The sequence below is a fragment of the Micromonospora sp. NPDC005215 genome (genome assembly GCF_040607915.1).
Classification (GTDB): Bacteria; Actinomycetota; Actinomycetes; order Mycobacteriales; family Micromonosporaceae; genus Micromonospora.
Genome location: NZ_JBEXHQ010000017.1, coordinates 1 through 57,671 on the forward strand (window position 1 = coordinate 1; position 57,671 = coordinate 57,671).

The window sequence follows — 57,671 nt, forward strand, 5'->3', positions numbered from 1 at the left end:
ATGGTGGTGTCGGGGTGGGTGGCACGCCAGGTGTTCAGGGCGTCGGCGTGGAGTTGTTCGCCGCCGAGGATGAGGGTGCCGGTGGGTGAGACCCGTTCGGGGAGGGTGTCGAGCATCGGTAGGTGTGACGGGGTGACCTTCATGAAGGTCGGGCGTTGCCCGTGGGCGGCGTGTTCTTCGAGGCTGGCCAGGTGCACTCGTCCGCCGCTGATCAGGGGGGTCCACAGTGCGGTGCCGGTCAGGTCGAACGCGATCGGTGAGTGCAGGAGGCTGCTACCGGCGGCGTCGGGGTAGGCGGTGCGGGCTCGACGCAGGTAGGTGCCCAACGCCCGGTGTTCGATGATCGCGCCCTTGGGCGCCCCGGTCGAGCCGGAGGTGTAGATCAGGTACACGGGATGCTGCGGGTTCAGGGGTGCGCGGCGGTCGGCGTCGCCGATGTTGTGCGCGGGCTGATCGTTGGCGGGGAACTCGTCGAGGGTGCTCAGGTGCAGCACGGGTGCGGCGTCGGTGAGCATGTGCTGAACCCGGTCGGCGGGATGGTCCGGGTCGATGGGCAGATACGCGGCCCCGGCCTTCACGGCGGCGAGCATGGCGGTGATCAGGTCGATACCCCGAGGCATGCTCACCGCGACAGTGCTCTCCGGACCTGCGCCACGGGCGATCAGGACCCGGGCGAGTCGGTTCGCCGCCGCGTTCAACTGCGCGTACGTGACCTGTTTGGTGTCCTCGACCAGAGCGACAGCTCCGGGAGTGGCAGCGGCCTGCGCCTCGAACATCCCCGGCAGACACCCCGACGACTGCTCACCCCGAGCACCAGTCGACCAGTCCAGAACCCGCTCACGCTCGGCGACGGACAACACGTCCACCCGACTCAACAACCGACCCGGATCAACCGCCACCACACCCAACACCCGCACGAACGTCTCCTGCACGGCGGTGGCGAACTGCTCGTCGCACACGTCCGGCCGGTAGTCGAGCCGCAGGTCCAGCACGCCGTCTCGGGTGTGCGCGACCAGGTTCAGCGTGAAGTCGGTGCTGTCCACGGCCCGCACCTCGGCGACCGTGAGGCCGGTGGCGCCGAGCATCGAGGTCATCTGCTCGCTGTCGAACGGATAGTTCTCGAAGACCATGGCCGTGTCGAACAGGCGCGGGACGCCGACCCAGCTCTGGATGTCGGCCAGGCCCGTCCACTGGTGCGCGAGCAGCCCGCTCCGCGTCCGCTGCACCCGGTGCATGAGCGCGGCGATGCTCTCCCCGGGGTCGAGTTCGACGCGGACCGGCTGCGTGTTGATGAACAGGCCCACCATGTTCTCGACGCCGCTCAGCTCCGGCGGTCGGCCCGCGACGGTCACGCCGAACGTGACGTCCGTCGTGTTGGTGTGGTGCGCGAGCGTCAGGGCCCAGGCCACCTGGACGACGGTGTTCAGGGTCAGGCCGAGCGTCCGAGCTTGGTCGGTCAACGCAGCGGTGGTTGCGGCGCTCAGGGTGAACGGAAGCCGCCGTGGCGGTTCGGTCAGTGCGGGCGGAGTGGCCGCGAACACCGTCGGTGTCCGGAGCCCGGCCAGGTGATCCGTCCAGGCCCGGCGGGCTTCCTCCCGGTTCTGCGTGCGCAGCCACCGCAGGTGGTCGCGGTAGGGGCGGACCCGGGGCAGCGCGGTCGGGTCACCACCCGCGGCGTACAACGCCAGCAACTCGCGGAAGAGGATCGGCAACGACCAACCGTCGAGCAGGATGTGATGGTTTGTCATGATCAGCCGGTGGCGGTCCGCACCGAGGCGGAGCACCGTGAACCGCAGCAGCGGCGGCCTGTCCAGCTCGAAGCCGCGCCACCGGTCATCGTCGGCGATTGCCTCCGCACGTGCCTCGCGGTCGTCGAACGGTACGCCGGTCAGGTCCGCGTACCGCCACGGCACATCGACCCGGCCAGGAACGAGCTGTACCCACTCACCGGTGCGCCGCCGCCGGAACGCGGCACGCAGGTTGTCGTGCCGGTCCACCAGCGCCCGCGCCGCGGCGTGCAGTCGGTCCGGCTCACACGGGCCCGAAAGGTCGAACGCCAGCTGACCGACGTAGATGTCGAGCGCCTTGTCGTCGTATTCCCGCAGGAAGAGGAATCCCTCCTGCAGAGGCGACAGCGGCAGCACGTCGGACAGCCCTGCCGCCGCTGCCTCAAACTCGTCGACCTCGTCCTGGTGGAGGTCGCTCAGGGTGAGGTCTGCCGGGATGAGCGCGGTGGCGCCGGGCTGTCGGGCGTACGCGACCAGCCCCCGGAGGCAGCGCAGCCAGTCCTCGGCCAACTCCCGCGTCTCGGCCTCCCCGAGCAGACGCGTGGCGTAGGTCCACACCGCGTGCAGTCGAGGGCCGTCGGCCGTCTCGTGGGCGGCCGCGTCGAGCGTCAGCGCATGCGCCAGTGGCAGCTCCGGCGGCGCCTCGGCGACATCACCGTCCACCACTGTCCAGTCGCCGGAGCCGGTGACGATCCGGCCCAGGTAGTTGAACGCGTACCCGGGGGCGTGTTCGCGGAGCAGACCGCCGAGACGGAGCAGGCCGAACGTGAGCCCCTCGGACGGAACGGTGCGAAGGTGCTGCTTCACGTTCCTCAACGCCCGGCCAGCGGCCGGCCCACCACGGAACAGGTCCGCCCAGTCGTCGACCTTCGGTGCCAGCCGTACCGGATGCATGCTGGTGAACCAGCCGACGGTACGGGTCAGGTCGAGCCCGCTCCCGCCGAGGACGTGATCGTGCCTTCCGTGGCTCTCGACGTCGACGAGCACGGCCCCGGCATCGCCTCGTCGAGACTGCACCGCGGCCGCAAAAGCGGTCAGCAGCAGGTCGTTGACGGTCGCCCGATAGACAGTGGGAACCCACGTCAGCAGCGCCTGGGTGGTCTCCGGCTCCAGGTCGACGTTGACCCGCGCACCGGTCGCCCAGGTGTCCACTGTTGGATCCAGGGTCGGACCCTCGTCTCCGGTGCCGTCGCCGGTCACCCGCTGCCATGCCGACACGTCGTCCAGCGCGGCCGGGGTCGTCGCGTGCTGGGCCAGTGCGCCGCTCCAGTAGCGCCACGACGTGCTGGCCGACGGCAGCGCAACCTGCGGGTCCCGGTACGCGGTGGCCAGGTCGGCGACGATGATCCCCCACGAGACGGTGTCCACGCTGAGGTGATTCGCGACGAGGACGAGCCGGCCCGGAAGTCGGGGCCCACGATCGAGCCACGCGAGGCGCAGCATGTGACCGCGGGCCGGGTCGAGCAGGTCGCGGGCCTCAGCGGCGTGCCTACCGCACGCCGTCTGGACCTGGGCGTCGTCGAGGCCGGTGGCGTCCACCCGGACCATCACGTCGGTGGCCGCCACGACACCGGGCTCGGGGATGTGCAACACGTCGCCGGTGACCGTCAGCCGCAGGGCGTCGTGCCGGTCCAGGACCCGTTGGACCGCTTCGGTCAGGAGGTCGCCGTCCACACCCGCCGGAACCTGGAGCACCACCGACTGGTGGAAGCCCTGCACGGGGCCGCCGCGGCGCAGCAGGTCCGCCATCAGTGGCGTCGGCACCGCCGTGCCGGTCGCGGTGTCCGCTGCGGCCGGAGCCACCCAGGACGCGGTCGCGGCGACGTCGGCCAGGTCCGCGACGGCCGGATGCTCGAAGACGTCACGCACGGAGATGACGAGCCCGGCGACTCGTGCCCGGCTGACCAGTCGCATCGACAGGATGCTGTCGCCACCGAGGTCGAAGAAGCCGTCGTCGATGCTGACCTGCTCGATGCCGAGAACGTCGGCGTACAGGTCGCAGAGAGTCTTCTCCTGCGGGGTACGGGGAGAGCGTCCGGTGCTGTGGTACTCCGGTGCGGGCAGTGCGCGGCGGTCGAGCTTGCCGTTGGTGGTGGTGGGTAGGTGCTCGAGCTGGACGAACGCCGAGGGCAGCATGTAGGCGGGCAGCGTGGTGGCCAGGTGCCGGCGCAGTTCGTCGGTGTCGACGGTGGCGCCGGGTTGGACCGTCAGGTAGGCCACCAGGCGCGGGTTCCCGGGCTGGTCCTCGCGGAGGATGACGCAGTTGGCGCTGATGCTGGGGTGTTGGGCGAGGGTGTTTTCGATTTCGCCGAGTTCGATGCGGTGGCCGCGGAGTTTGATTTGGTGGTCGGTGCGGCCGTGGTATTCGAGGTGTCCGTGGTGGTTCCAGCGGGCGAGGTCGCCGGTGCGGTACATGCGTTGGCCGGGTTGGCCGTGGGGGTTGGCGACGAATCGTTGGGCGGTGAGGTCGGTGCGGTGGTGGTAGCCGCGGGCGAGTTGGGTTCCGCTGATGTAGAGCTCGCCGGTGACGCCGGGTGGGACGGGCCGCAGGGTGGGGTCGAGGACGTGCAGGTGGGTGTTCCAGACGGGTTGCCCGATGGGGGTGGTGGGGTCGTCGGTGGTGCTGTGGTGGGTGACGTCGACGGCGGCTTCGGTGGGTCCGTAAAGGTTGTGCAGGGTGGTGTGCGGCAGCGCGCGGTGGGTGTGGTGGGCGAGGTGCGTGGGCAGGGCTTCGCCGCTGGCGAACAGGTGACGCAACCGCGGATGCATGGTGTCGGTGGTGGTGGTGTCGTCGAGGAAGGTTTGCAGCATCGAGGGCACGAAATGCGCCACGGTGATGTGCTGCGCCTCGATGGTGTGGTGCAGGTAGGTGGGATCGCGGTGCGCGTCGGGGTCAGCCAGGACGCAGGCCGCGCCGGTGATCAGCGGCCAGAAGAACTCCCACACCGAAACGTCGAACGTCGCCGGGGTTTTCTGCAACACCCGGTCGGTGGTGTCGAGGCGGTAGGTGTGTTGCATCCAGTGCAGCCGGTTGGTGATGGCCTCATGGGTGACGACAACACCCTTGGGCCGGCCGGTCGACCCGGAGGTGTAGATCATGTAAGCCGGATGCTGCGGCGTCAGTTGTCTGTCGGGACGGTGCCCGGCTTGGCCACGGTGTTGCTCGGGTGCGGCGGACACCACCGGGACCCCGGTGTCCAGACTCCGCTCGGTGACCAGCGCCGCCGGGAGGGCATCAGCGAGGGTGGCGTGGATGCGCTCGTCGGGGTGATCCGGGTCGATGGGCAGGTAAGCGGCACCGGTCTTGAGCACGGCGACGAGAGCGACGAGCAGGTGGGTGCTACGGGGCAGGGCGACGGCGACGAACCGCTCAGGTCCGGCACCGTGGGTGATGAGGGTGTGCGCGAGCCGGTTCGCCTCGGTGTCCAACTCGGCGTAGGTCAGGCTGCGGTGCCTGTCGACCGCCGCCACCTGCTCAGGGGTCCGGGTGGCCTGCGCCTCGATCAGCCGCGGCAGCACATCAGCCGGCACCGGGTGAGCGGTGTCGTTCCACCGGTGCAACAACTCCCGCTCAACCGGGTCGAGGACGTCAAGATCGGTGATCGACCGCTCAGGGTTGGCCGTGACGGTCTGCAGGATCCGGGTGAGCCGACGGCCCAACGCGGTGATCGTTTCGGGGTCGAACAGGTCGGTGCGGTACTCGATTGTGGTGTCGAGGCCGTGCGGGGTTTCGGTGAGGTCGATGGTGAGGTCGACCTTCACCGCACCGGTGTGGGTGGGGTGGATACCCACGTCGAGACCCGGCATCGTCGCGGCGGTGTCGAGCGCACCCTGCTGCGTGGTGTTGAGAGTCAGCAACACCTGGAAGAGGGGGTGGTGGGCGAGGCTGCGGGTCGGGTTGAGGTGCTCGACGAGACGTTCGAAGGGCAGATCCTGGTGCGCGTAGGCACTGAGGTTCGTGTCCCGGACGCGGTGCAGAAGGTCAGCGAAGCTCGGGTTGCCGTCGGTGTTGGTGCGCAGCACGAGGGTGTTGACGAAGAACCCGATGAGAGAGGTGAGGGCGTCGTCGGTGCGTCCGGCGATCGGGGTGCCGATGGGAATGTCGGTGCCCGCACCGAGGCGAGTGAGCAGCGCCGCGAGGGCGGCCTGGACGACCATGAACGGGGTGACGTTGTGGCCGCGGGCCACAGCAGTGATGGCCTGGTGCAGGTCGGTGGGGATGGTGAAGGTGACCCGGTCGCCGGCACCACCGGCCGTCGCGGGCCGGGGCCGGTCGGTGGGCAGGGCCAGGTACTCGGGCAGACCCGCGAGAGTCGCGCTCCAGTAGCCGAGCTGCTGCTCGTCAGTGTCGGCTAGCAGATCCTGCTGCCACAGGGTGTAGTCCGCGTACTGAACGGGCAGCGGCGCCCAGTCGGGTTCCTGCCGGTCGATGCGGGCGGTGTAAGCGGCGGCCAGATCGGTGGCCAGCGGCTGCATGGACCAGGCATCACCAGCGATGTGATGCAACAGGATCAGCAGGATGTGATCATCCTCAGCCACCCGCAGCAGAGTGGTCCGCAGCGGCAACTCGGTGGCGAGGTCGAACGGCCGCGCGGCCAGATCGGCCAACGTGCGGTCCACCTGCGGCCCAGGACAATCAATCACCTGCGGCCCGACATCGGCATCACCCGCCGGCAACACCACCTGTCGGGCGCCGGAATCGTCCTCGACAATGATCGTGCGCAACGCCTCGTGACGAGCACACACATCACGCAGAGCCTCGCTCAACGCGGCGATATCCAACGAACCCCGCAGACGCAGCGCGCCCGGAATGTTGTACATCGCGTTCGGCCCCTGCAACTGATGCAGGAACCACAAACGCTGCTGCGCCGCAGACAACGGCACACGCTCCGGACGCGGAACCACCGGAGTCACCGGCGGACGTGCTCGCACGGCGGTGTCCAGGACCGCCGCGAGCGCCGCGACCGTAGGAGTTTCGAACACCTGCCGGATCGGCAACTCCACCTCAAGAGTCGCGCGGATCCGACTCACCAACCGGGTGGCCAACAGCGAGTGCCCACCCAAATCGAAGAACCCGTCATCGATACCGACGTGCCGCACCCCCAACACGTCAGCGAACAGGTCACACAACACCTGCTCCTGCGGCGAGCGCGGCACCCGACCCACCACAGTGCCGTACACCGGCACCGGCAGAGCCCGCCGATCCAACTTGCCGTTCGGATTCAGCGGCAGCCGTTCCAACTGCACGAACGCCGACGGGATCATGTAGGCGGGCAGCGTGGTGGCCAGATATCGGCGCAACTCCTCGACGTCGAACACCGCATCGGGCCGAATCGTCAGGTACGCCACCAGACGCTGATCACCCGGCTGATCCTCGCGCAGCAGCAGGGCGCACTGGGCAACCACCGGATGTGAGGTGATCGCCGCGTCGATCTCGCTCAGCTCGATGCGATGGCCCCGCAGCTTCACCTGATCGTCGGTGCGACCCAGGTACTGCAACTGCCCGTCGGGGTTCCACTGGCCCAGGTCACCCGTGCGGTACATCCGGCTCCCCGGGGAGCCATACGGATCGGCCACGAACCGCTCGGCGGTCAGATCCGTCCGCCGGTGGTAGCCGCGGGCCAACTGCACTCCGGCGATGTACAACTCTCCGGGCACCCCGGGCGGCACGAGGCGCAGCGCCCGGTCGAGCACGTACACGAGGGTGTCCGCGATCGGTCGACCGATCGACGGATCGTCCGCCGCGCGCTCGTCGATCGGGGCGGCCGTCGACCAGATCGTCGTCTCGGTGGGTCCGTAGATGTTTGTCACCGAGCGGCAGGCGCCGAGCAGCGCACGCGCCAGGGTGGGGGTGAGCGCCTCCCCGCCGATGAGGACGTTCAGGTCCCCGAGTCCGGTGGTGGTCGTCGAGACCAGGTTCCGCCACAGGCTGGGAGTCGCGTACATCCAGCTCGCGCCGGTTCGTTTGATCAGATCTCGCACCGCGGCCGGGTCCTGGGCGGTGTCGCTGGCGGCGAGCACGAGCGTCGCGCCGCGCAGCAGTGGCACGAGGATGTCCACGAGGGCGGGGTCGAACCCGATGGTGGTGACGGAGAGCAGGACGTCGCCCGCTTCGGGCGTGCACCACTCCTCCATCGCGCGCAGCGACAGCAGCAGGTTGTCCCGTGAGACCACCACACCCTTGGGGCGGCCGGTCGATCCGGACGTGTACATCGTGTAGGCCGCGTGTTGGCCCAGCACGGGACTGGCCGTCTCGCCCGGTGCGAGGTCGGCGCCAGGCAGCTCCGTGAGGGCCACGAGGACGTCGGGCGAGTCCAGCACCAGCGGTGTCGCGTCGCTGTCCGGAAGCCGGGAGGCGGACGCCTGGTCGGTAAGTACGAGCGACGGACCGGACTGTTGCAGCATGTAACTGGTGCGCGCGGTGGGATGAGCCAGGTCGAGCGGGACGAACGCGCCGCCGGCCTTGAGCACCGAAAGGATCCCCACGACCAGGTCCGGGGTACGCGGCAGGGCGAGCGCGACGTATCGCTCCGGTGCCACCCCATGCGCCATGAGCAGCCGGGCCAGCCGGTTGGACCGTTCGTCCAGTTCCCGGTACGACAGCGTGGTGACGCCATCGGACACCGCTGGCGTGTCCGGGCACTGCCGGGCCCGTTCCACAAGCCGCTCGACAAGCGACGCCATGGGTGGCTCCCGGCCGGAGTCGTTCCACTCGACGAGCAGCCGCCGCCGTTCACCGGTGCCGAACAGATCGACCTCGCTGACGGGACGGTTCGGGTCGGCGGTCACCCCGTCCAGGAACCGCAGGAACCGGTCCCGCTGGGTGACGACGTCGTCCTCGCCGTACCGGCTGGGATTGGCCTCGACGCCCAGCCGGACGCCGGAGCGCGGCGTGCCGTACAGGTTGAAGACGAAGTCCCGGACCCGGCCGGAGGTCAGCTGCCGGGTCGTCGCCCGGATACCGGCGAACGACAGGATCGTGTCGTGTGCGATGACGTCGATCATCGGGCCGACGAAGGTGTCCTCGCTCCCCGACAGGCCCATCTCCCGGTGCAGGTCCTCGCCGCGGTACCGCTGGTGCCGCAACGTGTCCCGGAGGTTGGCCGCAGTACGGGCGGTGAGCGAGGCGAACGTCTCGTGGCCATCGACCGCTATCCGTAGCGGCAGCTCGTTGGCGAGCATGCCGGGAGTGGTAAGCGCCGTACGCCCGATTCGCGCTGCCACCGGTAGCCCGAGGGTCACCTCGGCAAGCGACGTCATCCGGTGCAGGTATCCCGCCGCCGCGGCCACCGCGACGACCGACCAGGGCAGGCTGAGCCTCTGCGCGACGGAGACCAGCGCCGCAGTCCGCGCATCGCCCAGCGGGGCGCTGCGTCGCAGCGGCGCCGACGGCATCGCCTCCGCCGCCCGCCCGGACAGCCGGGTCGACTCCGGGGGCTCCGCGAACGTCCGCAACCAGTGGTCACGGTCCTCGGCGTACCGGGCGGAGGCCCGGTACGTCGTGTCGTCGTCCACCAGGTCGGCCAGCGTGCCGAACGTCCGGGGCGGACACTCCCGCCCCTCGGTCAGAGCCGTATACACCTCGGCCAGCCGACGCAGGTAGAGCGACAGCCCGTAGCCGTCCAGCATCGCGTGGTGATAGCGCAGGTAGTAGCTCTGCACGTCCGGCCCGATGTGGAAGAGCGCGTGGGTGATGGTTCCCGGCGCGCCGAGATCCACCGGCGCGGTCAGGTCCTGCCGCATCCACGCCTCGGCCGCCGCGCGGGGATCGGGCCGGCCGCTGACGTCGACGAGCCGCACCTCGTGCTCGTCGTCGTGCCCCAGGATCTGGTACGGACCCGTGTCGTCGACAGCGAAACGGACGCGCAGCGCCTCGGTCTCGTCGATCACCAGACGGGTGGCCGCGACGAACGTCTGTGGATCCACCGCGCCCTCGATGTCGAGCCGTACCCCGACGGTGTGCCGGTTGCTCCCGGGGTCCAGCTGCTGTGCGAGCCATACCCCCAGTTGTGCAGCGGACAGTGCGCGCCGACCGGCGCCCCCGTGAGTCACCTGAATCCTCGCAATCGTGCGGCCGTCACCGTGCGGGTGGACATGCGAAAAGGTGCGTGCCGCCGGGCGGCACGCAGATCACGTTCCGTCGGTCAGCCGGCCAGCGAGCCCGTCCCGGTGCTGAGCCGTTGGGACACCAGCGCGCCCAGGGAGGCCACCGTCGGGTTGTCCCACAGGTCGCTCGCCTCCAGGACCACACCGAAGTGGTCCTCGACCTCGACGCTGACGCTCATCGCCCCGATCGAGTCGAGACCGTACTCGGCGAAGGGTGTCGAGGGGTTGATCTGCTCCGGACGCATGCGCAGCGGTGCGGCGAGCCGCTCCCGGAGCCACTCGATGACGGCGGCGGTATCGGGTAGGGCGGTATCGGATGACAATTCTTCCTCCTGGGTGACGATCGGCTCCGGTGGTGAGGCGGTACACCTGCTCAGGCGGGCCACCCCGCGCCCACGCGGTTGGCGAAGATCGGTGACAACTCGCCGTCGAGAAAGTGTTGCCGCACTGCGGAGCGCTGGATCTTTCCGCTGGTGGTGCGGGAGACGCCGCCCGGACGAAGCAGCGCCACGTGCGCCACCGACAGCCCGAACTCACGGGCCACGGTCTGCCGGATGTGGACTGCCAGCGAGCTGAGGCGCTCGCCGTCGAGCCGCCCCCGCACCTCGTGCGCGACCACCAACTCGTCCTCGGCGTCGGCCCCGTTCGTTGCCGGAACCAGGAACGCGGCACCGACCGACCCGCTCAGCTCGCTGTGCTCGGCGCGGAGCGTCTGTTCCAGGTCCTGCGGGTAGAGGTTCCGGCCCTTGATGACCAGGACGTCCTTGATCCGCCCGGTGACGTACAGCTCGCCGTCGAGCAGGAAGCCGAGGTCGCCGGTGCGCAGGTAGCGCCGCGTCGTGCCGTCGAGCGCCGCGCCGAAGGCCCGTGCGGTGGCCGTCTCGTTGTTCCAGTACCCCTGGGCGACAGTGTCGCCGCTGAGCCACAGCTCGCCGATCCTGCCCTCGGGCAGCACGGTGTGGGTGGTCGGATCCACGATGCGGACGTCGATGTCGAGCGGCGCGCCGCAGCTCACCAGTTCCCGGACCGCGTCGCCCCCGGCCGGCGCGAACTCGTGCCGCTCGAGTGCGGCCGCGTCCGCGTGCACGGTTCGTACCGGCCGGTGTGGGGTGCCGGACACCAGCAGGGTCGCCTCGGCCATGCCGAAGCACGGCACGATGGTGTGCGGGGACAGCCCGACGCCCGCGAAGCGGGAGTTGAACGCACGAAGGGTGGCGGCCCGTACCGGTTCGGAACCGTTGATCGCGTACTGCCAGCAGGACAGGTCCACGCCGTCGAGCTGGTCGTCTTTGATCCGTCGGACGCAGAGGTCGTACGCGAAGTCGGGGGCGGCCGTGGCACCCACGTCGTATCGGCTGATGGTGCGCAGCCACAGCTGTGGTCGGCGGAGGAAACCCGCGGGTGGCAGCAGGACGACCGACCGTCCGGTGAGGATGCCGGTCAGCATGAGGCCGACCAGCCCCATGTCGTGGAAGAGCGGGATCCAACCCGCGTACCGCCGGCCCTCGTGCACCGGGAACGTCCGCGCGATGGTGTCCACGTTGCACAGCAGGTTTCCGTGGCTGATCCGCACGCCCTTCGGGTCGGCGGTCGATCCGGAGGTGTACTGCAACATGGCCGGCGTCCGGTGCGTCGCCACTGGCCAGGCGTCGTCGAGGTCCGGCTGAGGATCGGCGGCGGCACCCGTTTCCAGCACCGTCAGCTCGGTCAGGTCCTCGGCGTCCAGCCACTGCTCGACCTGCTCTCGACTCTCCGCATCGGTCAGCACCACCCGCGCGCCGGCGTTGCGGGCCACCCCCGCGAGTCTCAGACGCTCGTGCCGGTATCGGCCCGGCACTGGTGCGGGCACGGCGATCACACCGGCGTAGAGGCACGCGAAGAACGCCACCGGAAAGGCCAGGCCCGAGGGGTACAGCAGCAGTGCGCGGTCACCGGGCGCGAGGTGCTCCTGGATCCGGGCGGCGAGCTGGCGCGCGGCCGCGTCCAGCTCGGCGTAGGACAGCCGGGGATGCCGCACGTCGACGTCGTTACCCGGGTCGTCGACGTAGACGACCGAGTCCCGGTCCGGGGTGGTCCGCGCCAGTTCGGCCAGGACCGACGTCATGTTCGCGGCGTCCTTCACATTGCGCACGGCACTCCCCATCTCAGCGGACGAACCGACGTCCGAACGACTGCGGAACCAGCCGCCGGTCCGAAAGGGTGCCCTCGTCCTGCTGTTGCTCCGCCGTTTACCGCATTGACGCAAATTTGCCTTCGGTGCGCGCCGAAAGCCAACGTATCAGCAGCTTCGGCGGACCGTCAATGCGGATATAACCGCAGGTCAGAGGCGCAATACGCAGGTGATATTGGGTTTATATACCGATGCTCTAAGATTGTTTCCGTTGCTCGCCGCAATCTGTCGTGGCGAATGGGCCGACCGCTCTTTCTTGTTCTCCGAACTGATCCGTCTGGAGCAGTCATGTCACCACAAGCCATCGCCTATGCCGAGCTTTTCGTCGCTGATCAGGCCGAGGCTGTCGACTATCTTTCCTCCTGCTTGGGGCTCGTGCCCGTCGCGGTCGCGGGTCCGGAGACCGGCACGCCCGACCGGCGATCCACGATGCTGCGCAACGGCGCCGTCACCATGCTCGTCACGGTCGGGCTGGATCCGGACGGCCCCGTCGCCGCCTACGTCGAGCGGCACGGCGACTCCATCGCCGATCTGGCGCTGGCCAGCGACGACGTGCAGTCCGACTTCGAGCGGGCGACCCGGGCCGGGGCCGCCGCCCTGGTGCCACCACGTCCGTCGAGCACGACCGACGACCCGGCCGCGTACGCGGTCGTCTCCGGCTTCGGCGAGCTGCGGCACACGCTCGTGGCCGCCACCGACCCGGCCGGCATCATGCCCCCGGACCGGCGGTGGTCGCCGCTGCCGGACGCCGAACTCGTACCCCGCGACCTGCTCGCCCTCGACCACGTCGCGGTGTGCCTGCCGGCCGGTAGCCTGCGCAAGACGGTGGCGTTCTACGACGCGGCGTTCGGTACGCCGTACTACTCCTCCGAGTTCATCCAGGTCGGCGATCAGGCGATGGATTCGATAGTGGTGCGCAACGAGACCGGCGGCATCACGCTGACCCTGATCGAGCCCGATCCCACCCGGCGTCCCGGCCAGATCGACCAGTTCCTGACGGCGCACGGGGGCGCCGGCGTGCAGCACCTGGCGTTCCTGGTCGAGGACATCGTCACCAGGGTCGGCGCGTTGCAGTCCCGGGGCGTCGACTTCCTCAGCACCCCGGAGACGTACTACGACATGCTCGAACACCGCGTGGGTGCGATGGGGGACCGGATCAACGACCTGCGCAGGACCAACGTTCTGGTCGACCGGGACTCCTGGGGATACCTGCTCCAGCTGTTCACCCGGGCCCCACACCGCGGTCGCACCCTGTTCTACGAGCTGATCCAGCGCGACGGCGCCCGGGGATTCGGCAGCGCGAACATCAAGGCGCTCTACGAGGCCGTGGAACGCAGTCAGCAGGCCGCCGCGCGATGACCGACGGCGGCGGTGGTGAGGCCGGACCGCTGTCGCTCGCCGACTACGCGGACCGGGCGCGGCGCACTCTGCCGGCGGACGTCTGGGACTTCATCGCGGGCGGCGCGGGTGACGAGCGTACGGTCGCGGCCAACCGCGCCGTGTTCGACACGGTTCGGCTGCGCACCCGCGTACTGGCCGGTGTCGAGGAACCCGACCTCACGGTCCGGGTCCTCGGCGATACGTGGAACGCGCCGATCGGCGTCGCGCCGCTCGCCTACCACGAACTGGCTCATCCCGAGGGTGAGACGGGCGTGGCCAAGGCGGCGGGTGAGCTGGGACTTCCGGTCGTGGTGAGCACGTTCGCCAGCCAGACGCTGGAGCGAATCGCGGCGGAGGCGTCCGCACCGCTGATGTTGCAGCTCTACGTCTTCCGGGACTGGCCGGTCACCGAGGCGTTGGCCCGCCGGGCGGCGGCCGCGGGTTACCGCGCCCTGGTGCTCACCGTCGACACGCCACGGCTCGGCCGGAGACTGCGGGACCTGCGCAACGCGTTCCGGGTGCCGTCGCACATCCGCCCGGTGAACCTCGACGCCCAGGCGAACGGCGGCACGCACCATCCCGCCGAGCACAGCCGACAGGCGTTCGACAAGCGGCTGGACTGGTCGGTGGTCGACCGGCTGCGCGCCGTCTCCGGCCTGCCGGTGCTGGTCAAGGGTCTGCTGACGGCCGAGGACGCGGCAGCGGCGGTAGCGGCCGGCGCTGACGGTGTGCTGGTCTCCAACCACGGCGGGCGGCAGCTCGACGGTGTGCCCTCGACGCTGGAGGTGCTTCCGGAGGTGGCCGCCGCTGTGGACGGCCGGTGCCCGGTCTTCCTCGACGGCGGCGTTCGCCGCGGCGCGGATGTCTTCGCCGCGCTCGCCCTCGGCGCCACGGCGGTCTTCGTGGGCCGGCCGGCGATGTACGGGCTCGCGGTCTCGGGTGCCGCCGGCGTCCGGTGCGTCCTGTCGCTGCTCGTCGAGGAACTGGCCGAGACGATGCTGCTCACCGGTCGGGCGGCGGTGGACCGGATCGACGCCACGGCGGTCAGCACCGGCCGGGCCGTCGGTTTCGGATGGGACGACCACCGGGCGGCGCGATCGAAGGAGACGACATGACGTCGGGCCCGCACGTGCTGCCGACCGGATCGCTGCACGCCAGCGTCGTCGATCCGCTGCTGGACACTATGACGTTCCTCAACGAGATCACCTCGCGATACCCGGCGGCTGTCTCGTTCGGCCCGGGCCGGCCGTACGACGAGCACTTCGACGTCGCGGGCGCTGCTGGTGGGTCGTCTACTTCGGGTCCTTTGCCAAGTCCGCGTTCCCTGGTGCCCGGGTCGGGTACGTGGTGGCGGACCAACGGGTGTGCGGTGCCGGGCGCGACGGTCTCCTCGCCGACGAGCTGTCCCGCTGATCCACCCACGGCCGTGCCCCGGGCCTGCCCGGCTCAGTCCTCGTCGCCGACCAACCCCGCCTCGTAGGCGAGGATCGCCGCCTGCACGCGGTTCTTGGCGTTCAGGCGGAGCAGGATCGTGCTGACGTAGGTCTTGACAGTGCCTTCGGCGAGCCGGATCCGTTCGGCGATCTCGCTGTTGGACAACCCCTTGACGAGCAGGGTGAGGACCTGGGCCTCGCGCTGGGTGAGGTTGCTGATCCGTTCGCGGGCGGCGATCCCGCGGGCCATCCGCCCGCCCGCGACCTCGCTGATCAGCCGTTCCACGACCTTCGGGGCGAGGTGCGTCTGACCCTTGGCCAGCGCGCGGACGCCGGCGATGAGGTCACGAGGGTCGGCGGCCTTGAGGAGGAAGCCCGCGACACCCTCGTCCAACGCCCGGGCGACGAGGTCGTCCTCGGAGAACGTGGTCAGCAGGCCCACAGTCGTCTCCGGCACTTCGTCACGCAGCAGGGCAGCCGCGGCCAGCCCGTCGAGATAGGGCATCCGGATGTCCAGCAGGGCCACCGTGGGCCGGTGGAGACGGGCCAGCTCAACGGCGTCCTGCCCGTTCTGCGCCTCGGCCACGACCTCGATGTCGTCCTGCGTGGACAGGATCGCTTTGACGCCGGACCGGACCATCAACTCGTCGTCGGCCAGCAGGACGGTGATCACAGGGGCTCCTCGCTCGTCTCCCGAGGATCCACCACCGGAGTCACGACCGGGTGAGCCTGTCTTTGGTCACCAGAATGTCGCCCGTGTAGCAGAGCCGGAACATGTCACTGGAGATGACTAGGGGATTGCGGTTGGTCAGATAATACTCACAATTCGCGCCGGCCGGCGCCGGCGGCTCGATCAGCACCGGAGGGGCGCTGCTGATGCTGCGCCGGGGGAGCGATCCGGCGAACTCGTCGCGGTGCTGCCCCACCTGTAGTCGGTCGAAGCCCGCCGGGTCGAGCGCGGTGTTGACGACAGTGAGCAGGTGATAGCCGAGCAGGACGACCCCGAGCGCACCGAACGCGGCGGCGGGCAGCCCGGCGGCGGCCATCAGCCTCCGCCGCATGCGCCGCTCCGCCTGGGGCAGCCCGGGCAGGGGTCCGGCCGTCGGGACCGCCTGGTCCGGAAGCATCCGGTCGTCGGTCGGCTCGGGTGCGATCCGGCGGGCCGGGGCGGGCCGCGCTCCGATCGGCAGCCGGGCGCTGATCTCGAAGACGCCGTCGCGGGGCCCGGAGCTGACCGTACCGCCGGCCAGGCGGAGCCGCTCGTGCAGGCCGAGCAGACCCTGGCCGGAATGCGGACCGGCGACCCGCGCCGAGGTCGCCGGGAGTGGATTGGTGACCGTCACCGTCACCTCGCCGGCCGTGCGGTCCAGCCGGACGGACACCGGGAGCCCGGCCGCGTGGCGGGTGGCGTTCGTGACCGCCTCCTGCACCACGCGGTGCAGCGCGTGCGCAGCCATCGGTGTAAGGCCGGAGCCTCGCGGGTCGCTCGCGATGGGGGTGGTGGCACCGCCGACCGGGCCCGTGGTCTCGCCGGTCTCCCTGAGCGAGATCGGAACTCCGAGGTCACGTGCTCGGGCAACGAGGTCGGCGACGGTGGGGACCGCGGCGTCGATGGTCACCCCGTCCCCCTCGCGGAGCATGGTGGTGATCTCCTGCAGGTGCTCGGTGGCGGCCACGGCCGTGGCCCGCAGCTCGCCGGCGGCTCGGCGTTGTCGCTCGTCCAGGCCGTCGTCGAGTTCGAACGCCCCGGCCCGCAGCGCGATGAGACTCAGCTCGTGGCCGAGCGAGTCGTGCATTTCCCCGGCGATCCGGGTCCGCTCGCGGGTACGCGCCTCGGCCGTCCGGATCCGCTGCTCACGGTGCAACTGGTGGGCGCGTTCCCAACCGGCGTACGCGAGGTCGGCCCGCAACCGCCGGTAGCGCCCGGCCAGCCACGGCACTGCGGCGGCACCGAGCACGGTGAGCGCCATGCTCAGCCAGCGGCTCGGCGTCGCGGTCAGGAGGGCGATCAGCAGACCGACGGCCAGTGCGCCGCTCAGCCCGACCAGGGCGCCGCGATGGTCGGCCGACCGGCGCCCGGCCAGGTAGCCGATGACGATCATGAGGGCGATCGGCCACTCCGGCGAGCCGCCGGCGCCCACCAGGTACGACGTACCGGACAGGGCGGCGAGGGCGAGTGACCAGGCCGGCCGAATCCGGGAGAGGGTGACCGCGCCGACGATGAGGACCGGCGCCGTCACGTATTCCCACGGGCGGGAGGCGAGGCTCTTCGCGTCCGCCACCAGCACACCGAGTAGGCAGACATAGAGCACGGTGTCGACGATCCGCGGACTGGTGCGGAGACGGTGCGCGATCGTGCGGATCCGGCTCGGCGCTCGGGTCCGGCGCGGGCGTGGCTCGTCCACGGCAACGATGCTACCGAGGCCGATCGAACGAGGTCAAAGCGCGCGATCCGGTTGCGGCCCACGGATGCCGTGGTGACCTGCGGATTGGGCCGACCGGCGGGCGCATCCCCCGGCGGAACTCGGGGTTGACGGTCGACGTTCGGCAGGTCCCTCCCGGCGGCCGGCGCCCCTATCCTCGCGGTACCCGCAGGCGGGCGGACGTGCCAGGCAGGGGAGGGGACGCGTGGTGATAGTCCTGCGTGAGGTGACGAAGAGATTTGGTACGCGGGTCGCGGTGGACCGGGTGTCGTTCGAGGTACGGGCGGGCATTGTCACCGGCCTTCTCGGCCCCAACGGCGCTGGCAAGGCAACCACGCTCGACCTGATCTGCGGTCTGTGCCAACCGACCGAGGGCCAGGTTCTGCTCGGCGGCAGTTCGTCGGCCACGCCGTGGTCCGGGCGTGAGGTGGGCTTCTCGCCGGTGATCGGGCCCGGCGACAGCGCCCGCGACGGCCGCGAGTACCTGCTGCGGGCCGCCCGGTCGACTGGCGCGCCGGCGTGCCGGGTTGAGGACGTCGTCGAACTCGCCGGGCTGGGCCGAGCTGCGGCGGATCGCGTCGGCGACTACTGCCGAGGGACCAGACGCCGCCTGCGCATCGCCGCCGCCCTGCTCAGCGACGCGCCGGTGCTGGTGCTGCGTGAGCCGACCGAGGGCCTCGATCCGGAGGGCGTCGCCTGGGCCCGTGGGCTCTTCCGGACGCTTGCGGCGGAGGGTCGTGTGGTGCTGGTGACCACGCACCGGTTGAACGAGGTGACGGACCTGACCGAGCACGTCGTCGTCATGCGGCGCGGCCGGGTCATCGCCGACATGAGCACCGCGGATGTCATCGCCCGCAGCTCCGATGGCCCCGTGCGGATCCGCACTCCGCAGGCGGGCTTCCTGGCCAATCGTCTGGTCTCGGAGGGATTTCACGTGGACCGGCCGTCGGCCGACGAACTGCGGGTACGCGGGGGCACCGTGGAGGAGGTTGGCGAGTTCGCCCATCGGTTCGGGGTCCCGGTGCACGAGCTGACCATGGAGCTGGCGTCGTTCGAGCGTGCCTACGCGGATCTCACGATGGCCGGGCGGGACGCCTGATGCCTCGCCGGCCCGGGGGCGCAGTCCGCCCGGCACCGACGATAACCCGGAGATAAGTCGACGATACCGGGGTCGGTCAGGATCAGTCGCATTCCGGACGGCGAGAGTCGCGACCCGAAGTAATGGAGCCTCCGACTCGATGAGCATTCCACCGATCCCCACAGCGGCGGCAGCAGAGATGCTCGCCGACCTGCCCTCGCTCACCGACCCCGCCCTCTACGAGCGCGGCGACCCCTACGCGGTGTGGGCGGTACTGCGTCGGGAGTGCCCGGTGTCGTGGCACCAGAGCGAGGAACAGAGTGGCTACTGGGCGGTCACCACGTACGAGCCGGGCCTGCAGGTCCTCACCGACTGGCGACGGTTCACCTCGACCAAGGGCGTCATCGTGCGGCCCAGCATGGACACGCCGTACCCCGGCGCGGGTCGGATGCTCGGCATGTCCGATCCGCCGCTGCACGACCGGCTGCGCCGGCCGATCGCCGCGCTGTTCTCGAGCCGCGCCATCGCCGGACTGGCCGACCGCACCAGAAGGACGGTCCGTGAGCTGCTCGCCGCAGCGGTGGCGGCGGGAGAGTGCGACTTCGTCTCCGACGTCGCGGCGCAGATTCCGCTGGCGGTTGCCGGTGACCTGCTCGCCATCGCGGACGACGAGGTGGATCGGCTGGCTCGGGCGATCGCGTCAGCTGCGGACAACACCAACGACATCGACGGCGCCGCTGCGCAGAAGGCGCACTTCACGATCCTCCGGCACTACTCCCGGGTGATGGCACGGCGCCGGCAGAATCCCGGCGACGACGTGGTGTCGGCGCTCATCGGCGCGCAGGCCGACGGGGTCGAGATCACCGACGCGGAGATCGTCGTCTCCTGCGACAACATCCTCGGTGCGGCGAGCGAGACCACCCGCCACGCGGCGAGTGTCGGTCTGCTCACCATGCTCGAGAACCCGGCCCAGTGGCAGGCGTTGCGGGACGGGCGGGTACCGGTGCGCAACGCGACCGAGGAGATCCTGCGGTGGACCGCGCCGGTGACGCACATGCTGCGGGTGGCGAAGGAGGACACGGTCCTCGACGGCGTGCCGATCCGGGCCGGCGACCCTCTCGCGGTCTGGATCGCGTCGATGAACCGTGACGAATCCGTCTTCGAGCGGGCGGACGAGTTCCTGCTGCACCGGCCGCCGAGCCGGTACATGACCGCGTTCGGTGGAGGCGTGCACTACTGTCTCGGCGCGGGTCTGGCTCGACTGATCATCAGCACGCTGCTCGAGGAGTTGGCCACACTCGACGCCGAGGTCATCGTGGCCGGCACGCCCCGCCGGATCGCGTCTCCCGTGGTTGGCGGGCTGGCCACCCTGCCGTTGGCGTTCCGTCGCCGGTGAGGGTGCCGCCCACCCGTGGTCAACCGGGCCACGGTGATTGCCGCCGCCGCGGCCTGCACCGCGGCGAGGTGGGCATCGAGATGGACAGAGGGCTGCCGAACCTGCGGCAAGGCGGTGTCCGCTTCTGCCGTTGGTCGCGCGCCGCGGTGCCGTGTCCGGCTCCGCTCGAAAACTGGTGGGGCCGGCGGGTGGCCGGCGTTGCGCGGACAATGGGGGGATGAAGCGAGAGGTACGCCTGATGGGGTTGAGCGGGGCGCGCGCCAACGGCGCGGTGGCGACGGGCGCGGCGGCTACCGGCGCGCGAGCTGCGGGGGCGGCCTCGCTCGGTGCCCTCGCCGTGGGGGCGCTGGCCGTCGGGGCCGTGGCCGTCGGGGCGTTGGTCATCGGGCGGCTGGTGATCCGCCGGGCGGTCGTGCGGGAGCTGCGCGTCGGCCGGTTGGAGATCGACGAGTTGGTGGTGCACAGCCGACCCGCTGCCGAGGCATAGCCTTCACCCGGCGCACCACAGGCTGATGCCACTGTTTCGCCTCGGGCACGGCAGCGACCTCCGGACGGCCTCGACCTCATCGGCCAGATCGCGGTACGTCAGCGCCGTGGCACCGCTGTCGTGCGCACCTGCGTCGGCGTGTGCGCGCACGGACTCGTCGAAGATGTCGACAAGCGTGCGGCGAGCCGAGGACGGGGAGGATCGGAACACCGCGGGGATCATCGGTGCGGTGGCTGTCGGCGGTAGCGCGACCACCTGCGGTTCACTCGTCACGGGCACCCGGCGTTCACCATTCTCGGTCAGCTGATCGGCGTCAACCAGGCGCGCGGCATGCGGACCCGCCCTGGGCAGCGCTCAACGCTACGTCGCACCCGGTCGGAAGCGACGGACAAGTAACGGCTTCGTGTCCACCAGCACAGCGACCCGTTTGGTAAAGGTCGAACGGCTGCGGCAGGTGCCAACTGGTCGACGGCGATACCGCAGTCCGTTGCGACCGCGCCGACGGGTCAGCGCGTGTCGGGGTCAGCTGGTGCGGCGAATCCGCTCGTCCCGTCGCAGATCGAATTGATTCGATATATTATCGCGGCAGGGCACTGTCACTCCGCACGGGCGTACGACGCCCGTGCACGCCATCCACCGGGCGGACCGGGCAACGGCCGGTGGTCACCGATCCGAGCGCGGCCGGGTTGACGACGACTCGTCGTCACCTGTCACGTGCTGGTCCAGCGAGCGCGGTGCTCAAGTCGCCGACCGTGCAGCGGTCGGCCGGTTCCGTGCCTCGTGCGGCATCGGATCAGACGGAACACCGAGGAGAAACACAGATGAACCACGTACCCGCTCGACCGAAACACCGCACCAGGGGTGCCACCAGGCTGCTTCTGGGCGGGGCCTGCGCCCTGGCGCTCGTCGTGTCCTCGATGGCCATGGCGACCTTCGCCCAAGCCGATCTCAGCGGTCCGCCCGGGACCACCCTGCAGGCCGCCGCCGAGCGCAGCGGCCGGTACTTCGGCGCTGCCATGGGGGCGGACCGCCTCAACGACTCGGGCTTCCTGGCCATCGCGGACCGCGAGTTCGACATGATGACGGCCGTCAACGAGATGAAGCCCGACGCGACCGAGCCCAACCCCGGCCAGTTCGACTTCCGTAACGGTGACGCGATCTACAACTGGGCCACCCAGCACGGCATGCGGTTCCGGGGCCACACCCTGGCCTGGCACGCCCAGCAGCCGAGGTTCTGGGGGAGCCTCAGCGGCAGCGCCCTGCGGTCCGCGATGATCAGCCACATCAACGGCGTCATGGCGCACTACAAGGGCAAGTTCGCCTACTGGGACGTGGTGAACGAGGCCTTCGCGGAGAACGGCAGCCGGCGGTCCTCGAACCTGCAGTCCACCGGGAACGACTGGATCGAGGTGGCGTTCAGGACCGCGCGCGCGGCGGACCCGAACGTGAAGCTGTGCTACAACGACTACAACATCGAGAACTGGAGCTACGGCAAGACGCAGGGCGTCTACAACATGATCCGGGACTTCAAGTCCCGTGGCGTCCCGGTCGACTGCGTCGGTCTTCAGACCCACTTCACCGGTGGCAGCTCGCTGCCGGGCAACTTCCAACAGACGCTGTCGAGCTTCGCGGCCCTCGGGGTTGACGTGGCGTTGACCGAGGCCGACGTCACCAACGCGTCGACCAGCCAGTACCAGGGCCTGACTCAGGCCTGCATGAACGTCCCCCGCTGCGTCGGGATCACGACGTGGGGCATCCGGGACAGCGACTCCTGGCGCGGCAACGAGAGCCCGCTGCTGTTCGACCGCAACAGCAACCCGAAGGCGGCGTACACCGCCGTCCTCAACGCTCTCAACGCCGCCTCCACCACGGTGCCGGGCACGACCACCCCGCCGCCGACCACTGCTCCACCGACTACCGCCCCGCCGACCACCGCTCCACCGACTACCGCTCCGCCGACCACTGCTCCGCCGACTACCGCCCCGCCGACCACCGCTCCGCCGACCACGCCGCCGCCCAGCACCGGGCAGCCGGGTGCCTGCACCGCGACGTACCGCATGGTCAACAACTGGAGCGGTGGCTTCCAGGGTGAGGTCAGCGTGGCAAACAACGGCTCCGCGACCCTCAGCGGCTGGACCGTACGACTGACGCTGGCCGGGGGACAGACCATCGCCAACATCTGGAGCGGCATCAACACCGGCACCAGCGGGACGGTCAGCGTCCGCAACGCCGAATACAACGGATCCCTCGGCGCGAACGCCTCGACCACCTTCGGCTTCCTGGTCAACGGCAGCAGCAGCGCGGCACCCAGCGGCCTTTCCTGCACCAGCCCCTGATCGGCCACCCGCACCAGCCCGCCGCCTCAGGTCAGGGACCGGGACCGACCACGTCGTGGTCGGTCCCGGCACCGAGGGCCGCCGGCCGGCCTACTCGTCCTGCTCCGAGCGGCCTTCTGCTCAACCCAGCCGGCCGTCGTGGGCGAGCAGGGCGATCTGGGTGCGGTTGTCGAGGTCCAGCTTGGTCAGGATGTGCGAGACGTGAGCCTTCACCGTGGTGACGCTCATCAGCAGCTCGACGGCGATCTCGGCGTTGGAGCGTCCCTGCGCGATGGCCAGCACGACGTCACGTTCCCGGGGCGTGAGCAGGGCCAGCCGGGTACGCGCCTGTTCGTAGGACTCGGCGCCGGAGGCGACCCGCTGCATGAGGCGGCGTGTGACGCCCGGCGACAGCATCGGGTTGCCGGCGGCGACGGCGCGGACGGCCTGGCTGATCCGCTCGGGCGGGGTGTCCTTGAGGAGGAAGCCGCTGGCGCCGGCCCGTAGTGCCCGCACCACGTGCTCGTCGGTGTCGAACGTGGTGAGCACGATGATCTCCGGTGGCCGGGGGCGGCGGCGCAGGCGTTCGGTGGCGATGATGCCGTTGACGCCGGGCATCCGGATGTCCATGAGCACCACGTCGGGCATGTGCCGGTCGACAGCGGTGATCGCCGCACCACCGTCGGCGGCCTCGCCCACGACGACGATCCCGTCGGCGCCGTCGAGCATCATCGTCAGCATTGCCCGTACTAGAGGGTCGTCGTCGACGATGACGACCCGGATCGGGCCCGTCACGTCGGCCATGGCAGCCACGCGGTGAGGTGGAACCGACCGGAGGCGTCGATGTGGTGGGCGACGCGGCCACCGGTGAGGGCGGCGCGTTCGGCGAGACCGATCAGGCCCGCGCCGTCGTGCCCGGCGCCACCGCCGTCGGGCGGGGTCGGGTTGCTCACCGCGATGCTCAGGCCGGTGCCGGGCGCTCCGCCGACCGCGAGTCGGACCGGCTGCCCGGCGGCGTGCTTGCGGGCGTTGGTCAGCGCCTCCTGAATGATCCGGTAGGCGGTGCGGCCAACCGCCGGGGGGACCTCGACCGGCGGGCCGAGCGGGTCGTCGACCTCGATGTGTTGCCCGGCCGCCCGGGCCTCCTCGATCAGGCGCGGCAGGTCGGCGAGGGTCTGCCCTGGTGGTGCGTCCGCCGGTGACTCGGAGTCGTCGCTGCGCAGCAGCGTGATGACCTCGCGTAGCTCGTCGAGGGCGTGGTGCGCGCTGGCCCGGATCACCCCGGCCGCGGCGCTGAGCCGCTCGGGTGGCGCGTCCGGCCGGTACTCCATCGCGCCGGCCGCCGCCGCCAGCAGCGACAGGCGGTGGGCCAGCACGTCGTGCATCTCCCGCGCGATCCGCGTGCGCTCCGCGGCCCGAGCCTCGACGATCCGGCGTTCCTGGTCCTGCTCGGCCCGCCAGGCCCGGTCCCGCAGTGCCGCCAGCAGGGCGTGCCGGGCCTGCGCCCAGGTGCCCCAGCCCAGCAGGGCCGCGTACGCGGCCGTCATCAGCATCAGCCGCCATCCGAACGGCAGGCTCGGCATCGGCCGCCACACCGCCTGCGCCGCCTCGCCCGCCACCCCGACCGCCGCCACCACCGCGGCCTGCCGGAACGGCCGGTGGCGGGCGGTGAACAGCACCGCGAAGCTCGCCACCGGGGTGGCCACCGGCGACAGGGCCACCAGCAGACCCGCCAGCACGCCAGCGACCTCCGGGCGGCGGACGACCACCGGAACGAGGGCCAGGGCGGCCACCGCCAGCGCGACATCGGCGCGGACCAGGGCCGTCGACCCGGAGCGGGTGGCGGACCACAGCTCGGTCGCGATCAGCACGCCCATCGCCACGACCGCCACGCCCGCCGGGACGCGACGCCACGTCCGCGGCGGGTCCACGTCGCACGTCGCCGCATCCACCAGCGCAGGCTACTGGGCTCGTAGCGGGCCCGACCACCTCCTTTGGTAGTACGCGCCGCCGCCGACGGATGTACGCACCGCGGCGTCCGGACCGACGTGCCCGGCCCGAGCCGGTCCCCACACTCAGGGCATGACGAACAACCTTCTCCTGCGCCGAGCCGCGGTGGCGGCCGGCGCGATCCTGGTGGCCGCGGCCGAGTTCGCGATCCTGCACTCGGCGGCCGGCGTCGACCTGGCGGCCCGCACCGGAAACGCGACCCGGCAGATCACGGTGGCCGCGGTCGTGGTGGCCGCCGCAGTCGCGGCACTGGCCGGTTGGGCGCTGCTCGCGGCGCTGGAACGCCTCACCAACCGGGCCCGCGTCTGGTGGACCTCGATCGCGGTCGCGGTGCTGCTGCTGTCGATCCTGGTCGGGCCGCCGAGCGGCGTCGGCGGGGGAGCGAAGGCGACTCTCGCGCTGCTGCACCTGAGCGTCGGCGTCGTCCTCATCCTCGGCCTGCCCCGGTCGCGCCCGGAAGGGCTGAACCGATGACCGCGCTGACCGTACGCAAGCAGGACGGGGCCTTCGTCCTCGACTCCGGTGCCGGGCCGCGGGCCTCGCTACGTACCGGCTGGACCCTGCGGTGCGGGGAGATCCGCACCGGCTCGGGCCTCTGGACGGTCGCGCCGACCGACCGCCGGCGCATCGGGGTCACCGCCCAAGCCGAGCACGGTGCCGCGGTGCGGCTCGACCCGCGCCGGTCGCACGTGCCGGGGCCGGGCGGGGTGGCGCGCTGGGCGCCCGGTCGCCGGGGCGGTGAGCTGACCCGCGACGGGCACCGGCTCGCGGTGCGACTCCCCGGCGGCCCGCGCGGGCCGATCCACGTCGATGTCACAGGTGAGTGGGCCGAGCTGGATCTGGTGGCGCTCACCGCCTGCTTCGCGCTGCTGACCCGACGCCGGCGGCGCACCCTACTCATGATGGCGGTCATCAGCACCGCCAGTCGCGGTCCCATGGGTTGACCCGAGCGAGGACAGACGATCGACCACCTTCGACGCCACAGCTGTGGCCGAGCGAGAAGCGCCGGAGTTCAGCGAGGTGGCACTGGTCCAACCGGGCGAACCGCCGTGAAGTCGGCGTGTTCGTACCGGGTGGCGGAGAGCAGTAGCAGCCACTCGTCACAGCCCTGCCACGGGTAGAGGTCGCCAGCTCCGCCGCGTACGGTGCGACGCCCGTCTCCGGTGCGTGGTCGCGCGTCTGCCGGCGCGTCGTGGAATCCGGGGATCCAGACGTCGGCGCAGATCTCGTTCGCCGACCCCATTGCCGCCAGCCCGAACGCGTTCTCCCCGGCGGCCGTTCGTGTCTCGTCCGCGAAGTCGTCGAGAAGCTGGTCCTCGTCGGGTTTCCCGTCGCCGTGGAAGGTCAAGGTGGTGGTGCCGGCGCGGGCCGCGTATTCCCACTGCGCCTCGCTGGGCAGCTGCAACGGCAACAGCTTGAGCAGGTCGTACAGGTCGCCGCCGAGCCGGGCCGTGGCGGTGGCCGCCTCGGCGTAGTCGTCCTCGTACTCGGGCAGCCAGTGCCGGACCTGCGCCACGGTCAGCGGGTGCCGGGCGAGCAGGAACGGTTCGACCCGCACCTCCCGTACCGGTTGTGCGTCCCCGGCGTTGGCGAGGAACGGCTCGATGGTGTCCTCGACCTCGCCGCTGCGCTCGATGGCGCGTACCGCGTCCAGCTCCGCCTCGGACAGTCCCATCCGGAACGTGCCGCCGGGAACCTCCCGGAACACCACGCCCGACGGTGTGTGCCGCCAGGCCGGGTGCCCGGTTACGAATTCCTCGGTCCACAGGGGAGCGAAGGCTAGCAGCCAAGCCGCCACGGAAAGACCTTCGCGCTGACCCAGGCGGAGCACGCCGCCCTGCGCGGCACGGGCCCGCCGTCACGGCCGACCACACCGACGGTGTCCAGGGTGCGGTCCTGCTCGTCGGACACGGCGGATACACCGTTTCGGGGTACGACCCGAACAGGCCGGGGAGGCGTCTCCCGCACGGTGACGGGTCAGACGCGAACCAGCTCGGTCCACGTCGACGTCGTGGGTGTGTCGGCGATGGTCGACCGGGCAAGGAGCGGTCCCATCCGTTCATGAAGCACCGGAGCACGGGATCGCATTCTTGGCGGGATCATCGGGTAACGGGCGGAGCGGTGCTGCCACGCACGACAAGCGCGGTGCCCAGCTCGTACCGGTCCTGTGTCAGAGGGTGGCCGTCGGCCAGGCTCAGCGCGAGTCGGGCAGCGGTCGCGCCTATCTCACCGAACGGCTGCCGGACGGTGGTCAGTGGCGGTGCCAGCCACGCCGCCTGATCGACGTCGTCGAAGCCGACGACGCTGAGGTCGTCAGGAATCCGCAGGCCGGCATCCCGCGCCGCAGCGTAGACGCCAAGCGCCTGGAGGTCGTTGCCGCAGACGACAGCGGTCGGCCGGTCGGGCCGGGCAAGCAACTGGGCGCCGAGGTCACGGCCGTCGTCGAAGGTGAAGACACCGCGTCGTTCGAGCGTCGCGTCGAACGCGACACCGGCATAGTCCAACGCGGCGCGGAAGCCGTCCAGGCGAGCTCGCGCGGACAGATCAGTGACCGGGCCGGTGATCAGGCCGATCCGCTGGTGCCCGAGATCGAGAAGATGCCGAGCGGCGGCGAGAGCGCCGCTCCAGTTGTTGGACCCCACGGCGGGAGTGGGAGAAAGGTCGCCAGTCGGGTCGATGGCGACAAGCGGTATGCCGCTGGCCGCGAACTGCTCACCGTGATCGGCGGTGACGGTGGAGAAAGCCGTGATGACGGCGGTCGGTTGCCGCAGCAGCAGGGGCTCCACCCAGGGCTGGCCGGCCAGCAGGCGTCGATGCACATCGGTGAAGCCGACAATGCAGTCCCGCGCGCTGGCGACCTCTTGAACACCTCGCAGGATTTCCATGGCGATCGAGGGCAGCATCCGGTCGAAGACTGCCTCGATGCGGAGGGTCGCCGCGCTGGTCTGTCGCCGCCGGTACCCGTGGTCGCGCAGCAGTGCTTCCACCCGCCTGCGGGTCTGCTCGCCCACACCGCCTCGGCCGTTGAGGACCTTGGAGACCGTGGGCGGGGAGACTCCGGCGAGTTCGGCGATAGCGGCGATGGGCAGGTCACCGCGCCACGGCTTGCGGGAGCGGGGCAATTGACCTTCCTCGATCACGCGGGAATTCTACCGGCTGCCCTGGCCGCACCAAGTCCACCGAGAACACCTCAGAAATGTTTGCGACAACATTTCGTGCGCGGATCCGGTGGGAAGCGACTCCCTCCAGCCTCGGGCCGGCTTCGGCATGCTTTCGCGAAACCTCGCCGCCATACCTTGACGCGTGACGTGCTATCTACGACAGTCGATGTGGGCGAGAGTGGCGTGCCGTCGGGAGCTCGGCCGCCAGCAGAGCATCACCGCGAGTCAGTGTCAGGTGCGATGGGCAGCACCTGTTAGCGCTAACGCGGTGGCGGCGTGGCTTGGCGGCGATCGGTCCGCGTCGTGGAATCCGTGTCGGTCGCGACCCCCAGCAGGACTGGTCCCGCTGGAGCGACCGACTGATCTCACTCTGGCGCAAGGCCTGCGGTCAGCTGCCTTTTCGGCACATCCCAGCAGTGCGCACGGTGCGGGGTTCGGCTTCGCCGTGATCAGTCGAACAGGCAGATCGACAGGTCCAGATTGCAATTCTTTGAGCAGTGTTCGCGTCACCCCGATTCAGGAGAATGATCTATGAGGAGACCCAGAGTCATCAAGGCCGCTGCGGTGTCGGCCGGCGCGGTGCTGTTGGCATCGACGGCGGTCGCCGTGGCGATGCCGGCGGGGGCGGCAGCCGCTGGTTGTGCGGTGGATTACAGCGTGTCGTCGCAGTGGCAGGGCGGATTCGGTGCCAACGTCGCCGTCACCAATCTTGGTGATCCGGTCAGCAGCTGGACGTTGGACTGGTCCTACAGCGCCGGACAGACCGTCACGCAGTCCTGGAACACGACGTTGACCCAGAGCGGCGCCGCGGTCACCGCCAAGAACGTCAGTTACAACGGGGCCATCGCCACCAATGGCACTGTGTCGTTCGGTTTCAACGGGTCGTGGACCGGTAGCAACCCGGCTCCGACCAGCTTCACGCTCAACGGGGTGGCCTGCACCGGCGGTCCGGCGCCGACCACGCCACCGCCGACCACCCCACCACCGACCACGCCGCCACCGACGACCCCGCCACCGACCACCCCACCACCGACGACGCCGCCGCCGAACGGGCCGGCGGACATCACGGTGAACAGCGCGACCAGGTATCAGACCGTCGACGGGTTCGGGGCCGCGCAGTCGATCTGGGGTAGCGCGTGGTCGACGGCCGAGACGCAGACGCTTGTCGGGCTGGGTGCCAACCAGTTGGGCCTGTCCATCGTGCGGACCGGTCTGTCGCCGGAGTCCAGCGAGTGGGCGACGCATGTGAACTCACTCAAGACGGCGAAGGCGTCCGGGTCGAACGTGAAGATCCTCGCGTCGCCCTGGACCGCGCCGGCCGCGTGGAAGACGAACAACAGCCGGGTCAACGGCGGCAAGCTGAAGACCGACTACTACGACGACTACGCGAACCATCTGAACAGCTACGTCCAGTACATGCGGGGCCAGGGCGTGACGATCGACGTCACCTCGGTGCAGAACGAGCCCGACTGGCACCCGGACTACGACTCGATGGACTGGAGCGGCACCGAGCTGCGCAACTTCGTCCGTGACCAGGGCACGAAGGTGCAGAACACCAAGCTGATGGTCGCCGAGGCGGTCAACCTCAACTACGGCTTCACCGATCCGACCCTGAACGACACCACCGCCCGCAACAACATCGGCTACGTCGGCGGCCACCTGTACGGCACCGAGGCGGCCGGCCGGCTCAAGTCGTACCCCCTTGCCGAGCAGTACAACAAGCCGGTGTGGATGACCGAGTGGAACCTGCACGCCGCCGACGGTGGCGGCTCCAACATCTGGGGCAACCCCAGCAACCAGACGGTCTGGAACGAGACGCTCGACGACATCATGCGCACTGTGCACCGGTCGATGGAGGCCAACTGGAGCGCCTACATCTGGTGGTACGGCAAGCGCTACTACTCCTTCATCGGCGACGGCGAGTCGGCGTACGGCACCATCGCGGGCGCTCCCCTCAAGCGCGGGTACGCGTTCTCGCAGTACGCCAAGTACGTTCGCCCCGGCTACCAGCGGGTCGCGCTGACGAAGAGCTCCAAGGCCTCGCCGCTTGAGGTGACCGCCTACCAGGGTGACGGCAAGGTCACTCTGGTGATCCTCAACCGCTCGAACAGCGCTGTCAACAACGCCGTGATCCAGGTACCGCAGAACGTCACCCGAGCCGAGCACTACCTCACCTCGCAGAACGCCAACGCGGCCAGTCAACCGACAAGCGTCAACGGCGGTCAGGCCACCATCAACGTCGGCGCCCGCAGCATCTCCACACTCGTGTTCACCCTCTGAGGGCTTCCCCGCCCAGGCGGGCGTGCGGGTGTGGTCACACGACAGCACCCGCACGCCCCACTCACGTGACTCCTTCTCCTTATCCGGCCGACGACACCGGCCGCCGGCACGTGCGGACCCCACCCCACCCCAGACGCCACCACGGCGAGGAGCTCTCCTGATGAATCCGCAGTACGTTCGAACGACATACCGACGGGTCAGCCTCGTCGTCGGCGCGGTGGTCACACTGTTGGTGGCGGGGCTGATGGTCGCCGGCAACGCCCAGGCGGCGGCCGGTTGCCAGGTGGCGTACACAGTGCCGTCGCAGTGGCAGGGCGGTTTCACGGCCGACGTGAAGGTCACCAACCTCGGTGACGCGGTGAACGGCTGGAGCCTGACCTGGACGTTCCCGTCCGGTCAGCGGGTCACCCAGGCCTGGAGCGCGACGGTCACCTCGTCCGGTGACCAGGTCACCGCGAAGAACGTGAGCTACAACGCGGCAATCGCCACGAACGCGACTGTCAACTTCGGCTTCAACGGGTCGTGGACGGGCGGCAACACCGCACCAACATCGTTCGCCCTCAACGGGGTCACCTGCTCGGGACGAGTGGGTGAGACCCCGACCCCGACCCCCACCCCCAGCGACCCCCCGCCAGCGGGCGGCGACGCGATGGCGACGGTGGCGGCGATGCAGCCCGGCTGGAACCTGGGCAACACCCTGGACGCCATCCCGGACGAGACCGCCTGGGGCAACCCGCTGGTGACCCAGGCACTGTTGCGCCAGGTGAAGTCGCAGGGCTACAACAGCATCCGGATCCCGGTGACCTGGAGCAACCACCACGGCCCCGCCCCGACGTACACCATCGACGCGGCCTGGTTGGGCCGCGTCCGTCAGGTGGTGGACTTGGCGCTGGCGGAGAACCTCTACGTGCTTGTCAACCTGCACCACGACTCCTGGCAGTGGATCAACGGCTATCCCGGTGACCGGACGAACGTCATGAACCGCTACACCGCGCTGTGGACCCAGATCGCCGCCACGTTCCGCGGCCACTCGTCGAAGCTCGTGTTCGAGAGCATCAACGAGCCGCAGTTCACCGGCACGTCGGGCGACGCCCAGAGCGACGAGGTGCTGCGCGAGCTGAACGTCGCGTTCGTCCGGCTCCTGCGCCAGTCCGGCGGAAACAACGCCACCCGCGTGCTCGTGCTGCCCACCCTGAACACCAACTCCAACCAGGCGCAGCTCGACGCGTTGGCGGCCACGATCAGCCAGCTCGGTGACCGGAACATCGCGGCGACAGTCCACTTCTACGGTTACTGGCCGTTCAGCGCCAACATCGCCGGCGGCATCCGCTACGACACGAACGTCGAGCAGGATCTGCTCCAGAGCTTCGACCGGGTACACGCCGCCTTCGTCGCCAGGGGCATCCCGGTGATCGTCGGCGAGTGGGGCCTGCTCGCCTACGACTACACCCGGCCCGGCATCATCGAACGCGGCGAGGTGCTCAAGTTCTTCGAGGCCGTCGGTTACCAGGCCCGGATCAGGAATTTCACCACCATGCTGTGGGACGCCGGATCGTTCCTCAACCGCAACGACCTGCAGTGGCGGGACCCGGGCCTGTACGCGTTGATGAAGGCGAGCTGGACCACCCGGTCCGCTACCGCGTCGTCGGACCAGATCTACGTTCGCCGTACCGGCACCATCACCAGCAGGTCGCTCACCCTGAACCTGAACGGCGCCGCGTTCCGCAGTCTGCGGCAGGGCAGCACCGTCCTGACCAGCGGCACCGACTACACCGTCTCCGGCAGCACCCTGACCCTGACCAGCGCGGCGCTGACCCGGCTGGCCGGCAACCGCGCACCGGGCGTCAACGCCAACCTCGAAGCGCACTTCTCGCAGGGCGTGCCGTGGCCCATCAGCATCATCTCCTACGATCCGCCGACGCAGGCCGCAGCCAACGGCACGACCACCTCACTCACCATCCCCACCCAGTTCCGTGGTGACCAACTCGCCACCATGGAGGCCAAGTACGCCGACGGCAGCCCCGCCGGACCGGCCAACTGGACGTCGTACAAGGAGTTCTGGAGCACCTTCCAACCCGACTACGCGGCGAACACCATCATCCTGAAGCCGGAGTTCTTCGCCGAGGTCAACGACGGCTCGGTCGTCACCCTCACCTTCCACTTCTGGAGCGGCACGCAGATCACGTACCGCGTCACGAAGTCCGGGACGACGGTCGCCGGCAGCGTCTCCTGACCGGGACGAACATCGACGTGCGGTAGCCAGGGCATCGGGGATGCCTGGCTACCGCTGTCCGGGGGACCGGCTGGCCGCCGGCTCGTCCTCCGGGCAGGGCGCGGCACGGCGCGCCGTGGGTGGACATCGCTTGCTCCGGCGGAGGATCCCGCCACGGGAGTCGCCGCGAGTACTTGCGCCCGAGCAGCGAAAAGGGAGATCATCACGCATGCTCGACCCCTCGCCCGAGGACGACGGGACCTCGCCGACGGTCTCTACGCCGCATTTCGTGGGTCGTGATCGTGAGATGGCGGCGCTCCGGGGCGCGGTGGCCCGGCCACCGGCGATCGTGCTGGTGGAGGGCGAGGCGGGGATCGGGAAGAGCCGACTGCTGCGAGAGTGGTTGGCCGCGCCGGCGCAGCGCACCGCCCTGGTCTCGGTGTGCCCACCGCTTCGCGAGTCGCTGACCTTGGGGCCGATCGTCGACGCGTTCCGGGGGATCGACCGCCAGGTGTCGCGACTGCCGCTCACCGCGCTCGCGGGTGCGTTACGGCCCCTGTTCCCCGAATGGTCCGCGGACCTGCCGCCCGCACCGCAGCCCCTGGACGATGCGAAGGCGGCCCGGCATCGCCTGTTCCGCGCCCTGGACGAGCTGCTGCGGGCTCTGCGTGTCGACGTGCTCGTGCTCGAGGACGCCCACTGGGCCGACGAGGTGACCCTGGAGTTCCTGCTGTTCGTCACGTCCCGGCAGCAGACGGACGGGCCAAGCCTCGTGATCTCCTATCGGCCGGAGGAGGTGAACGACGGGTCGCTGTTGCTGCGGCTGACGTCCCGGTTGCCCGCCGGCGTGACCCAGCTGAGGATCGCCCTGGCGCCGATGCGACCCGACGACACGGCGGCGCTGGTGTCCTCGATGCTGGACGGCAACCCGATATCGCAGGAGTTCGCGACGTTCCTGCACGAGCGGACCGGTGGCGTTCCCCTGGCGCTGGAGGAGTCGGTTCGCCTCATGTGCGACCGCGCCGACCTCGTCTTCCGCGACGGGCAGTGGGTCCGGCTGAAGCTGCGCGAACTACGGGTGCCGCCAACGGTGCGCGACTCCACCCGGGAGCGGGTGGGCCGTCTGTCGCCGCCGGCGCAGCAGGTGTTGCGAGCCGCTGCCACGTTGGCCGAGCGGTCGCCGGCGGCCACTATCGCTGTCACCGCCGGCCTGTCACCCGCCGCGTGTCGAGGCGCCATCTCGGAGGCGGCCGACGCCGGCGTCCTGGACGCGGACGACCGCGACCAGTGGCGATTCCGGCACGTGCTGGCCGCCGCGGCTGTCTACGAAGCGATCCCGTTGACCGACCGCAGACACTTCCACCTGCTGGCCGGCCGTGCCTTGGAGAACATCCACCCGCCGCCCGTCGCACGCCTTGCCCACCACTTCCGTGAGGCGGGCGAGACGCAGTCCTGGGCGCGATACGCCGAGCAGGGTGCCGAGCTGGCCATGGCGTCGGGTGACCACACCAAGGCGGTCGACATGCTTGTCGAACTGTTGTCGTGGGCGGTGCTGCCGCCGAAGGATCGGGCACGGGTAGCGCGCATCGCCGGAGTAGCCGCACTGGGCCGTCGCGAACAGGTCGATCAGGTCCACCACCGGGTGATCCGTACCCTGCGCTCGGTGTTGGAGACCCCTGGTCTCTCCGCCCGCCAGCAGGCCGAGATCCGCAACCCCCTGGGTCGGCTCCTGATCACCGCGGGTGAGGCGCAGGCCGCACTCAGCGAGCTCGAGCAGGCGGTGGCCAACCTCGACCATGACCCGGTCGAGGCGGCCCGGGCGATGACCTACCTCGGATGGGCCTATGCGGGACCGTGGCCGGCGTCGACCCATCGGCGTTGGCTGGATCGCGCCGCAGAACTCACCACCGGATTCGACTCTCCCGCGGAACGGCTGAACCTGGCCGGCAACCGAGCCGCGGCGTTGCTGATGCTCGGCGAGGAGGAGGCCTGGGACGTCGTCGCCGGCCTGCCCATCGACGGCGCGACCTCGGCGGAGCGTCTCGACGTGGCTCGCATCCACGCAAACGTCGGGACCGGCGCGGTGATCTGGGGCCGGTACGCCGACGCGGACAAACACCTCGCCGTGGCCATGCATCTCGCCGAGACCGAGCAGGCGTCCCGGTTGTACCACAACGTCCGCCTCGAACAGGCCAACCTGGCGTGGCTCACCGGCCGGTGGGAGGGTCTCGCGGAACAGAGCGCGGCACTCGCCGACGCCGACCGAGACCGGCCGGCGCACTACCTCGGCAGCATCCGGCTCTCGGCCCGGCTGGCAGCCGCAGCCGGACGGCGGCGCGCCGCAGAGGAGCAGTTCCGCCTGGTCCTCGAGGAGTCGGCCCGTCTCGGCGCAGCCGACGACACGATGGAGGCCGCCGCCGCGCTGGCCAGACTGTGGCTGACGGACGGAAACAGCGGCCGAGCGCTGCAGATCACGAACGAGCCGATGGACACCGTCCGGAGAAAGGGCATCTGGATCTGGGCGACGGACCTCGTCCCCGCCCAGATCGAGGCGTACCTCGCGGCGGGCGACCTCAGGACCGCGACCCGCCTCGGCGACCAGCTCGCCAGAGGACTGCGTGGCCGTACCGCGCCCGCGCCCCGCGCCGCGCTCGCCGTCTGCCGCGCCCTGCTGCTCGCCGCGGTCGGAGACCACGCCCGCGCGGCGACGGCCTACGGTCGGGCGGCGCGTGCCTGGAGCGCGTTGCCGCGCCCCTACGACGCCATGCTCGCCCGCGAGCGTCAAGCCGAGGCGCTCATCGCGCAGGGCCAGCTCGAACAGGGCCGAGAGTTGCTGGCCGCACAGTACGAGCAACTGTTCAGGCTCGGAGCCCGCGGCGACGCGGACCGTGTCGCGCAGCGGCTCCGCGAACACGGCGCCGAGGTTCCGCGGCTGTGGCGTGGCGGCCGACGAGGGTACGGCGACCAGCTCTCACCGCGCGAACTCGACGTGGTCCAACTGGTTGTCGCCGGCAAGACCAACCGGGAGATCAGCCGGATCCTGGCCAAGTCCCCGGCCACTGTGGATCAACAGCTGCGTGCGGCGATGCGCAAGTTGAAGGTGACCTCCCGGACCGCGCTCGCGGTCAAGGCGGTGGAGGCCGGAGTGTTCGCAGAAGAGGACTCCCTCGACAGCCCGTCGTGAAAATTGACGTATCCGCTGGATAGCGACGGCCACCCGGCGCGCCGAGCATGGCTCCATGATTCATAGCCCTTGGGCAATGCGTGCCTGAGCGACAAGTCGCGCGTGACGACGCCGCCATCGAGCACCCGCCACCACCCGAGCTGCCCCGCGAGCCGCGCGTCAGCGCCCCCGACGCCCACGACGCCGACGGTGCCGACGACCACAAGAACCACGACCCCTACCAACCCCTGTAGGTCGAAGGACTCTCATGACACTCAAAGCCCTCGCGGCTGCGCTGGCCGCAGCGGTTGGCCTGAGCCTGATCCAGGCACCACCGGCGTCCGCCGCCGAGCCGGATCCAGGCGCCGCCGCCAACAAGATCGCCTCGACCCTGAAGGACCGCTTCCGCACGTCTCCGGCGTCCGACTTCTGGATCACGTTCGACACCAGAGCCGACCTCGAGCCGACGAAGAAGATCACCGACTGGACCGCTCGCGGTCGGTTCGTCTACGACGCGCTGACCGCGGCGGCGAAGAACTCCCTGGCATCCGTCTCCACCGAACTGGACCGGGCCGGCGTCAAATACACCTCCTACCCGATCGCCAACACGGTGCTCGTCAAGGGTGGCAACGAAAAGCTCGCCCTCGACGTGGCCGCGAAGACGCAGGTCGCCGAGATCCACGCGACGCCGCAGGTCGCGCTGGTCAAGCCCGTCGACGAGAAGAGCCCAGCTGACCGGGCAGCCCGCCCCGCCGCCCCGAAGGCCGCCGAGGCGGGCACCTCCACGTGGGGTCTGGACGCCATCCACGCCCCCCAGGCCTGGGCCATGGGCGCCACCGGGGCGGGCATCACCGTGTCCAACCTCGACTCGGGCGTCCAGTTCGACCACCCCGCCCTGACGCACCAGTACCGCGGCACGAAGCCCGACGGCACCGTCGACCACAACTACAACTGGATGGCCACCCGGGGCACGTGCACGGACGCGCCGTGCGACGACAACGGACACGGCACGCACACCATGGGCACCATGGTCGGCGACGACGGCGCCAACCACGTCGGCGTCGCCCCGGACGCGCAGTGGATCGCGACGAACGGCTGCTGCGACAGCACCGGCGTCGAGTCGCTGCTCCGGTCCGGCTGGTGGCTGCTCGCCCCGACCGACGTCCACGGGAACAACCCCGACCCGTCCAAGCGTCCCCACGTCATCAACAACTCCTGGGGTCAGACCGAGGAGCACAGCTTCAACGACTTCTTCCAGGCCATCGACGAGGCCTGGAGCGCCGCGGGCATCTTCAGCGTCTGGTCATCGGGCAACACCACGCCGTACGCGGCCTGCGACACCGTCTCCTCGCCCGGCTCCGCCGAGAGTGCCTACTCCGTCGGCGCCTACGCGTCGGACGGCACGCTCGCGTTGTTCTCCCGCAAGGGCGAGGGTGAGGGTGGCCGGATCAAGCCCGAGATCTCCGCTCCGGGCGACGCTGTCCGTTCGTCCTATCCGGGCAACAGCTACGTCGAGATGTCCGGCACCTCGATGGCGGCCCCCCACGTCGCCGGCGCCGTCGCGGCGCTGTGGAGCTACGACCCGACCCTCATCGGGCAGGTCGAGGAGACCCGCCGCCTGCTCGGCGAGTCGGCCGTCGACGTCGACGACACCGAGTGCGGCGGCACCGCCGAGGTCAACAACAAGTACGGCGAAGGCCGGCTCGACCTCGTGCGCCTGCTCGAGCTGGCGCCCCGCAAGGGTGGCACCCTCACCGGTGTCGTCACCGCCAACGGCGCCCCGGTCCCCGCCGCCGACGTGACGATCAGCGGACCGTTCAGCCGGTCGATCGGCACCGACAAGGACGGCAGGTTCACCACGAACCTTCCGGTCGGCGACTACCAGCTCAGCACCAGGGTTTTCGGCTACCTGACCGCGACCGCCAACGTCACGATCACCCTCGGCCAGGACACCTCCGTCGCGCTGCCGCTCACGGCCGCCGCGCGGCACGACATCAGCGGCAGGGTCGTCGACGACAAGAAGCGGCCCGTCCCGAACGCTGACGTCTCCGTCAAGGACACGCCGCTGAAGCCGGTACGCACGGACGCCAACGGCGGGTTCACGATCAGCGCTGTCCCCGAGGGCGGGTACACGCTGAACGTCAAGCCCAACGCCTGCTTCTCGCCCACGACCCTCCCGCTGACCGTCGGCGCGCAGAACGAGTCGCGCGAGATCGCGGTGGGGCTCGTCGTCGACAAGGGTGGCTACAGCTGTGCCGTTTCCGACGGCGAGTACCTGCGTGGCACCGACCCGGTCGCGTTCAGCAGTGGTGTGTGGGCCACTGTGAAGCTGCCGTTCCCGATCGCGCTCTACAACGGCAGCCACGACACCCTCGGCATCGGCCTGCGCGGCGTGATCTCCCCGGACACCAGCACCGGACCCGGCTATGGCGGGGCGGGCATCTTCCCGTTCTCCGTCCAGACCCCCGTTGAGTTCGCCCCCGGCGGCGGTGTCTTCACGGCAGCCACCACTGTCAACGGTGAGGACGCGTTCGTCGTCGAGTACCGCAACGCCAAGCTCTGGGCCTATCCGGACCGGTCGGAGTACACCGAGCCGGTCAACTTCTCGGCCACGCTCACCCGCTCCGGCACCATGATCTTCGGGTACGGCGACGGCATCGGGACCGCCGACCCGGTGACCGCCGGCGCGCACGCCGTCACCGGCATCCAGGGCTGGGCCGGCGTGGACGGCATCCGGTTCTCCGACAGCGCCCCGGTGCTGCACGACGGAATGACCGTCACCTACGACATGCCTGACTTCGGGTACCTCGACGCGACGGTCGTCGACCAGAACGACGGGCTGCCGGTCGCCGGGGCCAATGTCTCCTTCAGCACCAGAAATGGGCTCGTCGAGACCGTCACGACCAACGGGACGGGCATCGTGCACCGTCAGCTCCCGGTCGGCGACTACACAATGACTGTCGACGCGCCGAACTACGCGACAGCGACGTACCCGTTCTCGCTCGACAAGCTCTACGCGAAGGCGAAGATCGACGCACGGCTGACCACTGGTGTCGCCGGCCTGAAGGCCGACGGCCTCGACGCCCTGTTGGGTGCCGACCAGAACGGCGTGGGCTCGCTGACGTTGACAAACAACGGTTCCGCCCCACTCACGTACAACCTGGGCGAGGCCGCGCGCCACCCCGACCTTGACGCCGCCTCCGCCACCACGCGCACCGGAAAGGGTGCGGACAGCACTATCGACCTCGCCGCGTGGAAGACCGGCGCGAGCGGCATGAAGCCGTCGAACGTCGACGGCAAGGCGGCGACGGCGAAGGCCGCGGAAGCACAGGCCGCCGGCACGGTCGGCGCGACCGCCGGCGGTGACGTCATCACCCGGATCCCTATCCCCGGCACTATCGCGGACAAGGAGCCCTCGGGCATCGGGTACGACGGCGACGTCTGGGTCCACGACTACAACGCGCGGACGAACACCGCCTACACGGTGACGGGCAAGTCGACCGGCAAGGTCTTCGACGCGTCGTGGAACCCGGCGTACCGGGCGTTCGACATGGCGCTCGACACCAAGACCGGTGACATGTGCCAGATGGAGGACAGCCCGGCCAGCTACATCCACTGCTTCGATCGGACGACCGGGAAGGAGACCCGGCAGATCACTGGTGACTGGTCCACGCTGCAGCTGACCGGGCTCGCCTACAACCCGACGGAGGACGTGTTCTACGTCGGCGGCCGGGCGAACGGCATGATCGGCACCGTCGCCGGGACGTCGCACGACAACCCGGGTGCGCTGCTGTCCTTCTGCGCCCCGCCGCTGCCCGAGGTGATGGGCCTGGCGTACAACCAGGCGTCCGACACCATCTGGTACACCGACCTCACCTCGAACCGGCCCACCCGCCTGCTGCAGGTCGACCCCGACGACTGCTCGCTGGTGAACGCGTGGTGGTTCCCGGGCCAGAAGGCGGGCCAGGGCGGCGGCCTCGAGACCGACTCCACCGGCGCGCTGTGGGCGGCGGACCAGATCGCCGACGACGTCGTGCTTGTCGACGTCGAGGACGACCTGCTCACCGACCTGCCGTGGCTGTCGCTCTCCTCGACCGGCGGCACCCTCGCCCCGGGCCAGTCGACGACCGTGAAGGTCTCGATCTCCTCGAAGGGCGCCAAGCCCGGTGTCCTCGGCGCGAACATCGTGGTGAGGTCGGACTCCGGACGCCAGTCCAAGACCTATGTCCCGGTGACGCTCACGACCACGAAGTACCAGGTCGGCGTCAACGCCGGTGGCCCAAAGCTCACCGACGGCTCCGGCTACACCTGGTCCGCCGACCAGGCTGCCGGCACGAAGGCGTGGGGCTACGAGGGCAGGACGACTGTCGCCTCCACGAAGGCCGGGATTTCCGGTACGACGGACGACGCCCTGTTCCAGTCGCAGCGCACCACGCATGAGAAGGAGCTGTTCTACCGCTTCCCCGACGCGCCCAAGGGCACCTACGCGATCGACTTCGGCTTCGCCGAGATCGAGAAGGTGGCCAGGGGCAAGCGGGTGTTCGACGTCGTCGTGGACGGGTCGCTGACGGAGTACGCGTACGACCCGGCCGCAGCCGTGGGGCCGAACGCCGCCGACTGGCGCTCCGCCGTCGTGCGGCACGAGGGCGGTCCGCTGACCGTGGAGCTGCGGGGCTCGAAGGGCCTGAAGGCCCCGACCATTGCCGCGCTGCGGGTGACGCTCGATCCGCGCGCTGACGCGGCGGAGCCGGAGCCTCAGCCCGAGCAGCCGGATCCGGGTCCCGTGCCGGTGGCTCCCGCCGGCCGCTCGTACTCGATGAAGGTGACCGACGGGCTCTACCGCCAGGGCACTGAGGAGTCCGGGTGGCACGGCGATGACCTCTGCGGTGTGTTGTGGTTCGACTCCAGCTTCCTGTCTCCGTTCTACGACAGTGCCTGGGACGGCGTGTGCGTGACGACGAACGGCACGCTGACCTTCGACCGCGCCAGCACGTCGGGAAACAACACGGCACTGCCGTCGCCGTACCCGATCGACGCGATCTACCCGCTCTGGGACGACCTCATCGTCGACGACGAGGCAGGCATCTACTTCGGCACGACCGAGGTGGACGGGCTGGCGGCGCAGGTCATCGAGTGGCGCAACGTCGCCTTCTACAGCGACCCGACGGCTCGCGTGAGCTTCTCGGTCACCCTGATCGCGGACGGACGGATCCAGATCGGGTACGGCGACGGCGTCGGCGGCGACAACCCCCTCACCCGAGGGTCGTCGGCGACTGTCGGTCTGGAGAGCCTGACGCGCAACCCCGCGAGTCAGTACTCCTTTGACCAGCCCATCCTGAAGGCCGGTCTGGGGCTGGAGTACACCCTCCCGGCCGCGGGCACGATCGAGGGAACGGTCACCGACAAGAACGACGGCAAGCCGATCGAGGGCGCGATCGTCACGCTCAAGGGGCCGGCGGGTGAGCGGGTCATCACGACCGACGCGAAGGGCCGGTGGAAGGCCCAGGCGCTGGTCGGCGAGAACACCGTGCAGGTCGACGCGCCGAACTACGTCACCGCCAGCCACCCCGTGACCATCGCCAGGAAGGATCAGGCCGAGGTCGTCGACACGGCGTTGACCACGGGCGTCGCCACCGTCACCGCAGGTGACCTCGACTGGCTCCTCGACAAGGACCAGAAGACGACGGCCGACGTGACGGTGACCAACACCGGCTCCGCCCCGCTCGAGGTGCGGATCAGCGAGCAGAAACGCACAAGCGACGGCGGGCACGAAGCCGCCGACCTTCCGTGGCTGACCCTCACGGGCGCGGCCGCAACCGGCCCGGTCACGCTCGCGGTCGGCGCGTCCACCACCGTCACGGCGACGGCCGACAACGCCTCCGTCGAGCCCGGCGTGCTCGTCGGCGACGTGCTGGTGGCGTCGAACGCCGGCAAGGGTGAGGCCCAGTTCACGCCGGTCCGCCTGGCGACCTCGGCCTACTGGAAGGGCCTCGACGTCGGCGGATCCGGGTACGTCGGCACCGACGGCTTCGTCTGGTCGCCCGACCAGGAGCTCGGCCCACGGCCGTGGGGCTACGTCGGCGGCAAGGCGCGTGCCACCAGGGCCGACATCGCCGGCACCGAGGACGACGCGCTGTTCCGCACCCAGCGGACCGGCGAGACGTTCAGCTACGTGTTCAGGAACGCCCCCGCCGGGACGTACCGAATCGCCCTCGACTTCGCGGAGATCGAGAAGGTCAAGGCCGGCAAGCGTGCCTTCGACGTTCTGGTCGACGGCAAGGTCGTGCTCTACGACCACGACGTGCAGGCGAAGGTGGGTGCGCTGACCGCGGACACGAACATGGTCACCGTCGAGCACGCCGGTGGTGATCTGAAGATCGAGCTTCGCCGCGACAAGGGCGAGGACGACCCGATCCTCAACGCCCTCACGGTCCAGCAGGACCCGCGCCTGTGAGATAACCACACCTGCCTGGGAACAGGGGTCAGAGCCTCCTCGGAGAAGGACTGCCGGGGAGGCTCTGATCGCGACCAGGAGAGTTGGCGGCGATGCCGGACGGCTGTCAGCCGCGCCCAGGGGACCGCCGGACGATGAGCACGCCGACGGTCGCCAACAGTGTCCCTGCCAAGAGGCACATCCAGCGGTCGTGGGCTGCGGCCCAGCCGTCGCCCACGCCGACGAGTAGAGCCACCGAGGTCGGCAGCAGCGCCACCACTGTCATCCCGAGCAGCAGCATCGGGGCGGCGAGTGGACTGCCAATTCCGCGCGGCGAACGTCGCCAGCCGACTGCCGACGCGAGGAACGCGACCGCCGCGACGGTCACGGCCTCACGGGTCAGGTCCGGGTACGGCAGCGACGCGGTCTCCGGCCCGGACCGTGTCACAAGCAGCGCTGCCGCCCAGCACGCACCGCCGACGACGGCAGCGGGGACCGCTCGTACCAGCGCGCCGAGCCAGGCCGGAACCGGCAGGGTCTCCGCAGTCGGCTTCGCGGGGTCGTCGAGCGCGAACGTGACGCCGAGGCCGACGCAGGCCATCACCAACCGCAGCAACGTGAGGTGATTGTCGGGGGGCAGGACCGACTCGGTCACGGCCGGTGGGGTCACGATCGCCACACCGACGATCCCAGTCGCCAGCAGCGGTGCGATCCGCATCGCCCGCAGCGTCGGCCAGACCAGCACCGCAGCCGTCCGCAGGCGTCCGCCCCGCCTCGGCCCGGGTGCGCTGACGGCCTGGCCCGAGGCGTCGGCGTCGTCCGCGGTGGGCATCCTGCTCAGTCGCCGCACAGCGGCTCGCCCTGATCCGGGGACGGCGGCTGGACCGCAACCCCGAAGATGACACCGAAGCGCTCCAGCGGTGTGCCAGACGCGGTCAGCTCGTCCCAGTGCCGCTCGACGAGCGGCGCCACCTCGGCGGACTGCCGCAGCAGCTCCAACGCCGGTGCCGCCGCCCGGTCGGGTGCCGAGATGCCGAACATGGCGGACGGGTCGCTGAAGACGAGCGATCCGGTGCTCGTCTCGTCCAGCGAGCGCATCCCGGCCAGGGCGGCCGGCGACGCCTGCCCGACCAGCCACACCAGCAGCGCCGCCCGGGCTCCGCACAGCGAGAATCCTCCGTCGTACGCCTGCGCGGCCATCAGCCGGTAGGCGACTCCGGCGGCGAGGATGGCGGTTGCGCGGTCGTCGCCCCACACCGTGCCCACCCGTATCGCCTCCGGGGTGCCGGCCGCCGCGTCCGCGACTTTCCAACCGGCCACCACGCGCATGTCTTCGGCGACTGAGCCGGTCTGGCCCTCCGCGGAGATCTCGTCGAGTGCGGTCCGCTGCCGCACCGCGAGCGGCGGCCCCGGCGAGGTGGCGACGTCCGGCACGACCTCGCGTACGGAGGTCACCACCGACTCCCACCCGGAGACGAAGCCGTCGAACCCGTCGAAGTAGCAGTAGGTGACGTCGTCGCGCAGGACGCACGACTGGATGCTCTCCGGCCGGTCTTCGACAGTCGCGCGAGCCGCCGCGATGCCGGGGTCGGGTCGCGACTGGGTCAGCCCGCCGCCGACGGTGAGGATCAGCCCGACGGCGAGCCCGGCCGCGACGACCGACCGTCGCGCCCTGGCCCGGGCCAGGATGGCCGCGACGAGCAGCACGGTGATCCCGACCAAATAGGCGAGGTGCCGGGCCGCGGGTCGGTCGGAGACGCCGGCGGGTACCGGGACCCCGAACTCGCTGACGTAGACCGGAAGCAGGAACCGCCAGCCGGTCTCGATGAGGGTCGCGGCGATCGCCGCGAACTCCAGCACCAGGACGAGTAGGACGAGCAGCGGAGCGATCAGCACGGAGCGGATCAGGATGCCGGCGATCACCCCGACCGCACCGAGGAGTAGCACCAGCGCCGACGGGGTCACCAACGCGGGGACGTCGACGCTCCCGGCTGCGCCCGGAAGCACTGCGGAAACCCCGACCCGGACAGCGACGAGCAGGAGGCTGAGGCCGGCCAGCGGTAGCAGTGCCAGCAGGAACCCGCCGACCCGCCAGGCGGGCGGCAGCACCAGCACGTCGTAGGACGCGTCGACCCGGTGCCGGTGCGCCCGTAGCGTGACGAGGTTCGCCACGATCAGCGCCGCGCCGCCGAGGATCGGCAACGCGAGCAGCTGGATGATGATCAACTCGTCGGGGAGCACCGGATATCGGTTGGCCGAGCCGGACAGCCAGCCCCACAGCCACGGGCCGAGGAACAGGAGCGCGGCCGCGATGGTGAGCGGGTGTCGCAGCATCCGGACCGCCTCGAACCGGGCGAGTGCGAGGAGCGCCTGCCGACGCCCGTCCGTGGACGACGGCGTTGGACGGACCGGCGCGGCCACCGTCAGGGCCGCGGTCATCGCGCGCCGCCCGCGATCATTGGCGCCTCGGCGTCGGTGGCGGCGCCGACCAGCGTCAGGTAGCCGTCTTCGATCGACGGCTCCACCAGCGCGGCCCCGGGTGGCGGGTCGCCGACGTGACGGTGCAGCCCCGTGCCCGTCCGCCACGACGCCAACGCCCCCGCCTGCCGCGTCGCGCTCGTCCACACCCGACCGGCGGCGAGCCCGGCCAGCTCCGCCGGGGTGCCCTCGAACCGCACTCGGCCCCGATCGAGGACGACGACCTCCTGGCACAGCGACATGACGTCCTCGGTCTGATGCGTGGACAGCAGGACCGTCTTGCGCTCGCCGAGGTCCGCGACCAGCTCCCGGAACCGCAGCCGCTGCTCCAGGTCGAGACCGACAGTCGGTTCGTCGAGGACGACGAGGTCCGGGTCGCCGACCAGGGCGGCCGCCAGCGCGAGCCGTTGCCTCATCCCGCCGGACAGGGTCCGGATCCGGGATCGCCGTCGCTCGTCGAGGCCGACGGCGGAGAGCACCCGGGCGACCTCGGCGTGCCGCGTCGTCCGGTGGGTGAGCTCCTTGAGAATCGCGACGTAGTCGACGAACTCGAACGCGGTGAACGACGGGTGGAAGCCGGGGTCCTGCGGCAGGTAGCCCAGCCGGCGCCGGACCGCGAGCCGCCCGGGTGGTGTGCTCGGGTCGTGGCCGAAGACCCGCAGCGTTCCGCCATCGGCGGGCAGGGCGGTCGCGACGATCCGCAGCAGCGTCGTCTTGCCCGCGCCGTTCGGGCCGAGCAACCCGGTCACGCCGGTGCGCAGCGTGAACGACACGTCCTCAAGCGCGGTGGTGCGCCCGTACCGCAGCGCCAGACCGTTTGCCTGAACGGCAGTCATGAAACCCTCCTCATCAGGTTGGGGACGTGGTAGCGGTCGTAGGTGCCGCGCTGACGGGACAGTGCCACGGCGGCGATCCCGCCGACGACCGCGACGCCAACCTGCCCGGCGAGGGTGAAGACGAGCCGGTCGCCGAAGGTGGCGGCGACCACCGCCGCCCAGCCGAGGCCGACGACGACCGCGGCCGGACCCGCGCCGAGCCGCGGCGAGAGCAGCAGCGACAGCACGGTCAGGGCGAGCGACGGCAGGAACCAACAGGTCGCGCGCAGCCCGTACCCGTAGATGAAGAGGCTGGCCACGGCGGACAGTGCGGTGGTCGCGGAAAGGACCGCGAGGCACCGCAACAGCAGTAACCGGAACGAGCGGATCGGAGCGACCACCGCGATCTCGTAGGTGGGGTCGATGCCGGGCGCGAACGACACCGCGACCGCGACCAGCGGCAACAGCGGGGCTACGGCGAGGAACACGACCGGGTCGGTGAACACGGCGACAGTTGCCGTCAACGCGGCAGTGACCGCGATCGCCACGAGCCACGACAGCCGCAGCGCCGGCGTCGCCGCGAGCAGCCGCGCGGTGTGGTCGGGAACGCCGACCGTGATCATCAAGCGTTCGACGGGCCCCGGCCGCGGCGCGTCCAGGGCGACGTCGAGGCGGGCCCAGCCTCCGTCGATCGCCCACCCCAGGTCGACGGTCGCGGCGGCGGCGAGGCGTTCGCGGCACTCACCGCACGCGGCCAGGTGCGCCTCCGTGGACCACAGACCAGGGGCGGCGAGGGTACGGGTGGCGTAGACGCGTAGGTCCTCGTCGAGCAGATGCCAGGTCATGTCAACTCCTCTCGCAGCTGCCGGCGGGCCCGCATCGCCCGCGTCTTGACGGTGCCGGCGGGGATGCCGAGCAGGACGGCGGCCTCGGCGGTGGAGAGGCCGTCAAGGACGGTGGCGCGGATGACCGCGCGCAGCTCCGGGGAGAGGCGGGCGAGGGCGCCCCCGAGGTCGCCGTGCTCGAGACCGATCAGCACCTCCTCCTCGGCGGACGACTCGTCGTTGCCGCGCAGGCGGGCCAGCAGCCGGCCGAGCCGGTCGCGGGATGTGCGGCGGCGCAGCGCATCGATGAGCCGGCGCGACGCGATTCTCCACAGCCAGGCAGCGGCGTCGGTGTCGCGAGGCCGGAACGAGGCCGCGGCGCCGGTCCACACGGCGAGGAATGTCTCCTGCACGACGTCGTCGACGAGGGCATCGTCGGCGCAGCGGTAGCACAGGCGCAGGCGTAGCCACGGCGCGTGCCGGCGGTAGAACGCCTCGAACGCGTTCCGGTCGCCGCCTGCGATCAGGGCCAGGAGTTCGGCGTCATCCTGGGCGGTCATGCCTACCTATCGCAGCGGGATCGAGTTTTGGTTCGCATGACTGGCACGGCTTCCTGCCAGCGCTCGCAGACGGCAGCAGGGGTGCGCTGTTCCCGGCACGACTCGCCTGTGCCCAAGACGGCCAGCGCCGTTTGGGGAGCCTGCCCCGTCGGCGTCGGTGACGATCTTTGGGTCGGGAAAGCTGTCGTGGTCCTCGGCGTCGCGGGGGTCGCGGTCGGTGGGTCGGGCCGTTGTTACTCGTCCCTGGTCAGCATGCCGCCGGAGCAGACGACCGAGTCGCGGTTTCGGTGCCGACCCGTCGAATCGCCGGGCCCGTGCCTGCCGGTAGGCCGGCTGACGGTGGGCCCGGCGCCGTCACCTGTCAGCGGCCCTGCAGGCGCTTCACGTTGTCGCCGAAGGTCCACCCCTTCGACCCGTCCCAGTTCGCCGACCAGGTCATCAGGCCCTTGAGGCCGGGCACAGAGTTCCAGGCCTGGGTCACCAGCGACGTCGACAGGTAGCCGCCGCCCGCCCCGTTCTGCGCCGGCAGGCCCGGCACCTGCCTGTCGTACGGCACGCGGATGGTGGTGCCCTGGATGGTGAGGCCGTTGTTGAGGCACTGCGTCTGCACGGTGAAGCCCTGCACCGTGCCCGCCGGGTACGAGTCGCCGGCGCAGCCGTACATGCTGCCGTTGTAGTACTGCATGTTCAGCCACCAGAGCCGGCCGTTGTCCACGTACTTCTTGATGATCGGCAGGTAGGAGCCCCAGATCGAGCCGTAGACCACGCTGCCGCCGGTGACGTAGGCGGTCTCCGGCGCCATGGTCAGGCCGAAGTTCGACGGCATCCGGGCCAGCACGCCGTCGATGATCCGGATCAGGTTGGCCTGCGACGTCGACAGGGTGTTGATGTTGCCGCTGCCGGTCAGGCCGGTCTCGATGTCGATGTCGATGCCGTCGAAGTGGTAGGTCGTCAGGATCGGCACGATCGTCGCGATGAACCGGTCGGCGACCGCCGCGGAACTCAGGTCGATGCCCGCGGCGGCCCCGCCGATCGACATCAGGATGGTGGCGCCGGCCGCTTTGGCCTGGCACATCTCGGCTGGGGTGGCCACCTTTACGCCAGCGTCCATGCCGTTCTCCCAGAGGACCGTGCCGTCCGAACGGATCACCGGGAACGCCGCGTTGATCACGTTGTAGCCGTGCTGGTTGAGCCGGCTGTCGGTGATCGGGATCCAGCCGAGGCCGGGGTGCACGCCGTTGGAAGCGCCGTCCCAGTTCTCCCAGTAGCCCTGCAACACCTTGCCGGCGGGCCGCGACTTCACCGCGCAGGTCCCACCGGTTGGCGGCGGCGTGGTGGGCGGCGGGGTCGTCGGTGGCGGCGTGGTGGGCGGTGGGGTGGTCGGTGGTGGCGTGGTGGGCGGCGGGGTGCTTCCCGAGCACGCGCCCAGGTCACGCCAGAGCGACGGTGTCGCGGCGGGGTTCCAGCCGGCTCCGGGGTGCGCGGTGTGGGCGACCAGAGCCTGGTAGAGCCGGCCGCCGTAGGTGACCTGGGCGCCCGCCTGGTAGGTGGTGCCCTCGGCCCAGGCCGGGGCAGTGCAGGCGACCATCGGGACGGCGTTGGCCGAGGGCACGGCCGCCATGCTGCTGGGGACAAAGGCGACGGCGGCCGTGACGGTCATCGCCGCCCCGGCCAGCACTGCGAAAATCCGACGGCTCCTCATGGTTCACTCCCCAGGCTTCGGTGACCCCCGACCTCCACATATTGACGTTCGTGAAGTTTAATATCAAGGGTTGTTTACAGATTCCGGGAAGTTGGGGGAGTCGGAGGGCTGGTAGGGCTCCCGCATGCTGCGCAGGCGCTGCTCGGCTCGTGGGGCGTCCACCGACGCTGACCATCTCGCCGTCCACGGCGTCCACGGCGTCCACGGCGTCCACGGCGTCCACGGCGTCCACGGCGTCCACGGCGTCCACGGCGTCCACGGCGTCGACGGCGAGCGTTCCATCCCGATCGAACAGGGCGTGTGCGGCGTGGTGGACGTCAGTCGGTGGCACGGCGCCCGTCATGCCGGGAGGGTGGACCCCATCGGGCCAGGCCGGCAGCCGAGCGCAGTGGCACGGCAACGATCGATAAGCGGTGGGGCGGGGCGGGCTAGTAGGCGTCGGCCAGGTGCGTCCGCAGCTTGACGAGCGCGCGGGCCAGCAGGCGTGAGACGTGCATCTGCGAGACACCGATCTGGTCGGCGATCTCGCTCTGGGTCTGGTTGCCGTAGAAGCGCAGGGTGAGGATCTTCTGCTCCCGCTCGTCGAGCGTGGCCAGCGCGGGGCCGAGCGCCACCCGCAGCTCGGCCTTGGCGAACTCGGCGTCGTCGCCGCCCAGCATCTCGCCCAACTCGGTGCCGCGCTCACCGTCGCCGATCGGGGTGGACAGCGAAACGGCGTTGTACGCGCGGGCGCCTTCGAGACCTTCGAGGACTTCTTCCTCGGTGAGCTTGAGGTGTGCGGCGATGTCAGCGACAGTCGGCGAACGCCCCAGCGTTTGCAGCAGGATACTGTTCGCGTCCGAGATCGCCAGGCGCATCTCCTGCAGGCGGCGGGGCACGCGGATGTCCCAGGTGCGGTCCCGGAAGTGGCGCTTGAGTTCCCCGACGATGGTGGGGATCGCGTAGCCGGCGAAGTCGACACCGCGGGACGGGTCGAACTTGTCCACTGCCTTGATCAAGCCCAACGCCGCGGTCTGCGTCAGGTCCCCGGTGGGCTCGCCTCGCCCGCTGTAGCGTCGGGCGAGGTGATTGGCCAGTGGCAGCCACGCCTCGATCGCCCGGTCCCGCAGCGCGGCCCGCGACGGGTGATCGGCGGGCATCGCCGCCATCGCGAGAAGCAACTTCGTGGCGGTCGAGTCGGCCGAGGCCTCCTTGCTGTGGGCGCTCATCGGTGCGGGCCGGTCGGTGGTGATGGTCATGGTTCCTCCGCATCGCACCGGCCGCGCTCCGGTTGTCCGGCGCCAACCGTCTGAGCAGAGAGTAGACGAAAGGGCACCAGAAACCTAGCCGAAAGGCTGAGGTGTCGCAGCTCGGTGACTCGTCGGCTGCCCGGAGGCTCCTGGCGGTTCGAAGCCGTCGGGCCGCACTCCAGGACGAGCCGGAGGACAGAGGGCGGTAGTCAGCTGCCCGAGCGGCTTATTCCGATCGACGGCGGATGACCAGCAGGGCGATGTCGTCGTTGGGGCGCTCCTCGGCGGTGGTGGCCATGATGTGGTCGCACAACTCCTCGGCAGGCCCGGACCGCACGGCGTCGGCGAGGCGCTCAATGCCGGTGTCGATCAGCTCGCTGCGACGTTCGACCAGTCCGTCGGTGTAGAAGACGAGCGCCGCGCCGGGCGGTAGGTCCAGAACGGTGGTGCGGCGATTGGCTGGCGGTCGGCCCACGCCGAGTGGCCGGTCCACCGTCAGGTTGACGGGCTGGGTGGGTTGGCCGGGGGTAGCCAGCAGCGGTGGGAGATGGCCTGCGGAGGAGAGGTGCACCGTCGCGCGGTCGGGTGAGATCAGGGCGTAGACGGCGGTGGTGAGGGTGCCCGCTTCGAAGTGGTGGATCTTGCGGTCGAGGGAGGTAAGCGCTTGGGCGGGATCCTCGGAGTCGAGGGCGTAGGCGCGAAGCGCGCTGCGGATGCGTCCCATGATGACGGCGGATGGCAGCCCGTGGCCGGAGACGTCGCCGATGACGGCGCCCAGCCAGCCCGAGGGCAACGTGAACACGTCGTACCAGTCGCCACCGATGCCCAGGTCGTGACCGGGTACGTACCGGGCGGCCAGGTCCAAACCGGGGATGTCGGGTAGCCGGCCTGGTAGCAGGCTGTGTTGCAGGGCCAGCGCTGCCTGCCGGTCGAGGACCTGCGCGTGGGCCTGACCTGCGAGGCTGGCGCGATCGGCAACGAGCTGTAACAGCTGCACGTCGTCGGGACCGAACTGACGCAGGGCCAGGGAGCCGACGTGTAGTACGCCGACGAGGTTGCCGTTGACGAGCATGGGCACGCCCAGCAGGGCTCGGATGCCGGCGGCCAGCAGGATGGGATTGACCACGTCGTCGGGCGTAACGTTGTGGATCGTGACCGGGGCGCGCGTCGCCGCCACTCGCCCGGCGAAGCCACGTCCGACCCGGATGCGGAAACCGCGGCGGACCTCCTCCTCCAGGCCCTTGGCCGCGGTCGCGACGAGCTCGCCGGTGTGGTCGTCCAGCAGCAGGATGGTGGCGGTATCTACCTTGAGTAGGTCCCGGACCCGTTCAAGTAGCTCGTCGAGTAACTCGGTGATGTTCAGCCCCGACAGGGCGGCGTCGGTGATCGCCTCGATACGTCGCAGCCGCTCGTCGTTCGTCACCAGTTCGGCATCGGGCACCCAGGCAGCCTAGACGCCGGCACGCCTTCGATGGCACGTCAGGAGCGAGATCAACAGTGTCGTGCCCGTGAGGTGGGGTATTCCGATGTCACATCGATGCACTGGTCGGCCGGTGAATCCGTTCCGGAGAGCTATCCTCCCTCGTGCCACCGGTAAGGTCACCGGCTCCACGTCCGACAGGGAGGGGAAGCAGTAGTGAATCCACCGCTCGACCAGCATGCCCCCACCCCCGGGAAGCCCCTGTTCTCGACGTCGTTCGCCCTCGCGGACCTGACCCGCGTCCGACGGGAGGTCGAGGCCGCCAGTCGCCGGTGCGGCCTTGCCCACGACGAGATCGAGAACTGGGTCGTCGCGATCAACGAACTGATGATCAACGTGATTCGGCACGGCGGTGGCAGAGGCGCCGTACGCCTGCTCCTGGACGGTCAGCTCACCTGTGAAGTCACCGACCAGGGGCGGGGCTTCAACACTGGGCACTACTTCCCGCGCACCGAGCGACCGCCCCTGTCCGAAACGGGAGGAATGGGCCTCTGGGTGGTCGGGCGGATGGCCGACTACGTCCTCGTCGACAGCGGACCCGCAGGCACCACCATCCGCATCGCGGCACGCACCCGCGACACGCTCGGATAGCCATCCCCTCCTCGGACGTCATCCGAACCGCCGAGAGAGGCGCGCAGCGAGCTGTCCGTGGAGTCGACGCGTTGTCGGTGACCTGTCGAGGGCTGTCAACCGGTGGCGGTTACCGTCGATGATGGACCGATGGCGCGATGGTGGCGGGTCGGGGTGTGTCTGGCCGGTGGGCTGATTCTGCTCGCTGTCGGGGTGTGGGGGGCGCTCACCCACCTCGACGCGGCCGACAAGGTCGCCAGCGTGGTCGGTGGGGTTGGGGCGGTGTTCGGGCTGGCCCTGTCGGTGTACGGGGTGGCGCTGGCCCGCCGGAGCCCGGCGTCGGGCGGACAGTCCGTGACGGGTTCCACGGTCGGTGGTGGGTTGGTGCAGGCCCGGGGTGTGCGCGGCAACCTGCGGATCGGCCCGGCGGGGGCGCCTCCACCTGGGCCGGAGGAAGCGCCGCCGCGAGCGCAGCCGGCATCTACAGCGCCGCGGGCGGGTGGGCAGTCGGTCGCTGGGTCGCAGGTGGCCGGGTCGGTGCAGCAGGTCCAGGACGTCGGCGGGGACGCCGACCTCGACCGGTGAGCGGCCTTCGCCGGCTGTTGACCGGCGGCCGCGACGCCGCGGCCGGGGTGGCGGTGACCGGCAGCCTGGTCATCGGCGACGTGATCCAGGTCAGTGACGTCGCCGGTTCGGTGCAGGTCACGATCACCCCGCGGGTGCCGCCGCCATATCAACTCGAACCGCTGCCGGTCCAGCCGCCGCAGCTGGCACAGGCGAAAGCGTGGGCGCAGCCGAGCCGGCTGTTGCTGCCCCGCTACCGGGTGGTGCCGTTCACCGGCCGCGACCAGCAGCTGAGCGACCTGAACGCCTGGGCGCAGGGTGAGGCGGTCGCGGTGCGGCTGGTCCACGCCGCCGGTGGGCAGGGCAAGACCCGCCTGGCCGAGGAGTTCGCCACCCGCCGCGCCGGATCGGGGTGGACGGTGTGGCGGGCGGTCCACGCTCTGACCCCACGCGCGGGGGCCGTGGGCGTCCCGGCCGCAACTGGGCCCGGACCGGTCGGACCGGCCAGCCGGGTGGCGCTGCCCGCCGGTGGGCGGGTCCTCGCCGTGGTGGACTACGCCGACCGGTGGCCCGCCTCCCACCTCCTGGCCCTGCTGGGCGACCTGCACAACATCGCCGTGCAGACACCGGTGGTCCTGCGGGTGCTGCTGCTGGCCCGTTCGGTCGGGTTCTGGTGGCCGGCGGTCACCGACCGGCTCGACGGCGACCTCGATCTGGACGCCGACGACGTGCCGTTGCCGCCGCTGGGCGCCGACCGGGACCGAGCCGACCTGTACGGCACCGCCGCGCGGCACTTCGCCGCCGCGCTCGGCGTCCGCGACGCCAGCACCTGGCCGCCCCCACCCGGCCTGGCCGATCCGGACTTCGCGCAGGTCCTCGCCGTACACATGGCCGCCCTCGCCGCCGTCGACGCCCACCGCCACAGCACCACCGCCCCGACCGCCCCGCACGCGATCTCGGCGTACCTGCTCCGCCGCGAATACGCCAACTGGCACCAGCTGCACACCCGCACCGAAGATCCCCTGCCCACCCCGCCGCAGGTCCTGCGCCGTGCCACGTACGTGGCCACCCTGACCGGGGCGCTACCCCGCCCGGCCGCCCGTACCGCGCTCACCGGCGTCGACCTGGCCGCCAGCATCCAGGCCGCTGACCAGATCATCGACGACCACCGCACCTGCACGCCACCCACCGACCCGGGCACCGTCCTGGAAGCACTGCACCCCGACCGGCTCGGCGAAGACCTCATCGCCCTGTGCACCCCCGGCCACCCGCACACCGGCGCCGACACCGCCGGACTCCTCGACGACTGGACCCTCACCGCCCCCACCGCCCTGCTCACCACCGGTGACGGCACACCACCGGGCTGGACACCCAGCACCCTCACCGTGCTGGTCGAAACCGCCCGCCGCTGGCCCCACATCGCCGCCAACGTGCTGTACCCCCTCATCCGCCAGCAACCCCACCTTGCCCTGGCCGCCGGAGGCGCCACTCTCACCCGCCTGGCCAATCTCCCCGACATCGACCCCACCGTCCTGGAAGCCATCGAGGAACACCTTCCTGACGACGTGCACATCGACCTCGACACCGCCGCCGCCGCCATCACCACCACCCTCACCCGCCACCGCCTCACCACGACCACGGATCCCACCGACCGTGCGAAGCTTCACGCCAGGCACGCCTGGCGCCTGAACAACGCGGGCCGCCGGGACGAGGCCCTCGTCCCCGCGGTGGAAGCCACGGGCATCTACCAGCGGCTGGCCGAGGCGAACCCGGTCGCTCACCTTCCCGACCTCGCCAGGTCGTTGAACAACCTCGGCACGCTCCTGTCGGCGGTGGGCCGCCGGGACGAGGCCCTCGTCATGGCCGAGGAGGCCGTCGCGGTCCGTCGGCGGTTGGCCGAGGTGAATCGGGCCGCTTATCTCCCCGACCTCGCCATGTCGTTGAACAACCTCGGCACGTTCCTGTCGAAGGTGGGCCGCCGGGACGAGGCCGTCGCACTGGCCGAGGAGGCCGTCGCGGTCCGTCGGCGGTTGGTCGAGGAGAACCCGGCCGCCTACCTCCCCGACCTGGGCGCGTCGTTGAACAACCTCGGCACGTTCCTGTCGGAGGTGGGCCGCCGGGACGAGGCGCTGGCCCCGGCGGAGGAAGCCACGGGCATCTACCGGCGGTTGGCCGAGGCGAACCCTGCCGCTTATCTTCCCGACCTCGCCATGTCGTTGAACAATCTCGGTATATCCCTGTCGGAGGTGGGCGACCGGGACGAGGCGCTGGCCCTGGCCGAGGAGGCCGTCGCGATCCGTCGGCGGTTGGCCGAGGTGAATCGGGCCGCTTATCTTCCCGACCTCGCCATGTCGTTGAACAATCTCGGTATATCCCTGTCGGAGGTGGGCCGCCGGGACGAGGCGCTGGCCCCGGCGGAGGAGGCCGTCGCGATCCGTCGGCGGTTGGCCGAGGTGAATCGGGCCGCTTATCTTCCCGACCTCGCCATGTCGTTGAACAATCTCGGTATATCCCTGTCGGAGGTGGGCCGCCGGGACGAGGCGCTGGCCCCGGCGGAGGAAGCCATGGGCATCTACCGGCGGTTGGCCGAGGCGAACCCAGCCGCTTATCTTCCCGACCTCGCCATATCGTTGAACAACCTCGGCATATCCCTGTCGGAGGTGGGCCGCCGGGACGAGGCGCTCGCCCCGGCCGAGGAGGCCGTCGCGATCCATCGGCGGTTGGCCGAGGCGAACCCGGCCGCCTACCGTGCCGACCTGGGTGCGTCGTTGAACAGCCTCAGTATCCGCCTGTCCGAGGTGGGCCGCCGGGACGAGGCCGTCGCCCCGGCCGAGGAGGCCGTTTCGATCCATCGGCGGTTGGCCGAGGCCAACCCCACCGCCTACCTCCCCGACCTCGCCGGATCGTTGTGGCGTTACGCCTGGGTCTGCGTCACGATTGACCGCAACCTGCCGAAAGCGCTCGCGGCGGTCCACGAGGCGATCGTCCTGTATGAGGGCCTTGCCGAGCAGGTCCCGCAGCGGTTCGGCGACGATCTGTGGTCGGCGTATCGCACTCTCGCCGACGTCCTGAACGGTCTAGGCCGCACCGATGAGGCGATCGATCTGCGCCGGCAGCTCGACGAGGCCGAGACGACGACGCACCGGACACGGAGCCGGCGTGACGGTAGCTGAGCAGGGTCAGCGGTTCGACAACTTCTGACGCGGCGATGCCCCGCAGAACGGCGGTCGGTGCGGGCGGCGCGCTCCCGTTCCGATCTCTCCGTGGAATCTGGAACACGCTCGCACGCCCACAGCGAATTCACGAACTCCGCACAGCGCACTCATCGGGCCAGCCTTCGGCGAAATCCCGGACGAGACCGCCGGGCCGTACCCGGGGGACGGCTCGAACGGCCCCGACGTGTTGGAGCAGAGCGGCATCGTGCGCGGCGACATCCGGTCGAGCATCGGAAGTGCCTCCGGTACGGCTCAGGGTGTGCCGCTGACAATCGAACTGACGATCCGGGACCTCGCCAACGGCCAGAAGGCGTTCGCTGGCACCGCTGTCTACGTCTGGCACTGCGACCGCGACGGCAGCTACTCCATGTACTCGGACGGCGTCACCGACCAGAACTACCTCCGCGGCGTCCAGATCGCCGACGCCGCCGGGTCGGTGCGCTTCACCAGCATTTCCCCGCCTGCTACGCCGGGCGGTGGCCCCACATCCACTTCGAGGTCTACCCCGACCAGGCGAGCATCACCGACGCGAGCAAGGCCGTCGCGACCTCACAGGTCGCGCTGCCCAAAGCATCCGTGCCACGGTGTACGCACAGCCGGGCTACGAGACCTCGGTCGCCAACCTCGCTCAGGTCAACCTTGAGGATGACAACGTCTTCGGCGACGACGACGGCGCCAGCCAACTCGGCACCGTGACCGGTGATCTCGCACGTGCGTTGCATGCAGCTCGCCCCTGGCGGCTGCCAACTCAGGTGTCTGGGCGATGCGGGCGGGCCCGGTGTGACGCCGAGCCCGCCCGGTGTCAGGCGTGCGGGACTACGCCCTGCAGTTTGTCGGTCTGCGTGCCCTCGAAGGGGTTGGGCGGGTAGTCGGTCGTGGTCAGGATGCGAGGGGCGCGAGTCTGAATTGTTGGTTGGTTTGTCCGTGGCAGTCGTAGAGCTGGATCTGGGCTCCGTTGGCCGTACTCCAGGCGTCGAGGCATCGTCCGGACTGGACGTTGCTGATGGTGCCGTTGGAGTTGACGTTCCACTGTTGGTTGGTTTGGCTGTGGCAGCTGTAGATCTGGACGGCTGCGCCGTTGGTGGTGCCTGCGGCGTCGAGGCACATGTTGCCGTACACCTGTAGTTGTTTGCCTGTGGTGTAGGTCCATGCCTGGTTGGTTTGTTTGTTGCAGCCGTAGAGCTGTACCCGGGTGCCGTTGTTGTGGGAGGCGTTGGTGACGTCGATGCACCGCCCGGACTGGGTGCCGACGATTTCGCTGGCGGAGCCGGGTGCGACGGTGGGCGGGGCGGTGGGGGTCGGCGTGTTGGTGGGAGCGGGTGTGTTGGTGGGGGTCGCCGTTGGGGTGGTCGGTGTCGAGGGCAGCAACGGGCAGGTGCTGCGGTAGGTGACGACGCCGCTGGAGTCCAGCAGTGGGCAGAGGAATTGGCTGTACCGGGCGTCGTTGTCGATGAACATCTTGACGAATGGCAGCATGGTTCGGACCAGCACCGGGTTCGACCGGCCGACCATGAACCCGTGGTCGGCGCCGGCGACTTCGAGGTAGACGCTTTCCGTGGTGGTCGGGAGGCTGTTGTAGAGGCCGGTGGCGTAGGACGGGGTGACCACCGTGTCGGCCTGCCCGGCGAAGATCATTGTGGGTACCCGGTCGTTGGCCAGGTTCGACGACGGGGAGTACGGCGCGATGCCGACCACTGCCTTCAACGTTGAGCGTCGGGTGGCTGCGCTCAGCGCGCCACCGCCGCCCATGGAGTGGCCGGCGACGGCCAACCGGTTGGGGTCGACCCGGTCGCGTACCGGGCTCTGCTGTGTCAGGTAGTCCAGCGCGGCGAGCAACTGGGTGCCTCGGGCCGTGTCGAAGTCGTTACGGCTGTTGGTTTCGATGCCGATCACGACGAAGCCGTGGGAGGCCAGCCACGGTCCCATCCAGGCCAGTTCGGCGGAGAACAACGCGGTGTAGCCCGGCGAGATCGCGATGGCTCCGAAGGTGCCCTGGCTGGTGTCGGTCGGGTAGTAGATCCTGCCGCCGTTGAAGCCGTACCCGGTCGGGACGCTGACCGAGGTGTTGGCGAAGGGGCCGTTCACGGCGGTGACGCTGCTGCGGGTGGGGTCCGGACCCCGCTGGTACGGGTTGTCGGCGGCCGATGCCGAGCCGGTCGCCACCGTGATGGTGAACAGCCCGACTGCGGCTGCGATCCCGGCCGCGGCGAGCTTGAACAGCCGTCCCCGAAGACGGGAGGACGCGCGGTCAGCGTGGGCATTCGCCGCGGGCGGCGGGTGGTGTGCAGGTGCTCGCACGGTCGGTACCTCCTGGTGGTGGGTGGGTGCGGGGCGGGCAGGCTCGTTCCGGCCGTCCCGGTGTTGTCGGTTCGTCGGCGTTGCCGCGTCAGCGGACCCGAC

At 70.3% G+C, this 57,671-nt stretch carries 37 protein-coding genes; 17 read left to right on the forward strand and 20 right to left on the reverse strand.

The window, feature by feature from the left end; genetic code table 11:
* The 3 genes from ABZU25_RS15175 to ABZU25_RS15185 form a co-directional block, all read right to left on the reverse strand.
* Nucleotides 1-9,839, reverse strand: a 9,839-nt coding sequence (locus tag ABZU25_RS15175; RefSeq protein ID WP_355029929.1) for an amino acid adenylation domain-containing protein, incomplete at its 3' end; no start/stop codon positions are given.
* A gap of 92 nt (nucleotides 9,840-9,931) precedes the next feature.
* Entirely contained in the window at nucleotides 9,932-10,216 is a 285-nt protein-coding gene (locus ABZU25_RS15180; RefSeq protein ID WP_355029930.1) for an acyl carrier protein, read from the reverse strand.
* Nucleotides 10,217-10,266: 50 nt separating this feature from the next.
* On the reverse strand, nucleotides 10,267-12,024 hold the full coding sequence (locus ABZU25_RS15185) for a fatty acyl-AMP ligase (protein WP_355029931.1): 1,758 nt from the start codon (nucleotides 12,022-12,024) through the stop codon (nucleotides 10,267-10,269).
* A gap of 327 nt (nucleotides 12,025-12,351) precedes the next feature.
* Between ABZU25_RS15185 and hppD the strand changes: the two genes are divergently transcribed.
* Together hppD and ABZU25_RS15195 are read left to right on the forward strand one after the other, a co-directional pair.
* The gene (gene hppD / locus ABZU25_RS15190) at nucleotides 12,352-13,422 is read left to right on the forward strand and encodes a 4-hydroxyphenylpyruvate dioxygenase (RefSeq protein ID WP_355029932.1); all 1,071 of its coding nucleotides are present in this window, start codon (nucleotides 12,352-12,354) and stop codon (nucleotides 13,420-13,422) included.
* On the forward strand, nucleotides 13,419-14,558 hold the full coding sequence (locus tag ABZU25_RS15195) for an alpha-hydroxy acid oxidase (protein ID WP_355029933.1): 1,140 nt from the start codon (nucleotides 13,419-13,421) through the stop codon (nucleotides 14,556-14,558). Before hppD ends, ABZU25_RS15195 begins: the two co-directional genes overlap by 4 nt.
* A 331-nt stretch (nucleotides 14,559-14,889) precedes the next feature.
* Here the strand turns inward: ABZU25_RS15195 and ABZU25_RS15200 are convergent, their stop codons facing one another.
* Nucleotides 14,890-15,549, reverse strand: coding sequence for a response regulator transcription factor (locus ABZU25_RS15200; protein ID WP_355029934.1), 660 nt, complete (start codon nucleotides 15,547-15,549; stop codon nucleotides 14,890-14,892).
* 40 nt (nucleotides 15,550-15,589) lie between these two features.
* The gene (locus tag ABZU25_RS15205; RefSeq protein ID WP_355029935.1) at nucleotides 15,590-17,281 is read right to left on the reverse strand and encodes a histidine kinase; all 1,692 of its coding nucleotides are present in this window, start codon (nucleotides 17,279-17,281) and stop codon (nucleotides 15,590-15,592) included.
* A 244-nt stretch (nucleotides 17,282-17,525) separates the two neighbouring features.
* On the opposite strand from ABZU25_RS15205, the gene ABZU25_RS15210 reads away from it, so the two are divergent.
* The 3 genes from ABZU25_RS15210 to ABZU25_RS15220 all read left to right on the forward strand — a co-directional run bounded on the left by ABZU25_RS15210 (nucleotide 17,526) and on the right by ABZU25_RS15220 (nucleotide 20,260).
* Nucleotides 17,526-18,398 carry an ATP-binding cassette domain-containing protein gene (locus ABZU25_RS15210; RefSeq protein WP_355029936.1) on the forward strand — a complete coding sequence of 291 codons (873 nt, stop codon included), beginning with the start codon at nucleotides 17,526-17,528 and terminating at the stop codon, nucleotides 18,396-18,398.
* A gap of 139 nt (nucleotides 18,399-18,537) precedes the next feature.
* Nucleotides 18,538-19,773: a cytochrome P450 gene (locus tag ABZU25_RS15215; RefSeq protein WP_355029937.1), complete on the forward strand. Its 1,236-nt coding sequence runs from the start codon at nucleotides 18,538-18,540 to the stop codon at nucleotides 19,771-19,773.
* Between the two features lie 217 nt (nucleotides 19,774-19,990).
* Entirely contained in the window at nucleotides 19,991-20,260 is a 270-nt protein-coding gene (locus ABZU25_RS15220) for a hypothetical protein (RefSeq protein WP_355029938.1), read from the forward strand.
* A gap of 3 nt (nucleotides 20,261-20,263) precedes the next feature.
* Here ABZU25_RS15220 and ABZU25_RS15225 read toward each other — a convergent pair whose 3' ends face one another.
* The gene (locus tag ABZU25_RS15225) at nucleotides 20,264-20,539 is read right to left on the reverse strand and encodes a hypothetical protein (protein WP_355029939.1); all 276 of its coding nucleotides are present in this window, start codon (nucleotides 20,537-20,539) and stop codon (nucleotides 20,264-20,266) included.
* 542 nt (nucleotides 20,540-21,081) lie between these two features.
* Between ABZU25_RS15225 and ABZU25_RS15230 the strand changes: the two genes are divergently transcribed.
* Nucleotides 21,082-22,596, forward strand: coding sequence for an endo-1,4-beta-xylanase (locus ABZU25_RS15230; RefSeq protein WP_355029940.1), 1,515 nt, complete (start codon nucleotides 21,082-21,084; stop codon nucleotides 22,594-22,596).
* 120 nt (nucleotides 22,597-22,716) lie between these two features.
* On the opposite strand, the gene ABZU25_RS15235 is transcribed toward ABZU25_RS15230, so the two are convergent.
* The gene (locus ABZU25_RS15235; RefSeq protein WP_355029941.1) at nucleotides 22,717-23,379 is read right to left on the reverse strand and encodes a response regulator transcription factor; all 663 of its coding nucleotides are present in this window, start codon (nucleotides 23,377-23,379) and stop codon (nucleotides 22,717-22,719) included.
* Complete coding sequence (locus ABZU25_RS15240) at nucleotides 23,367-24,527, reverse strand: histidine kinase (protein ID WP_355029942.1); 1,161 nt, start codon at nucleotides 24,525-24,527, stop codon at nucleotides 23,367-23,369. The genes ABZU25_RS15235 and ABZU25_RS15240 overlap by 13 nt, the downstream gene beginning before the upstream one ends.
* Nucleotides 24,528-24,657: 130 nt before the next feature.
* On the opposite strand from ABZU25_RS15240, the gene ABZU25_RS15245 reads away from it, so the two are divergent.
* Both ABZU25_RS15245 and ABZU25_RS15250 read left to right on the forward strand, forming a co-directional pair.
* The gene (locus tag ABZU25_RS15245) at nucleotides 24,658-25,059 is read left to right on the forward strand and encodes a DUF6069 family protein (RefSeq protein ID WP_355029943.1); all 402 of its coding nucleotides are present in this window, start codon (nucleotides 24,658-24,660) and stop codon (nucleotides 25,057-25,059) included.
* Nucleotides 25,056-25,529: a hypothetical protein gene (locus ABZU25_RS15250; RefSeq protein WP_355029944.1), complete on the forward strand. Its 474-nt coding sequence runs from the start codon at nucleotides 25,056-25,058 to the stop codon at nucleotides 25,527-25,529. The genes ABZU25_RS15245 and ABZU25_RS15250 overlap by 4 nt, the downstream gene beginning before the upstream one ends.
* 68 nt (nucleotides 25,530-25,597) lie before the next feature.
* Here ABZU25_RS15250 and ABZU25_RS15255 read toward each other — a convergent pair whose 3' ends face one another.
* From ABZU25_RS15255 to ABZU25_RS15265, 3 genes are all read right to left on the reverse strand, one after another.
* Nucleotides 25,598-26,353 carry an SUMF1/EgtB/PvdO family nonheme iron enzyme gene (locus tag ABZU25_RS15255; protein ID WP_355030020.1) on the reverse strand — a complete coding sequence of 252 codons (756 nt, stop codon included), beginning with the start codon at nucleotides 26,351-26,353 and terminating at the stop codon, nucleotides 25,598-25,600.
* A gap of 11 nt (nucleotides 26,354-26,364) precedes the next feature.
* Nucleotides 26,365-26,496, reverse strand: coding sequence for a hypothetical protein (locus tag ABZU25_RS15260; protein WP_355029945.1), 132 nt, complete (start codon nucleotides 26,494-26,496; stop codon nucleotides 26,365-26,367).
* 188 nt (nucleotides 26,497-26,684) lie between these two features.
* Nucleotides 26,685-27,725: a LacI family DNA-binding transcriptional regulator gene (locus ABZU25_RS15265; protein ID WP_355029946.1), complete on the reverse strand. Its 1,041-nt coding sequence runs from the start codon at nucleotides 27,723-27,725 to the stop codon at nucleotides 26,685-26,687.
* 552 nt (nucleotides 27,726-28,277) lie between these two features.
* Here ABZU25_RS15265 and ABZU25_RS15270 point away from each other — a divergent pair.
* The 5 genes from ABZU25_RS15270 (at nucleotide 28,278) to ABZU25_RS15290 (ending at nucleotide 41,855) form a co-directional block, all read left to right on the forward strand.
* A complete protein-coding gene (locus ABZU25_RS15270) occupies nucleotides 28,278-30,026 on the forward strand; it encodes a cellulose binding domain-containing protein (protein ID WP_355029947.1) in 1,749 nt (582 codons plus the stop codon).
* Between the two features lie 160 nt (nucleotides 30,027-30,186).
* Nucleotides 30,187-32,259: a cellulase family glycosylhydrolase gene (locus ABZU25_RS15275; protein WP_355029948.1), complete on the forward strand. Its 2,073-nt coding sequence runs from the start codon at nucleotides 30,187-30,189 to the stop codon at nucleotides 32,257-32,259.
* Nucleotides 32,260-32,527: 268 nt separating this feature from the next.
* Nucleotides 32,528-35,422 carry an AAA family ATPase gene (locus tag ABZU25_RS15280; RefSeq protein ID WP_355029949.1) on the forward strand — a complete coding sequence of 965 codons (2,895 nt, stop codon included), beginning with the start codon at nucleotides 32,528-32,530 and terminating at the stop codon, nucleotides 35,420-35,422.
* Between the two features lie 80 nt (nucleotides 35,423-35,502).
* Nucleotides 35,503-35,655, forward strand: a complete 153-nt coding sequence (locus ABZU25_RS15285) for a hypothetical protein (protein ID WP_355029950.1) — start codon at nucleotides 35,503-35,505, stop codon at nucleotides 35,653-35,655.
* Between the two features lie 14 nt (nucleotides 35,656-35,669).
* The gene (locus tag ABZU25_RS15290; protein ID WP_355029951.1) at nucleotides 35,670-41,855 is read left to right on the forward strand and encodes a carboxypeptidase regulatory-like domain-containing protein; all 6,186 of its coding nucleotides are present in this window, start codon (nucleotides 35,670-35,672) and stop codon (nucleotides 41,853-41,855) included.
* A gap of 106 nt (nucleotides 41,856-41,961) precedes the next feature.
* Here ABZU25_RS15290 and ABZU25_RS15295 read toward each other — a convergent pair whose 3' ends face one another.
* The 8 genes from ABZU25_RS15295 to ABZU25_RS15330 all read right to left on the reverse strand — a co-directional run bounded on the left by ABZU25_RS15295 (nucleotide 41,962) and on the right by ABZU25_RS15330 (nucleotide 50,883).
* On the reverse strand, nucleotides 41,962-42,666 hold the full coding sequence (locus ABZU25_RS15295; protein ID WP_355029952.1) for a hypothetical protein: 705 nt from the start codon (nucleotides 42,664-42,666) through the stop codon (nucleotides 41,962-41,964).
* Between the two features lie 5 nt (nucleotides 42,667-42,671).
* Nucleotides 42,672-44,273, reverse strand: coding sequence for a hypothetical protein (locus ABZU25_RS15300; protein ID WP_355029953.1), 1,602 nt, complete (start codon nucleotides 44,271-44,273; stop codon nucleotides 42,672-42,674).
* Entirely contained in the window at nucleotides 44,270-45,148 is an 879-nt protein-coding gene (locus ABZU25_RS15305) for an ATP-binding cassette domain-containing protein (protein ID WP_355029954.1), read from the reverse strand. Before ABZU25_RS15305 ends, ABZU25_RS15300 begins: the two co-directional genes overlap by 4 nt.
* Nucleotides 45,145-45,972: a hypothetical protein gene (locus ABZU25_RS15310; protein ID WP_355029955.1), complete on the reverse strand. Its 828-nt coding sequence runs from the start codon at nucleotides 45,970-45,972 to the stop codon at nucleotides 45,145-45,147. Before ABZU25_RS15310 ends, ABZU25_RS15305 begins: the two co-directional genes overlap by 4 nt.
* A complete protein-coding gene (locus ABZU25_RS15315) occupies nucleotides 45,969-46,511 on the reverse strand; it encodes an RNA polymerase sigma factor (protein ID WP_355029956.1) in 543 nt (180 codons plus the stop codon). Before ABZU25_RS15315 ends, ABZU25_RS15310 begins: the two co-directional genes overlap by 4 nt.
* 361 nt (nucleotides 46,512-46,872) lie before the next feature.
* The gene (locus ABZU25_RS15320; protein WP_355029957.1) at nucleotides 46,873-48,213 is read right to left on the reverse strand and encodes a glycosyl hydrolase family 18 protein; all 1,341 of its coding nucleotides are present in this window, start codon (nucleotides 48,211-48,213) and stop codon (nucleotides 46,873-46,875) included.
* Between the two features lie 428 nt (nucleotides 48,214-48,641).
* A complete protein-coding gene (locus ABZU25_RS15325; protein WP_355030021.1) occupies nucleotides 48,642-49,421 on the reverse strand; it encodes a SigB/SigF/SigG family RNA polymerase sigma factor in 780 nt (259 codons plus the stop codon).
* A 247-nt stretch (nucleotides 49,422-49,668) separates the two neighbouring features.
* A complete protein-coding gene (locus ABZU25_RS15330; RefSeq protein ID WP_355029958.1) occupies nucleotides 49,669-50,883 on the reverse strand; it encodes a GAF domain-containing SpoIIE family protein phosphatase in 1,215 nt (404 codons plus the stop codon).
* A gap of 195 nt (nucleotides 50,884-51,078) precedes the next feature.
* Here ABZU25_RS15330 and ABZU25_RS15335 point away from each other — a divergent pair, with 195 nt between their 5' ends.
* The 4 genes from ABZU25_RS15335 to ABZU25_RS15350 all read left to right on the forward strand — a co-directional run bounded on the left by ABZU25_RS15335 (nucleotide 51,079) and on the right by ABZU25_RS15350 (nucleotide 55,914).
* Nucleotides 51,079-51,513 (forward strand): ATP-binding protein, encoded by a 435-nt coding sequence (locus ABZU25_RS15335; RefSeq protein WP_355029959.1) that lies wholly within the window; start codon nucleotides 51,079-51,081, stop codon nucleotides 51,511-51,513.
* A 129-nt stretch (nucleotides 51,514-51,642) separates the two neighbouring features.
* Nucleotides 51,643-52,077, forward strand: coding sequence for a hypothetical protein (locus ABZU25_RS15340; RefSeq protein WP_355029960.1), 435 nt, complete (start codon nucleotides 51,643-51,645; stop codon nucleotides 52,075-52,077).
* Nucleotides 52,074-55,229 (forward strand): tetratricopeptide repeat protein, encoded by a 3,156-nt coding sequence (locus ABZU25_RS15345; RefSeq protein ID WP_355029961.1) that lies wholly within the window; start codon nucleotides 52,074-52,076, stop codon nucleotides 55,227-55,229. The genes ABZU25_RS15340 and ABZU25_RS15345 overlap by 4 nt, the downstream gene beginning before the upstream one ends.
* Before the next feature lie 301 nt (nucleotides 55,230-55,530).
* Nucleotides 55,531-55,914, forward strand: a complete 384-nt coding sequence (locus ABZU25_RS15350) for a hypothetical protein (protein WP_355030022.1) — start codon at nucleotides 55,531-55,533, stop codon at nucleotides 55,912-55,914.
* Between the two features lie 236 nt (nucleotides 55,915-56,150).
* Here the strand turns inward: ABZU25_RS15350 and ABZU25_RS15355 are convergent, their stop codons facing one another.
* Entirely contained in the window at nucleotides 56,151-57,569 is a 1,419-nt protein-coding gene (locus ABZU25_RS15355; RefSeq protein ID WP_355029962.1) for a ricin-type beta-trefoil lectin domain protein, read from the reverse strand.
* Nucleotides 57,570-57,671: the final 102 nt, after the last annotated feature.

What these genes read in the sequence shown, in the direction of transcription:
- hppD (WP_355029932.1), top strand. Translation starts at nt 12,352, where the DNA reads ATGTCACCACAAGCCATCGCCTATGCCGAGCTTTTCGTCGCTGATCAG.
- ABZU25_RS15195 (WP_355029933.1), top strand. Translation starts at nt 13,419, where the DNA reads ATGACCGACGGCGGCGGTGGTGAGGCCGGACCGCTGTCGCTCGCCGAC.
- ABZU25_RS15215 (WP_355029937.1), top strand. Translation starts at nt 18,538, where the DNA reads ATGAGCATTCCACCGATCCCCACAGCGGCGGCAGCAGAGATGCTCGCC.
- ABZU25_RS15220 (WP_355029938.1), top strand. Translation starts at nt 19,991, where the DNA reads ATGAAGCGAGAGGTACGCCTGATGGGGTTGAGCGGGGCGCGCGCCAAC.
- ABZU25_RS15230 (WP_355029940.1), top strand. Translation starts at nt 21,082, where the DNA reads ATGAACCACGTACCCGCTCGACCGAAACACCGCACCAGGGGTGCCACC.
- ABZU25_RS15235 (WP_355029941.1), bottom strand. Translation starts at nt 23,379, where the DNA reads ATGGCCGACGTGACGGGCCCGATCCGGGTCGTCATCGTCGACGACGAC.
- ABZU25_RS15245 (WP_355029943.1), top strand. Translation starts at nt 24,658, where the DNA reads ATGACGAACAACCTTCTCCTGCGCCGAGCCGCGGTGGCGGCCGGCGCG.
- ABZU25_RS15250 (WP_355029944.1), top strand. Translation starts at nt 25,056, where the DNA reads ATGACCGCGCTGACCGTACGCAAGCAGGACGGGGCCTTCGTCCTCGAC.
- ABZU25_RS15270 (WP_355029947.1), top strand. Translation starts at nt 28,278, where the DNA reads ATGAGGAGACCCAGAGTCATCAAGGCCGCTGCGGTGTCGGCCGGCGCG.
- ABZU25_RS15275 (WP_355029948.1), top strand. Translation starts at nt 30,187, where the DNA reads ATGAATCCGCAGTACGTTCGAACGACATACCGACGGGTCAGCCTCGTC.
- ABZU25_RS15290 (WP_355029951.1), top strand. Translation starts at nt 35,670, where the DNA reads ATGACACTCAAAGCCCTCGCGGCTGCGCTGGCCGCAGCGGTTGGCCTG.
- ABZU25_RS15295 (WP_355029952.1), bottom strand. Translation starts at nt 42,666, where the DNA reads ATGCCCACCGCGGACGACGCCGACGCCTCGGGCCAGGCCGTCAGCGCA.
- ABZU25_RS15300 (WP_355029953.1), bottom strand. Translation starts at nt 44,273, where the DNA reads ATGACCGCGGCCCTGACGGTGGCCGCGCCGGTCCGTCCAACGCCGTCG.
- ABZU25_RS15305 (WP_355029954.1), bottom strand. Translation starts at nt 45,148, where the DNA reads ATGACTGCCGTTCAGGCAAACGGTCTGGCGCTGCGGTACGGGCGCACC.
- ABZU25_RS15310 (WP_355029955.1), bottom strand. Translation starts at nt 45,972, where the DNA reads ATGACCTGGCATCTGCTCGACGAGGACCTACGCGTCTACGCCACCCGT.
- ABZU25_RS15315 (WP_355029956.1), bottom strand. Translation starts at nt 46,511, where the DNA reads ATGACCGCCCAGGATGACGCCGAACTCCTGGCCCTGATCGCAGGCGGC.
- ABZU25_RS15320 (WP_355029957.1), bottom strand. Translation starts at nt 48,213, where the DNA reads ATGAGGAGCCGTCGGATTTTCGCAGTGCTGGCCGGGGCGGCGATGACC.
- ABZU25_RS15325 (WP_355030021.1), bottom strand. Translation starts at nt 49,421, where the DNA reads ATGAGCGCCCACAGCAAGGAGGCCTCGGCCGACTCGACCGCCACGAAG.
- ABZU25_RS15340 (WP_355029960.1), top strand. Translation starts at nt 51,643, where the DNA reads ATGGCGCGATGGTGGCGGGTCGGGGTGTGTCTGGCCGGTGGGCTGATT.